Source organism: Citrobacter sp. 506 (assembly GCF_050434985.1).
In the GTDB taxonomy this organism is placed as follows: Bacteria; Pseudomonadota; Gammaproteobacteria; order Enterobacterales; family Enterobacteriaceae; genus Citrobacter; species Citrobacter braakii.
Genome location: NZ_JBNDJN010000002.1, coordinates 519045 through 576715 on the forward strand (window position 1 = coordinate 519045; position 57671 = coordinate 576715).

Genomic DNA, 57671 nt, shown 5'->3' on the forward strand with positions numbered 1-57671 from the left:
GCCCGCGATACCTAACGCCTTCAACTGCGCGGCATTGGTGTATAAGGATGGGAACAACCCGCTCGCCGTTTGCTCGAGGCAACCGTAAGGGTAAGCTTTCAGTTCACGGATATAGCGCGCCAGATTCAGCGGTGGTTTACCGCTGAATAGCAGTTGTCCCTGCATCGTCACAGGAGAGAAATTCGTCAGTTCTTCGCCCGGAAGCTGCCAGGTTGCGCCCGGCTGAAGTGCGACGCCGTAATTAACAGTTTGCGCCGGGAACGCCGGTCGCACGCCAATTTTCCACTGTTTATGCTGAACAGGCAGCGTTTCACCCGGTAGATTCAGACCGCTAATTTGCGCCTGAATTTCGCCATCGCCAAAGCCCTCCCGCGCACGCACCGGAATAAACAGCGTAGTCCGTACGCCTGGCGCCAGATTCACCGGGGCGGGATCTTGCCCCATCAGCTCCAGTAAACCGCTGGCCGCGAGATTAATAATCAGCGTTTGCGGTTTGTCAGTCAGGTTGGTCACGTCCAGCGTCAGGCGCGAGGTATCGCCCCCCGCCAGAAAGCGCGGCATGTTCAGTTCAGTAATTACCGGCGCGGCGACAATCACTTTGCTTTCGCTACTGCCAAAGTCATCCGCCGTCCAGGCTTGCGCCATTACCCGCAGCTCGCCGTTGAAATCACCAATTGGTAACGTCACCGTACCTTCGCCCTGCTCGTTAAGCGTCACCGGCAGCGCCTGTTGCGCCACGATATTGACGTGATTAACCGGTGGCTTGCCGCCGCGTTTTAACTCATCGCCATCACCACCAAAGCGCAGCGCCGCCAGACGTCCTTGCCCTTCGATCACCTGGCCGTAAATATCATAAATATCCGCGCCATAGCGTTTTTGCCCGAAAAACGCCTGCCAGGGATCCGGCGTGGCGTAATCGGTAATGTTCAACACCCCGCTGTCAACGGCTGAGACCAGCACGTTAACCTGTTTTGGCACATCGCCATTTTTAACACTGGCTTTAATCTTGACGGTCAACGGCTGATTTGGACGCATTTTCGCCGGACTTTCCAGCGCCAGCGCCAGACGACGGTTTTCATCGCCTAACGGCAAATGCAGTAAGCCGACTGCCCGCTTTGGCGTTGCCGAACGAGACTTGTCGCCAGGACGAACCACCAGCGCGCTGAGATACAAGTCATGGCGATTCCAGGTTTTATCGACCGGGATGGAGATATCAAGACCATCCGTCGGTACGTCTATCTCTTGCCACCACAGCGGGCCTTCGCTGGACTCCACCATCGCGTAACCTTTGCCAGCAGCGGGGGCGGCAATGTGTAGCTTTATGGTATCGCCGGGACGATAGCCGGGTTTATCCAGTTTCAGGGTCACGCGATCGGGACGTACTGTCCCGCTGCCGTCGCTGTTATCCTGCCAGCTATAACCAGCCCAGAAGCGCACGCTGCTCACCGCATCATTCGGAGCTTTCACTTCCAGGCGATAGGCACCCCACTCGACAGGGAAGCTGACTTTACCGGTCTCATCGGCCTTAAGATCCAGGGTCTGCTCACCCTCAACCAGATCTTTTTGATCGAACTGCGATTGCCAGCCCTCGCCTTCAGACCAGTTCCAGTAATAATCACGGCGTTCACGAATCAAACGCACCTGTAAACCGGACACCGCTTTTTTCTCACCTTGCGCATCGGCATACACAATATCAAAAGCGGCATTGCTGTTTTCATCAACGCCAGGCTGATTGACGGTAGTATCGGTGCGGTAGTCATAAACGGCTCTCGCCGCAAACTGCGGACGAATACCTGGCAGCGTATCCGCAGGCCAGATGGCTTGTTCAACACGACGCGTCACCGGACGGCCACCCGACTCCAGCAGGCTGGCTTGCAGAATCACCTGTAACGGAGAATGCGTCTCCTGCCATTGGCTGTTGGTAGTCACTTCGCCGCGACCGTGGTCATCCAGCGTCAACTGAACCTCATCGAGGCTGCGAGAAAGATTTTCTTCGGCAATATTACCAAACTGGAACCCCGGTAATGCCTGCACCGCTTCCCGCAGCGGGCGCAGGAAAAGCTGCCCTTGCAGAGCATTGCCGTTGGCGGGCGCGCCGTACAGGTAGTAGCCCACCACCGAGAACTTCACTTCATCAGTTGGAGCCACCGGCATTTTATTGGCGGTGAGATTGAGCGCCATCCGCTCAGGCATAAAATCTTCGACGTGGAAATCCCACATCCGCGACTGGTTGTCGCCAGTATTGGCACGAATATGCCACATGCCGGTTGGCGCGCTGCTGTCCAGCGGCCAGCTAAAGCGATACAGACCGTTTTCCGGCTGGCTCACTACCGAGCGTAACACCTGTCCGTCGGGCTTAACGACCTCCAGCTTCACCGGCTGGTCAGGCAGCGTTTTGCCGTCGCTATCTCGCAGTAATCCGTTGAGGATCACCGTTTCGCCAGGGCGATAGAGGTCACGGGGGCCAAACATAAAGAACTGCTTGCTGTATCCCGGCGCGCCGGCAATATCAAATTCAGCCAGATCCAACGCCGGGAGCTTCAGGTCCAGCAGCGTGGTTTGCCCGTCTTTGCGGGCCAGCAATAAGGCCGCGTCTTTATCGGTTTCCAGCTTGACGTGACCCTGCGCGTCGCTGGTAGCCTGCGCCAGCGTCTGCCCTTTTTCGTTGAGTAACGTGACCTCAATACCCTGCTGCGCAGCGCCGTTTTCCAGACTCTGCGTAAAGACATCCAGTTGATTGTGGTAACGGTGCGCAGAGACACCAATGTCACTGAGCGTAAACAGCGTAGCAGCATTGCTGTAGTTATAGTGTCCGGCCTGATTCATCACCGCAATGTAAACGCCTGCTTGCTGCAACGGCTTGATATCGCTCAGTGGCAGTAGCAGCTTCTCTCGGGTGTTACGCTCAGGATTGAGGTCAAAGCGTCCGGTATAAACCAGCTCCGCCATTTTCAGCAGATTGTCTGACTCCCAGTTTGACAACGAATTACGGTATTCCCACTGGCTGACAAACGCACCGAGCGATTCAGGCTTCACGCGAAAGAAGTTCACATCCACGCTATTAACGTTAAGGGCCATCACCGGTAACCCTTCAATCACTTTTCCCGGCAGCAGCGAGCCGCGACTAGCGAACCCTACGCTTGGCTGGACGTCGCGGGTGGTAATGTTTTTTTCATAATCGATAGCGAACGTCGCTTTATTCAGCGCCAGCAAATCACGCTCAATGGTAACCACCAGTTCCCGGTTAGGTTCGAGATGGCGTAAGCGTAGCTCTTTTAGATTTGGCGCCAGCTCCCAGGCACCATCCACTTTGCCGCTTTTTTTATCAACAACGTGCACTACGCGAGAAAAATCTTGTTCCGGATCGAGGGGAATGGAAAAGGTCAAAACAAGCGTTGCCGCGCCGTCGAGTTGGACCTCGGAGGCATCAAGCAGCGTCAGCGACTTACCCTGGCTTTGCTGAATCAGCTTTTGTAATTGGGCCTTATCTTTTGCTGGCGCAGTCTGCGGTGCAGGCGCATCAGGCTTCGCAGCCGTCGGTGATTTTTCGTTATTATTATCGCACCCAACCAGTGCCAGCATCAGCATACAGGCCGCTACGCGTAAATGTTTCATTTTTCATCCCTGGCCGTAGTGGCCCGTTAGCTACGTAGAACAACTATTATGCGTCAGATTTTCGGCTGTGGAAGCCAGTAACTGTTCTACGTTGTCCTATTTTTCGTGATTAATGTGGATTCGCCTGACAAATCAGCCTCTTTTACTTGTCGCATTGCACTAAACATCCGACAATTTGCCAAAACCTGGTAAAAATGGAGATGCCTATGACCACCGCCTTTTTTGTCGCTGCCGACTGGCTTGCCGAACACATTGACGACCCGGAAATACAAATTCTTGATGCCCGGATGGCACCTCCAGGACAGGAAGATCGCGATGTTGGCGAGGAGTATCGCGCGGGCCATATTCCTGGCGCAGTCTTTTTTGATATTGAAGCGCTTTCCGACCATACGTCACCGCTACCGCATATGATGCCGCGACCGGAAGCCTTTGCCGTAGCGATGCGCGAATTGGGCGTTCATCAGGATAAACACCTGGTTGTCTACGATGATGGCAACCTGTTTTCCGCGCCGCGCGCATGGTGGATGCTGCGGACATTTGGTGTCGAGAATGTCTCCATTCTGGCGGGCGGTCTGGCTGGCTGGCAGCGCGATGAGCTAATGCTCAAAGAAGGAAATGAGGATTTACCGGAAGGTGAATTTAACGTGGCATTTACGCCTGAAGCGGTTGTGCGCGTTACCGACGTACTGCTGGCCAGTCATGAAAAAACGGCGCAGATCGTCGATGCCCGACCGGCTGCACGTTTTAATGCCGAAGTTGACGAGCCGCGTCCGGGCCTCAAGCGTGGCCATGTGCCTGGTGCGCTTAACGTACCGTGGACAGAACTGGTTCGTGACGGTGAACTGAAAACTACCGACGAACTGGATGCTATTTTCTTCAGCCATGGCGTAAGCTTTGACCGTCCCATTATCGCTAGCTGCGGCTCAGGCGTCACGGCGGCGGTGGTTGTGCTGGCGCTTGCCACGCTGGGCGTTTCTAACGTCGCATTGTATGACGGTGCATGGAGCGAATGGGGCGCGCGTAACGATTTACCGGTAGAACCGGCCGTCCATAATCCCTCTGCTTAACCCTCCCCCTGCTGTTACCCCGCTCACAACGCATAACGTTACATGTAACGTTATGCGTCATTTGTTTTTAAAACAAACAGATAGCTAGAATCCTCCCCTTTGACGCTGCTAACTTTGTCCTGTTTTCGCACTCTGATGTGCGGTTCATATAAGAGAGAACATGATGAAAAGAGCTGTCAATGCCCTACAAAATTTTGGCAAATCGCTCTATGGTCCGGTGCTCATTCTCCCGATCGTGGGCTTATTCATTGCCTTCGGTAACGTCCTTAGCAATGGCAATCTTGCGCAATATTTGCCTTTTCTCGCTCATCCCATTTTACAAAACAGTGGTCAGTTAATTGCGAAATCCGCCGTATCTGTACTGGCAAACCTGGCGCTGGTTTTCGCCGTCGGTATTCCCATTGGCCTTGCCACCCGTGATAAAGGTTATGCGGCCTTGACAGGTCTTGTCGCTTTTATTGTTTTTATCAACGCGATGAACGTCGCGCTTCAGCTACGCGGCGATCTGGTTGCGACGGATCAGATGCGCGGTGCGGGTCAGAGTATGGTGCTTGGCGTGCAGGTGCTGGAGATGGGCGTTTTTGCCGGGATTTTGCTGGGCGTCGTGGCAGGTTATCTCTATAACCGCTATTCCGGCGTGCAGTTCAGCGGCGCGATGGCGATTTACTCAGGCCACTGTTTCGTCGCCATCATTATTCTGCCCACCTCAATGCTTCTCGGCGTAGCGATGAGCGAACTGTGGCCTTTCGCTCAGCATGGCATCAGTACCATGGCGTTGACCATTAAAGACGCTGGACCTTACGGCGTCGCTATTTACGGTTTTCTTGAACGCATTCTGGTGCCGACCGGACTACACCACCTGGTTTACACGCCGTTTCTGTATACCGAACTGGGCGGCACTGCCGAGGTTTGCGGTAATGTGTATCAGGGGGCGCGCAACATCTATTTCGCCGAGATGGCCTGTCCGACAGTGGCACAGCTCAGCAATACGGTGGTGTGGGACGCTCGCGGCATCAGTAAAATGTTTGGCTTGCCTGCCGCCGCGCTGGCTATGTATATGACGGCCACGCCACAACGCAGGGCTGCCGCGAAGGCCATTCTGCTCCCCGCCGCGCTGACCTCATTACTGGTCGGCGTCACCGAGCCCATTGAGTTTTCCTTCCTGTTTGTCGCTCCGCTGCTGTTTGTGGTACACGCGGTGCTGACCGGCATCGGCATGATGCTGTTTTCTCTGCTGGATGTTCACGCCATCGGCGCCAACGGCGTCATTGACTTCATTCTCTACAACCTGCCGCTGGGCGTCGAAAAGGCTAACTGGCCGATGTACATCGCGGTCGGGATGATGATGTTCGTTCTCTACTTCGTCATCTTTCGCTTTCTTATCCGCTATTTCGATATGAAAACGCCAGGTCGTGAGGAGGACGCGCGGGAGACACGTTTGTACAGCAAAAAAGATTATCAGGCAAAAGGCCGCGATGATTCTGGCGAAGCCATTATTGCCGGGCTGGGAGGTCGCGCCAATATTGAAGTGGTTGATAACTGTTACACCCGTCTGCGCGTCACCGTGAAAGATATCGCCATCATCAACGAGCCGCAGCTCAAAGCGACCGGCGCGAAAGGCGTCATTAAACAAGGTAATAACGTTCAGGTGGTCTACGGACTGCACGTTAAGAAAATGCGAGAAGCCGTAGAGGCGTTTCTCTGAAGGAGCCAATCATGTTTACCCCCCCTTTTATTTTATCCATTGCTGGCGGTGGAAGCACTTATACGCCCGGGATTGTCAAAAGTCTGATGGTGCGTCTTGCCGATTTTCCGCTGGCTGAAATTCGTCTGTATGACATTGACGAAGCACGTCAAAGCACCATTGCACCGGTGGTTGAAAAAGTGATCCGCGATCACAGCCAGTCAATTAAATTTACCGTAACCCGCGATGCGCAAACGGCCTTTCGCGGGGCGCATTTTATTTTCTCGCAGATGCGCGTAGGCCAGTACAAAATGCGCGAGCTGGACGAAAAAATCCCGTTAAAACACGGCGTCGTCGGCCAGGAGACCTGCGGCCCCGGTGGTTTAGCCTACGGGCTACGCACCATTCTGCCGATGGTGGAACTAATCGATCTGGTCGAACGTTTTGCCGATAAAGCGGCGTGGATTGTCAATTACGCCAATCCGGCGGCGATTGTGGCAGAGGGGGTACGTCGCTTACGCCCGAACGCGCGGGTTCTCAATATTTGTGATATGCCGGTCGCTGCAATGCGTAACATGGGTGCGATTCTGGGCGTTGACCGTCATAAGCTGGAGGTGGACTACTTCGGCCTTAACCACTTTGGCTGGTTTACCCGCGTGCGGGTTGATGGCGAAGACCAGCTCCCGGCGTTACGGCGGCATATCGCTAAATTCGGCCTGCTGACAGAAGATGCCGCACAAACGGATCCGCAGCATGCCGATCCTTCATGGGTCAAAACATGGCGTAACATCAAGCCGATCATGGACAACTTCCCGGAATATCTGCCGAATCCGTATTTACAGTATTACCTGATGTCGGAACAGATCGTGGCCCATCAGGATCCAGATCACACCCGGGCCAACGAAGTGATGGAGGGGCGTGAGAAGAAATTATTCGCCGCGGCTCAGGAATACCAGAGCACGGGGATTTTGCCCGATGCGTTTCACGTCGGAGTTCACGGCGCGTTTATCGTTGATGTCGCCTGTAGCCTGGCTTTTGATTTACGCCAGCGTCACCTGGTGATTGTTGAAAACAGAGGCGCGATTGCCAATCTGCCCTATGACGCGATGGTCGAAGTACCTGCGTACATCACTTCACAGGGAGCTGAACCGGTTCGCATGGGGGCAGTACCGTTGTTTCACCAGACGCTGCTGATGCAACAGCTGGCCTCAGAGCAACTGCTGGTTGAGGCCGCCATTGAAGGCAGCTACGAGAAGGCACTACAGGCTTTCACGCTGAACCGGACGGTGCCAACCATGGTACATGCCAAAACCCTCCTTGATGAGATGATCGAGGCTAACCGGGACTACTGGCCAGCGCTGAAAAAAGCCTGGCAGGAGGGGGAATTGCGCTAAAGTCTGGTGCGGAAGACTTGTCGGTGTGGATGAAAACACCGACAATTCCGCGAATTGATGAAAACGGAGGCCCAATGACTATCCCATATTTCTCCCTTCCTGCCCGGCAAGTGAAACCGGCCTGATCATGGACAACCGGCTTGCCTCTCTACTGACGCGCGGAGAACCGCTTACCCGCGCAGAGTACCGTGTGCTGGCGCACCTGACACAGCATCCGCTGCTGGTAGGTAACATCACGGTACGTGAGCTGGCCCAGGCGACTTTTGTTTCCACGGCCACCATTATGCGGTTGTGTCAGAAACTGGGCTTCAGCGGTTTCAGCGAGTTTATATGGCACTGCAAACAGCTGCTCTCCGATACGCCGCACATCGCAGCGCAGGCCGCGGAGAGCGGCGAGTTACCGGCGATGCTTAGCCGTTTCATCGCCAACTATCAGCTTACTTTTCAATGGAATACCCAGGAAAAACGTCGCCATTTTGTTGATTTATTACGGCAAAAGGAGAGTTTCTTTCTGTATGGCGCCGGATTTTCCTATCTGTTTGCGGAGTATCTGACCAAAAAATTGCAGGTTCTCGGTAAGACCGCTTTTATTTCCGGGCCAGGCGACAGCCGGAACATCTTTCTCAGTAATGCCGCCCGCTATCAGGTATTCGTCGCGGTGTCACGCAGCGGCGAAACGGAACAGGTTATTGATAAAGTCAGGATTGCGCAAAACGTTGGCATGACGATTGTGGCCTTTACACGTGCGTCGGCCAATTCGCTGGCGGGCATGGCGGATTTGCACTTTGCGCTATATGACGAAGCGGTACACTTTGCCGCTGAGGCCGCCGGAGTGACCTCTTTTGAATCGAATCTGGTGCTACTCATGGATTTGTTGCTGCTGGAAGCAACGGGGTGAGCGCTCACCCCGAATGCCTCAGATAATCCGGTTCTGTTTGAAGTCGCGCAGGAAACCGCCCCAGCGGCGTTCGTAGAACGGTGCGATGTGCTCAGTGATAAAGTGACTCACGCCCTTCTCACCTTTCTTCACCTGGCAGATATCAATGGGTTCATCACCCGGCAACGTATCGGTCGCGACGCTACCCGCAGCATGGATGATCTCTTCAATATCACCTTCAGCTTCAATACCAATCAGCAGATTCGGCTGGGCTTCCGCACTTTCTTTGATTGAGCAGAGAAATGCGCGTTTTACCGGCTTAATGGTTTTAAACAGCGTGGTCAGTGAGTCAATCATCTGCGCCGGAGGTTCAGCGACTTCAGAAAGGATCAGCGATTCACCACCTTCCAGTACTTCCTGGGTGCTTAGCGGATTACCCTCTTCCCCCATCAGCAGGCTGATTTCACGCGGCATAAACTCTTTGCCGGTCGGCAGTTTAGCGTTGAGAAAGAGCGTTTCGCCAAGCGTCATTTCAAATAGCGTACGCACCGGCATAACGACAAATGCTTGCTCATCTTCAACCGCCTGTTGCAGGGCTTCCAGGGAGGTGAAGAACGGGATCACGGTCGTGCCGTCTTCTTTTTCCCAGTGTTGAAGGTCGAGGGCGCTGTCTTCAACTACCGCCTCGCCTTCTGCGGCAGTACCCGGCACCCAGACGGTGGATTCCAGTAAAGTACGGAAAAATGCCGGACGATGCGCAGGCTCTGTCGCTGCTTGCTCCAGCAACGTTTCTAATTCATTTTTTGTTTCGGACATAAGTATCACAAATTGGATGAATACATGTATGCCGGATAAGCGTAGCGCCATCCGGCAATACAGTCATGAATTATGCGGTCAGCAGATTCGCGATGGTGCGCACACCCAGACCGGTTGCGCCCGCAGACCACTGCTCAACCGGCGCTTTGCGATAGGTTGCAGAGCAATCGATGTGCAGCCAGCCTTGCTGGTAATTTTCCACGAAATGGGACAGGAAGCCCGCCGCGGTGCTTGCACCCGCTGGGTAGGCCGCACTGCCGGTATTATTCAGCTCAGCAAAATTTGACGGCAGTTGACTACGGTGGAACTCTGCCAACGGCAAACGCCAGAACGGCTCGTTTTCTTGCGCCGCACTTGCCAACAAACGCGCGGCCAGTTGGTCATCAAAGCTAAACAGCGCGTGGTAATCGTTGCCCAGTGCGGTTTTCGCCGCGCCGGTCAGCGTGGCGGCATCAATGATCAGTTCCGGTTTTTGCGCGCTGGCGTCGATTAAGCCATCGGCCAACACCAGACGCCCTTCAGCATCGGTATTCATCACTTCAACTTTTTTACCGTTGCGATAGTGAATGATATCGCCAAGCTTAAAGGCGTTGCCGCTGATCAGGTTATCCGCGCAGCACAGATACAGCTTCACACGCTTGTTCAGGCCACGGGTGATGGCAAACGCCAGCGCGCCGGTGACCGTTGCCGCACCGCCCATATCGGACTTCATTGAGTCCATAAATGCGCTTTGCTTGATGCTGTATCCGCCGGAGTCAAAGGTAATTCCCTTGCCAACCAGGCAGGCATAAACTGGAGCTTCTTTGTCGCCAGTCGGGTTGTAATCGAGCGCCAGCAACACCGGCGGACGTTCAGAGCCTCGACCTACGGTATGCAGCCCCATGTAGTTCTGCTCGCGCAGATCTTCACCTTTGGTGATACGGTACGAGACGTTGTCGCAGGCCACGCCACACAGCAGATCTACCGCGCGTTGCGCCAGCTGTTCCGGGCCCAGCTCTTCTGCAGGTGCGTTAATGGTATCGCGCACCCAGTCAATAATCTTCAGACGGTTATCCAGCTCTTTGCGCTGCGCCTCGTCCAGAGCGGCCCACTCAACTTTGCGGGTGCCTTTTGGTCCTTTGTAACCCTGCCAGAACGCCCAGCTACGTTCGGTATCCCAGCCTTCACCATCCAGTTGGACATGTTTAATACCCAGGCCGTCAATTTTACGCGCGGCGCGCTGGATAAGGCTGAGATCATCTTTTCCGTTCAGGTGCAGGGTAATACCGTCATTATTAATGCTGTATGTCGCCTTTTCACCCCAGCGAGCGTCAGCGGGTTGCGTGGAAAGCGTAATTTTCATGGCTTCTGTCATTTTATTTATCCTTATTTCGCGCATACAGGAAAACGGGCCACCCGTGGGCAGCCCGTTGACTTATTCGGCTTCGTCCAGCCAGACCAGTAAAATGGCCTCAAGGATTTTTTCGTTCGATGCCTGTGGATCATCATCGAACTCTTCCAGGTCACAGATCCATTGGTGCAGATCGGTGAAACGAACGGTCTTGGGATCGAGATCGGGGAACGCGTCGTACAGCGCCTCGCCGATTTCGCGGCTATCGGTCCACTTCAGTCCCATACTACCCTCTGTTAATGCTCACGTGCATGATTGATTGTGTAACGTGGGATTTCGACCACTAAATCGTCCTCGGTTACCCGTGCCTGACAGCTTAAACGGCTCTCCGGCTCCAGTCCCCAGGCTTTATCCAGCATGTCGTCTTCTTCTTCTGTGCTTTCCGGCAAAGAATCAAAACCTTCACGTACGATGCAGTGGCAGGTCGTGCAGGCACAGGATTTTTCACAGGCGTGTTCAATCTCGATACCGTTACGCAGGGCAACGTCGAGAATGGTTTCGCCGGTCTCAGCTTCCAGAACTGCGCCATCGGGACAGAGATCCTGATGAGGCAAAATAACAATCTTTGGCATATTAAACCTCGTCCACGGAATGGCCTTTCAGCGCGCTACGGACGGATTTGTCCATACGGCGAGCGGCGAATTCCTGGGTTTGTTTGTCTACGTTTTTAATGGCTTGTTCTATCGCGTCAACATCGTCACCCTGTGCTACCTCGCTCAAGTGCGCGGCGGCGGTGTCGATAGCCTGACGTTCTGCGGCGCTTAACAGCGCGGCATCAGCGTTCAGCGCACCGGATAAACTCTCCAGTACGCGTGCCGCTTCGACTTTCTGTTCTGCCAGCATACGAGCTTTAACGTCCTGCTCGGCAAAACTCATCGAATCCTGAATCATGGAGGCGATTTCACTGTCGGTCAGACCGTAGGACGGTTTGACCTGAATCGAGGACTCAACGCCGGTGGATTTCTCCATAGCGGTGACGCTCAGTAGCCCATCAGCATCGACCTGGAAGGTCACGCGGATATGCGCGCCGCCTGCCGGCAACGCCGGGATACCGCGCAGCGCAAAACGCGCCAGTGAACGACAGTCCTGCACCAGCTCACGCTCGCCTTGCATCACGTGAATGGACATCGCGGTTTGGCCATCTTTAAACGTGGTGAAGTCCTGCGCGCGCGCCACCGGGATAGTAGTGTTACGCGGGATCACTTTCTCCACCAGACCGCCCATGGTTTCCAGTCCCAGAGACAGCGGGATAACGTCCAGCAGCAGCATTTCGCTGTCCGGTTTATTCCCGACCAGAATATCCGCCTGGATTGCCGCACCGATAGCGACCACTTTGTCCGGGTCGATAGAGGTCAGCGGCGTACGGCCAAAGAATTCACCGACGCGTTCACGTACCAGCGGCACGCGCGTTGAACCACCGACCATTACCACTTCCAGCACATCCTGCGGCTCAACGCCCGCATCTTTCAGCGCACGGCGGCAGGCCAGCAGCGTACGTTTAACCAGTGCGGAAATGAGTTCATTAAAGGTTTCACGGGTGATTTCACCCTGCCATCCCGCCACGTTAACCGTCACAGAATCGGCGTCGCTGAGTGCGATTTTCGCTGCAATCGCGGCATCCAGCAGTTCGCGCTGTACGCGGTTATCGCTGCGATCGGCAACGCCCGCCTGCTCGCGAATATAGTCGGCCAGCAGATGGTCAAAATCGTCGCCGCCGAGCGCGGAATCACCGCCGGTCGCCAGCACTTCAAACACGCCGCGACTCAGGCGCAGAATAGAAATATCAAAAGTACCGCCGCCAAGGTCATAGACCGCGATCACGCCTTCCTGACCGGAATCCAGGCCATAAGCGATCGCCGCAGCGGTCGGTTCGTTCAGCAGACGCAATACGTGCAGGCCCGCCAGACGCGCGGCGTCTTTCGTCCCCTGACGCTGTGCATCGTCAAAGTAAGCCGGAACGGTGATCACTACGCCATCCAGTTCGCCGGACAACGATTCGGCTGCCCGCGCGGCCAGCGCTTTCAGAATGTCAGCGGATACGCGCACCGGATTAAGCAAACCGGCAGCGGTTTCAATCATCGGCAGGCCGTTTTCGCTCGCCTGGAATGAATAAGGCAGATGCGGGTAACGCGCCTGGATATCCGCCAGGGAGCGGCCCATCATGCGTTTTACCGAGCTGACGGTGTTTGCCGTATCCAGCGCAGCATTGGCGCGGGCATCGTAACCGACCGAGTAGCCCTGCTGCTGATAGTGAACCACTGACGGCAACAGGTGGCGACCTTCATGATCTGCCAGCGTTTCGGCCTGGCCGCTGCGTACGGTCGCAACCAGGGAGTTGGTGGTGCCTAAATCGATACCGACCGCCAGACGACGCTGGTGCGGCGCGGCGCTCAGACCAGGCTCACTAATTTGTAATAAGGCCATTTTCGCTTCCGGAAATTAAAAATCGAGCAGTTTTTCTTCGAGTTGTTCTGCACTGCTTCGCAGTTTATCGAGAAAACGCAGCTTACGCACGGTATCTGCCGCTGCGTCCCACGTCTCGCTATCCAGCTGTTCCACCATCAGTTGATGGCGAACGTTGTACATTTCGCTGACGCGTTGCATAAACGCATCCAGCCGTTGATTGTCTTTTGCCTGTTCAATCTCGTCCAGCTCTTCGCGCAGCTCAAGTTGCTCCATCAGGAACGCGGTATCGCGCACCGTGTGCTGCTCGCTGCGGATATCAAAGCCGTGTAAAGACAACAAGTATTCGGCGCGCATCAAAGGATGACGCAGCGTTTGCCAGGCCTGGTTGATAGTGGCGGACTGCGAAACCGCAGCAAGTTGTTCCGCCTGAGAGCCGCTGGCGAATTTATCAGGATGATACTGACGTTGCAGATCCTGAAAACGTAGGCTCAGCGCCTGAGTATCGAGCTGATAACGGGCCGGTAAGCCAAAGAGGGTGAAGTAGTCCATAACATTCTCAGGGCATCGATTCTCTGTTGTTCGATGAGGCAAAACCAGAGAGTCAGGTAAAACAAACCCCACGCGCAGGCGACCACGGTGGGGTTATCAGTAAGCGCGTTACACGTGGAAGCTTTCGCCGCATCCACATTCGTCTTTCACGTTCGGGTTAGTGAACTTAAACCCTTCGTTCAGACCTTCTTTGACGAAGTCTAACTGCGTACCGTCGAGGAATTGCAGGCTCTTACCGTCGATCACGACTTTTACGCCTTTGTCTTCAAACACGGTATCTTCAGCCGCCGGCTCGTCAACAAATTCCAGTACATAAGCCATACCTGAGCAGCCGGAGGTTCTCACGCCCAGACGCAGACCAAACCCTTTACCGCGGTTTGCCAGGAAGGTATTTACACGCGCTGCTGCACTGTCGCTTAAGGTAATCGACATAATAAAACCTCAACTCTTAATTATTTTGCTTCACGTTTGCTTTTGTAATCCGCAATCGCGGCTTTAATCGCGTCTTCAGCCAGAATAGAGCAGTGAATTTTCACCGGTGGCAGTTCAAGCTCGTCGGCGATATCGGTATTTTTGATCGCCTGTGCTTCGTCCAGAGATTTCCCTTTTACCCATTCGGTAACCAGAGAGCTGGAGGCAATAGCGGAACCGCAGCCGTAAGTCTTGAAACGTGCGTCTTCAATGATACCCTCATTGTTGACTTTGATCTGCAACTTCATCACGTCGCCACAGGCCGGTGCACCCACCATGCCGCTGCCCACGTTCTCGTCGCTGTTGTCAAAAGAGCCCACGTTACGTGGATTCTCGTAATGATCGATTACTTTTTCGCTATAAGCCATGATGAATTCTCCTTATCGGTACCGATTAGTGATGTGACCATTCAATACTGTTCAAATCCACGCCCTGTTTGAACATTTCCCACAGCGGAGAAAGGTCGCGCAGGCGGCCGATGGAGTTGCGAACCAGATTGATGGCGTAGTCAATCTCTTCTTCGGTAGTGAAACGACCTAAAGAGAAACGAATTGAGCTATGTGCCAGCTCGTCGGTCATCCCCAGCGCGCGCAGCACGTAGGATGGCTCCAGGCTTGCAGAGGTACATGCAGAACCGGAGGACACAGCCAGGTCTTTCAGCGCCATAATCAGCGACTCGCCTTCAACAAAGTTGAAGCTAACGTTGAGAATGTTCGGTGCGCCCTGCTCGAGGTCACCATTGAGGTACACCTCTTCCATATCTTTCACGCCGTTCCACAGACGGTTACGCAGAGTGCGCAGGCGCGCCATCTCGGTTTCCATCTCTTCTTTGGCGATACGGTAAGCTTCACCCATCCCGACTATCTGGTGCACAGGCAGCGTACCGGAACGCATACCGCGCTCGTGACCGCCGCCGTGCATCTGCGCTTCAATACGAATACGCGGTTTACGACGAACGTACAGCGCGCCGATACCTTTCGGACCATAGATTTTGTGGCCGGAGAAGGACATCAGGTCAACTTTCAGTTGGCTCAGATCGATAGGCAGTTTGCCCACGCTCTGAGTCGCATCAACGTGATAGATGATACCGCGGGCACGGCACATTTCGCCGATGGTTGCGATATCCTGTACCACGCCGATTTCGTTGTTAACGTGCATGATGGAGACCAGAATGGTGTCGTCACGCATTGCCGCTTCAAGTTCTTTCAGGTCGATAATGCCATTACGCTGCGGGGCGAGGTAGGTCACTTCAAACCCTTCGCGCTCCAGCTGACGGCAGGTGTCCAGCACGGCTTTGTGTTCGGTTTTGCTGGTGATGATGTGCTTGCCTTTTTTCTGATAAAAGTTGGCTGCACCTTTAATCGCCAGGTTATCGGATTCCGTCGCACCGGAAGTAAAGACGATTTCACGCGGGTCAGCGCCCACGAGGTCGGCAATCTGGTTACGGGCGATATCTACCGCCTCTTCAGCCTGCCAGCCGAAACGGTGTGAACGAGACGCTGGGTTACCAAAGTTTCCGTCCAGGGTCAGACACTGCATCATTTTCTCGGCAACACGCGGGTCCACCGGCGTGGTTGCGGAGTAGTCGAGATAGATCGGTAATTTCATTGCTCTATAAACTCCGTACATCGCTTCAATGCAAGGAACCAGGCAACCGGCTGGATGTACGACCGAGTTAACGGGGCGTCTGGCACCCCGGCCTGATTCTGAAATACTTTTTACGCTTCATCTTTCTGGCTGCCTTGATGCAACCAGAAGATATTGCGTAATTTTTATTAGGCACGCAGTTTGACGTCGATAGCGTCTTGCGTACGGGTGCTGCGTGGAGCGTCATGTGTGTGCTGGCGACCAGACACATCCAGGACTTCCTGATTATTCACCAGTTCGCCCAACGTAATGTTGTTGAGGAAACCGGTCAGACGATCGCTCAGATCGCGCCACAGCGCGTGGGTCAGGCATTTATCGCCGCCCTGACAACCGCCTTTGCCCTGGCAACGGGTCGCGTCTACAGACTCGTCAACAGCGCTAATCACTTCACCTACTGCGATGCTGCCGGCATCTTTACCCAGCAGATACCCGCCGCCTGGTCCACGTACGCTGGAAACCAGACCGTTTTTACGCAAACGGGAAAACAGCTGCTCCAGATATGACAGGGAAATTCCCTGACGTTCAGAAATATCAGCCAACGGTACCGGGCCCGTTTCGGAGTTGAGCGCAACGTCCAACATTGCGGTCACGGCATAACGCCCTTTTGATGTCAGTCTCATGTCTTACTTAGCCTCAAACTCGCCCCTGCCCGGGGTTTTTTATTGTAAAATGGGGGTATTGCATAGCAGGGGCAAGTCTGACATTCCCGACTAAATCAGTCAACTATTTACTTGACTAATTTAGTCAGGTATTTAACCTTCAGTGCCATTTTCATTTACCGGATGGCGCTTCGCTAATCCGGCCTGGAAATCGTGCAGCCATCCGACACCAAGACGCTTACTTGCCTTTATTCTGCTGCTCTATAGAAGCTAAAATTCCGCGCAAAATGTTCAGCTCCTGGCTCTCAGGACGCGCACGAGTGAACAGACGGCGCAGCTTGTTCATCACCTGCCCCGGATGTCCTTCGCGGATAAACCCGGTCGACAGCAGCGTTTGTTCCAGATGACCGTAAAAACGCTCTAAATCATCGACCAGCGGATACTCAGCTTCTTCGTATTCTGCAGTCTTGTCGCTTTCCTGCGTTGCCAGCCAGGCCATGCGAACTTCATAAGAGATGACCTGCACCGCCATCGCCAGGTTGAGCGAGCTGTATTCCGGGTTTGCGGCAATGGCGACGTGATAATGGCACTTCTGCAGCTCTTCGTTGGTCAGGCCAACGCGTTCACGTCCAAACACCAGCGCCACCGGCGAGTTCGTTGCTTCAGAGACGCTTTTTAAACCGCATTCACGCGGATCCAGCATCGGCCACGGCAGCGTACGGGAGCGCGCGCTGGTACCCACCACCAGGCTGCAACCCGCCAGCGCTTCATCGAGAGTATCGACGATCTGTGCGCTGCCGATCACATCGCTGGCACCTGCCGCCAGGGCGATGGCCTGGGAGTCCGGTTTAACCAGTGGATTTACCAGCCACAGATTAGTTAAACCCATGGTTTTCATTGCGCGGGCCACAGAGCCCATGTTGCCAGTGTGAGAGGTTTCCACCAGCACAATTCGAATATTTTGCAGCATTGTATTTCTTCGGCTAAAGATTATTCGGGCATATTATCATAAAACGAAGACATATTCCGAACTCGCTGCTATACTCTGCGCCGTTTTCCCGTTCTTTAACATCCAGTGAGAGAGACCGATGCATCCGATGCTGACCATCGCCGTGCGCGCAGCGCGCAAGGCGGGTAATGTAATTGCCAAACACTACGAAACGCCAGACTCTGTAGAAACCAGCCAGAAAGGCAGCAATGATTTCGTGACTAACGTCGATAAAGCCGCCGAAGCGATTATTATCGAAACAATTCGCAAATCTTACCCACAGCACACCATCATCACCGAAGAAAGCGGTGAGCATGTTGGTGAAGATCAGGATGTTCAATGGGTTATCGATCCACTGGATGGCACCACCAACTTCGTAAAACGTCTGCCGCACTTCGCGGTTTCCATCGCAGTACGCATTAAAGGCCGTACTGAAGTCGCCGTTGTTTACGATCCAATGCGTAACGAACTGTTTACCGCAACCCGCGGCCAGGGCGCACAGCTGAACGGCTACCGTCTGCGTGGCAGCACTGCACGCGATCTGGACGGCACAATCATCGCCACCGGTTTCCCGTTCAAAGCGAAACAGCACGCCGCGTCTTACATGAAAATTCTTGGCAAGATGTTTACCGAGTGCGCTGACTTCCGCCGCACAGGTTCTGCTGCGCTGGATCTGGCTTACGTTGCCGCTGCACGTGTTGACGGTTACTTCGAAATCGGTCTGAAACCATGGGATTTCGCCGCAGGTGAGCTGATTGCTCGTGAAGCAGGCGCACTGGTTTGCGACTTCACCGGCGGTCATAACTACATGGCGACTGGCAACATCGTTGCAGGTAATCCGCGCGTAGTGAAAGCCATGCTGGCTAACATGCGTGACGAACTGAGCGACGCGCTGAAGCGTTAATTCAGTACAGCCCGGTGGTGTCATGCTTACCGGGCTTACGTGTTGATACAGGCCGGATAAGGCGAAGCCGCCATCCGGCTTTGATTAAAACGGTCTAATCCCTCGCCCCACCGGCACCGCGCTCACCCACATCACTACCGCAGCAGCAATCAGCACCGCACCACCGGCTAATGCCAGCGTCGTCCAGCCAATCTGTCGCCACAGCACCGGCGCTTTATGTCCGCTAAGTCTCACCGCCAGCGAGCGGAAACTGTGTACCAGCAAAGCCAGTGACGTAATGGTCAAAGAGGTTCCTGCCGCCATCGCCAGCGCCGACGCCATGCCCCAGCTAAAAACGCCAACCACTTTGCTAAACAGTAAAACCATAATTGCCCCGGAGCATGGCCGCATTCCCATAGACAAAACGATCATCAGCCGGGCGCGCCAGTCATCACCGCTTTGCAGCTGTTCAGGATCAGGCAAATGCTGATGCCCACAGCCACATCCCTCGTGATGCACATGGTGCGGCGTGAAGGCGATAAATTTCGGGCGACGCAGCAACTGGCGCAATTTCTTCAGCGCACGGACGCACAATAAAACGCCCAACACGCCAACCAGCGCATAACTCCCTTTCTCCAGCCAGAAACTACTCATATGTAGCTGTCGTGCAGGCAACTGCAAAATGGTGAGCACCACAACCACCAGCCCGATGGCGACCAGTCCCTGTAATAAAGATGAGGCCAGCGTCAGGCCAATACTCGACCTCAGCTTCGAGGGATGCGTTGCCAGCCAGGTGGTAATGACGACTTTTCCATGTCCTGGTCCCAACGCATGCAGCACACCATAGAGAAAACTAAACAGCAGCAGCGATCCCCCGGCCTGGGCCGGATTGGCGGCAACGGCTTTCAGCAAACCGCTCATCTGCTGGTTAACGTCGCGCTGCCAGACGACACTCTTCATCATCACCTGCGGCCAGGCCTGCCATAGCCACAGTATGCCGACTGCAGCCAACAGTAAAAACACCGCCAGCGGCCATAGCGTGAGCCAGCGGCGTCTGGCGGCGCGTTGTTGATAAACTACGGACATTGCAGCGTCACCGTCTGTGCAAACTGTTTACCCAATTCCATATCCTCCGGCGGTGCGTCTTCTTTATCCAGCGACTGCGCAAAGCTCAGCATTTGTTCATTCGGCGTCGGCGTATGTACTGAAATACGGCATTGCTGACTTTTGGCCTGCGCCAGCCAGGCATCGCTGTCTTTGTCATAGCTCATATCAACGTAGTAGGTGGGGTCGAAGGTTGAAATGGTATATTTTTGACCGCTCAGCGGCTGAGCTTCTGCCAGCGGCAACACGAACGTCAGCACTGCCTGATGTTCTTCACGCTCCATGCCATATTCCGTCGGCCTGTTTTTGAACTTTACCTTTTTCCCGTCGTGCCACACTTCAGTGAAATAGTGCTGCCCGAGGACGTTGGCCATCACTTCTGCCGCCAGTTTTTTCCAGATCTCATCACCAGGCTTGGCATTTCCCGCATCGTAAAGCAGATCTGCCGAGGTGATTTCATCCATCGTCCAGCGCATTTTTAGCGCGACGAACTGCTCATTCTCGCTCACTATCTCGGTTTTCAAATGGATAAAGCTGTGGGGATGCGCACCTGCGCCTAAGGACAGGATCGAGAGAAACAACGTCATAATGATACATTTAACGCCTTGCATGAGTTCTCCACGAGAAAAATCTACACCGCCACAAATAATGATGCCGTGTTTGGCGAAAGTGTGCTGAGGATACCATTGAACGAAAAAATGTTGAGCCTCCTTTTCCGGTATCGATTCAGTTCTCAATTTCAACAATTTCTTCTTCAGCAACACCCTCCCAAATACCTTTTCGTCACCACAACTTAAGTAAAATGATAACAATTTGTTAATTTATAGTTTCATTTTAATGTTTTGTTAACACTTAATTTAAATCCCTGAGTGTATTTCCGTGCAAATTTAACCAATATTTAACCATTTATTTTCCATAAAATTACAATAATGGGCATAGATCACATTCACCAAACTTGTGATTCATTCCCTCTTCCATTCGTTGTTAACTTCACGCCGTGACATGTCCTGCCCCCTACGAAAGGTACAACTATGAAATTCAAACTCGCATTACTCAGTGCAACCCTGGTTTCTGCATGCATGTTGTCCGGCACGTCCTTTGCGGCGGAAAAATATGAAATTGCTGTGGTTGCCAAAGTCACCGGGATTCCGTGGTTCAACCGGATGGAAACCGGTGTTAATGAAGCAGCAAAAAAACTGGATGTGAATGCTTACCAGACCGGGCCTTCCACGCCGGATCCGGCACAGCAGGTCAAAGTGATTGAGGATCTGATCGCCAAAAACGTCAACGCCATCATCGTGGTACCGAATGACGCCAAGGTCCTTGAGCCAGTACTGAAAAAAGCGCGCGATAAAGGCATTGTCGTTCTGACGCACGAATCCCCGGATGAGCAAATTGGCCAATGGGATATCGAAACCATCGATAGTGAAAAATACGCACAGGCCAACGTCGATGAGTTAGCAAAAAACATGGGCGGCAAAGGGGGTTACGCCATCTATGTCGGTTCACTAACTGTGCCGCTGCATAACGCGTGGGCGGATTATGCAATTAAGTACCAGAAAGAAAAATATCCGGAAATGTTTGAGGTCACTTCACGTCTGCCGGTCGCGGAAAGCATCGATAAATCCTACGCCACGACGCTGGACCTGATGAAAACCTATCCACAGATGAAGGGCATTATCGGTTTCGGCTCGCTGGGTCCAATCGGGGCGGGTCAGGCTGTGCAGAAAAAACGCGCCAAAGATAAAATCGCCGTTGTCGGGATTGCAATGCCAGCACAGGCTGCACCTTACCTGATGCGCGGTGATATCAAAAAAGCGCTGTTGTGGGATCCAAAAGACGCGGGCTACGCGCTGGTAACGGTTGCCGATCAGCTGTTGCAGGGCAAAGAAGTTAACGCCGACCTGAGTATCGATGGTTTAGGGAAAGCCGATATCGACACGGAGAAGAAAGTGATCCGCTTTAACAAGATCCTCGAAGTCACCAAAGACAACGCACAATCACTTGGTTTCTAAGGCTTTAGCCAACACCAGGGAACCTTAACGCCGGCCGTCTGGCCGGCGCTATCAACCAAACTAACACTCAGCGTCCATCCGGGCGCTCGCAGGGGTATTGTCCATGGCAGACACCACCGCATTTATCACTCTTGAGAATATCAGCAAACAATTCCCGGGCGTGCTGGCGCTGGATAACGTGAATCTGACGCTGAGAAAAGGCGAAGTTCACTGTCTGGCGGGTCAAAACGGCTGTGGTAAAAGTACCATTATTAAAGTGATCTCCGGAGTTTATCATCCGGAAAAAGGCGCGCAGATTTTACTCGATGGCAAATTGTTCCATCACCTGACGCCGCAGCTCTCTTCCCATTATGGCATTCAGGTTATTTATCAGGACCTGTCGTTGTTCCCTAACTTTAGCGTCGCGGAGAATATCGCGGTCAACCGCTATCTGCCCGGTGGCGATATCTGGGTACGTCGTGGCGCCATGAAGCAGCAGGCGCTGGCAGCCATGAAGCGCATCGGTGTGAACATCGATCCCGATAAAAAGGTTGAAAAACTCTCGATTGCCGACCGACAACTGGTCGCCATTTGCCGGGCGATTGCCGCCGACGCGCGTCTGGTGATTATGGACGAGCCCACCGCCTCACTAACCCGTCAGGAGGTTAATGGCCTGCTACGGGTCGTTAACGAACTAAAAGCTGCCGGAATTTGTGTAGTGTTTGTTAGCCACCGTCTGGATGAAGTGATGGAAGTGGCTGACCGCATCAGCGTGATGCGCGACGGCAAACTGGTGGGCACTTATCCTGCCAGCGAACTCGACAGCCACGAGCTGGCTTTCCTGATGACCGGACAACGCTTCCACTATAGCCCGCTGCCGGAAAGACCCGCTATTGAGCAAGAGCCCCTGCTGGAGCTGCGCAACCTCAGCCGCAGAGGCAAATACCAAAACATTAATCTGTCGCTGCACGGCGGCGAGATTGTCTCCATTGTGGGCCTGCTGGGCGCCGGACGCACCGAACTTTGTCTGAGCCTGTTTGGCATGACGCACCCAGAAAGCGGTGAGATTCGCATTAACGGCCAGCCGGTCACTCTTCGCAATAACCATGATGCCATCAAACATGGGATCGGCTACGTCTCAGAAGATCGCCTAACGCAGGGGCTGATCATGGAGCAGTCGATCTACGACAACACCATCGTCACGGTGTTTGATCAACTGCATACTGGCAGCGGCCTGCTCGATCACCGTAAAGCGCAAAAGCTGGTCGCCGATTTGATCCGCGAGCTGAATATCAAAGTGTCCGATCCACACCTGCCGGTTAAAACCCTTTCCGGCGGTAATGCCCAGCGTATCGCCATTGCCAAATGGGTGGCGACTAATCCCCGCATCCTGATCCTCGACTCCCCTACCGTAGGCGTAGATATCGCCAACAAAGAGGGTATTTACCAGATAGCCCGCGATCTGGCGGAACAGGGTATGGCGGTGCTGATGATTTGCGATGAAATCCCGGAAGCGTATTACAACAGCCACCGCGTGCTGGTGATGCGTCGCGGCAGGCTGGTGGCGGAATTTAATCCTCATCAGTGCCGTGAAGAGGAGATTGCTGAAGTGGTCGAGGTAATCAATGAATAAGATGCATCTCTCCCGTTTAATCGGGCAACATGAGTTTTGGCTGGGCCTGCTGGTTGTGGCCCTTGCCGTTGGGCTGAGCATCAGCACCGATGAGTTCTTGTCTTTGGGGAACCTGACGGATGTGGCTACCAGCTATGCGATTCTCGGCATCCTTGCCTGCGGGCTGTTTGTGGTACTGATTTCCGGCGGGATCGACATCTCATTTCCGGCGATGACCGCGATAGCCCAGTATGCGATGGCCAGTTGGGTTATCGGCCACGGCGGCAACTTCGCGCTGGCGTTAATCATCGCGATTGCGGTGGGTCTGCTGCTGGGACTTATTAATGGCTTCCTGGTCTACTGGCTGCGCGTTCCGGCCATCATCATTACCATCGCCACGTTGAACGTTTACTACGGTCTGCTGGTGTACGCCACCAAAGGCACCTGGCTGTACGGCTTTCCGGACTGGTTTATGAACGGCATCAATTGGTTCTCGTTCACCGCGGCGGATGGCTACGACTACGGCTTGACACTGCCTCTGCTGTGCCTGGCGGCTGTGATCATCTTTACCGCCGTGCTGATGAACTATACCCGTCTTGGCCGTCAGGTTTACGCCATGGGCGGTAATCGTGATGCGGCCTCGCGTCTGGGACTGAATCTGCTGAAGCTGCATTTCTACGTGTATGGCTACATGGGTATTCTGGCAGGCGTTGCCGCCGTGGTTCAGGCGCAAATCACCCAGTCAGTTGCGCCCAATTCGCTGCTCGGCTTTGAGTTGACGGTACTGGCGGCGGTCGTGCTCGGCGGAACCAGCATGAGCGGCGGACGCGGCACATTAACCGGAACCCTGCTCGGCGTGGTCCTGCTGGCCTTCTTACAAAATGGCCTGACGCTGCTCAGCGTCTCCTCTTACTGGCACACCGTGTTCAGCGGCGCCATTATCCTGGTCAGCATTAGCGCCACGGCCTGGAACGAAAAACGCAAACTGGCAAGGGAGCTTTGAGATGAAAACAATCGCCAGATTTTTACCCGGTGATGCCATCATTCGTCTGCAATGCGTCATTATTGTGGTCGTCGCCCTGGTCTTCTCGGCCCTGCTCGGCAGCCGTTTTTTCAGCGTCGCTAACTTCCAGTCGATTGGCTCGCAACTGCCGATCCTTGGCATGCTGGCCCTCGGGATGGGCATGACCATGCTGACCGGCGGCATAAACCTGTCGATAATTGCAGGAGCGAATGCCTGCTCGCTGGTAATGGCGGCGATTATCGTCACCCATCCGGATAACCCGCTGTTTCTGGTGCTGGCGCTGCTGGCAGGCGCTGCCGTGGCGGTCGCGATCGGTACGCTCAACGGCGCGCTGATTGCCTGGGTCGGGGTTTCGCCGATTCTCGCCACGCTCGGCACGATGACGCTTATCTCCGGGCTGAATATTCTGCTTTCCAATGGGACAGTGATTTCCGGTTTCCCGACCGCCATTCAATATCTTGGTAACGCCACGATTGCCGGTATTCCGGTAGCGCTGCTGCTCTTTTTCCTGGTGGCAATCCTGCTGTGGGTACTGCTGGAGCACACCACGCTTGGGCGCAGTCTGTATCTCGTGGGTTCCAATGAACAGGCTACCCGCTACAGCGGCGTAAATACCGTCCGGGTACAAATTTCCGTGTACGTGATTTCTGCCCTGCTCGGCTGGGTCGCCGCCATTCTGATGATGGCGAAATTCAACTCGGCAAAAGCCGGATACGGTGAGTCCTACCTGCTGGTCACCATCCTTGCCTCCGTCCTCGGCGGCATCAACCCGGATGGCGGTTTCGGGCGCATTATCGGCCTGGTACTGGCGCTGATTGTGCTGCAAATGCTGGAAAGCGGCCTTAACTTGCTGGGGGTGAGCAGCTATCTGACGATGGCGCTGTGGGGCGCGGTGCTGATCCTCTTTATCGCATTACAGAATCGTAAAGCCTGATTTCAGGAGAAAAAATTATGGCAAGTTACTTTATTGGTGTGGATGTCGGAACCGGAAGCGCCCGTGCCGGCGTGTTTGATCTCAACGGCAGAATGGTCGGCCAGGCCAGTCGGGCTATCGAGATTTACCGCCCGCAGGCCGATTTTGTTGAGCAGTCTTCCGATAACATCTGGCAGGCGGTGTGTAACGCGGTTCGCGATGCGATTAACCAGTCAGATATCAACCCAATCCAGGTGAAAGGTCTGGGCTTTGACGCTACCTGCTCACTGGTGGTGCTGGATAAAGAAGGTAAACCGCTGACCATCAGCCCGTCCGGGCGCAGCGAACAGAACATCATTGTGTGGATGGATCACCGCGCCATTACCCAGGCTGAACGCATTAACGCCCTGCATCATCGGGTGCTGGACTACGTTGGCGGCATTATCTCCCCGGAAATGCAAACGCCCAAGCTGCTGTGGCTGAAGCAGCATATGCCCAATACCTGGGCCAATGCGGGTTACTACTTTGATCTGCCCGATTTTCTGACCTGGCGCGCAACAGGCGATGACACACGCTCATTGTGTTCGACAGTGTGTAAATGGACCTATATGGGCCATGAAGACAAATGGGATGCCAGCTATTTCCGCCAGATTGGGCTGGAAGACCTGCTGGAACATGATGCTGCCAAAATTGGTCGCTACGTGAAAACCATGGGCGAACCGCTCGGTCACGGGCTGTCCGCGCGCGCCGCCAGCGAAATGGGACTGATTCCGGGGACCGCGGTCAGCGTCTCGATAATCGATGCCCACGCCGGCACACTCGGTACGCTCGGCGCAAGCGGTGTTTCCGGCGAGGTGGCGGATTTTGACCGTCGTGTCGCGTTAATTGGTGGCACCTCCACCGGACACATGGCGATTTCCAAAGAGCCGCGTTTTATCGGCGGCGTCTGGGGCCCTTACTACTCAGCCGTACTGCCGGAATACTGGCTCAATGAAGGCGGGCAGTCAGCAACCGGGGCGTTAATCGACCACGTTATTCAGTCGCACCCGTGTTACGAAACCCTGCTAACGCAGGCTAAGTCTCAGGGGCAAACCATTTATGAAGTGCTGAATGCGCTGCTGCGCAAAATGGCTGGTGAGCCGGAAGATATCGCCTTTTTGACCCGTGACATGCACATCCTGCCCTATTTCCACGGCAACCGCTCGCCGCGTGCTAACCCCACGCTCACGGGAGCAATCACCGGACTGAAGCTGTCCCGCACGCCGGAAGATATGGCGCTCCAGTACCTCGCAACCATCCAGGCCATTGCGCTGGGAACGCGCCATATCATTGAAACGATGAACCAAAGCGGCTACACCATCGATACGATTATGGCCAGCGGCGGCGGGACGAAAAACCCGATCTTCGTTCAGGAGCATGCCAACGCCACCGGTTGCGCCATGCTGCTGCCTGAAGAGAGCGAAGCCATGCTGCTGGGCGGCGCCATGATGGGGACTATCGCCGCAGGCGTGTTTGACACGTTCCCGGAAGCGATGTCGGCGATGAGCCGGATTGGTAAAACGGTGACCCCGCAGACCAATCGCATTAAGCAGTACTACGATCGCAAATATCGGGTATTCCATGAGATGTATCAGGATCATATGAAATACCGCCAACTGATGCAGGAGGACGCATGAGTGACTCCTGGTCTCAGGCCACCGGCGTATTTCAGCTCTATAGCGATGCCCTCGCAGGTCTGGGACAGCATCTGACTGAACCGGTCTGGCAGTCGCTAATGGCGGAGCTGCGCGGTTGCCAGGGGAAAATCGTCGTCACTGGCGTCGGTACATCCGGTATTGCGGCGCGTAAAGTTGCGCACATGCTCGCCTGCGTGGAACGTCCGGCGATTTACCTCAACGCGACGGATGCGGCGCATGGCGATCTCGGTTTTTTACGCGCCGACGACCTGGTCATTATGCTATCACGCGGGGGAAATTCGGATGAACTCACTCGGCTGCTGCCCGGACTAGCTGCGAGAAATGTGCCCATCCTGAGCGTGACTGAAAACGCCGACTCAGCCATTGCTAAAGCGTCAAGGCTGGTGATTTCCACCGGCGTCCAGCGTGAGGCCGACCCGCTGAACATGTTGGCCACCACCTCAATTTTACTGGTCCTGGCTATCTTTGACGCCGCCTGCGCCTGTCTGATGAGCGAAAGCGGTTACTCAAAAGAGACGCTATTGTCTGTACATCCTGGCGGTGATGTGGGATTAACGCTGAGCCGCGAGCAGTAACACCAGACCGCGCATTTCCACTCGTCTTCTCAACCCGTCACCCTCAGGCGGGTTTTTTTATGTCTCAATAGAAGATAAAACAGTGAAAAAGCCAGTTAACGCGCTGCGTTCCACTCCCGCTATCTGTTCCGCACGTTAAAAATTCTGTGACGCTCTCCAGCATTCCTGGTGGAAAGCATTCCATTCTCCAAATCTATGAGCAAACTTTAGCTATTCTTATCAAACATACTTACGGGAGATCCTACAGATGATGTCAACGCTTGCTCCACCATCTGTACTTTCCGCTCCCCAGCGCCGTTGCCAGGTGCTGCTGACGCTTTTCCTGCCAGGGCAAATCGCTACAGCTCAAACCTTCAGTAGCCTCAATGGCGTTGATGATGCCACTGTTGAGGAAGATATTATTGGCGCAGGACTCGAAATCCAGCGCTATCACCGGCTCGCGATTACCACCGCGCTGAATGGCGGCTATACGATCGAAGGGACCCCGCTAAATCAGCGCCTGTGTCTGTTGCAGTGGCTGCGCCGCGGTCTGCGGATCTGCCCGACTTTTATCGCCCAGCATTTCACACCCGCATTAAAAATGGCGCTGAAACAACAAGGTATCGCGCGTACGCTGTATGACGACACCAATCTGCATGCGCTCATTAATCTGTGCTCCCGGCGCTTGCAGAAGCCGTTTGAGTACCGTGACATCCAGTTCCTGCGCCTGTATTTACAGTATTGTCTGCTACAGCATCACGCGGGAGTCACCCCGGAATTTAATCCGCTCCAGCAACGCTGGGCGCAATCCTGCGCAGAGTATCCGCTCGCTGAGGAAATTGGCCGCCACTGGCAGCGCCACGTCATGCAGAGTGCGCCGCCGGGCGAATCGCTGTTTATGGCGTTGCTGTTCTCAATGCTCCGTATCCCCGACCCAGTGCGCGATAACCACCAGCAGGATCGTCGCCTGCGCCTTGCTATTGCACGGCTGGTGCTGCGTTTTCGCGAGTATGGCAATGTGCGCTTCAGCGATGAGCAAGGACTGAACGATCAGCTGTATATTCACCTTGCCCAGGCGCTTAACCGCAGCGTGTTTGCCATTGGCATAGATAACACGCTGCCGGAGGAGTTCAGCCGACTTTATCCCCGTCTGGTTCGTACTACCCGCGAGGCGATACATGGCTTCGAAGCGGAGTACGATGTGCAGTTTTCAGAAGAAGAGATCGGGCTGGTCGCCGTTATTTTCGGTGCCTGGCTGATGCAGGAGAAGGATTTGCACGAGAAGCAGATTATCCTGCTGACCGGCAACAATGAACAACTTGAAGCGCATATTGAGCAACAGCTGCGCGAACTGACGCTGCTGCCGCTCAACGTAAAACATATGCCGATGCAGGACTTTCAAAAACAGGGTACACCGCGCGGAGTCACGCTGATTATTACGCCGTATACCACGCCGCTGCCGCTGTTTTCTCCGCCGTTGATTCATGCGGATCTGGCACTTACGCCGCATCAGCAGCAGCAGATCCGCAAAATCCTCGAATCATAACGTTGCAGGCTGCGCCACCACCTTCGGGCGCAGAAAGATTGCCGGTAGCGCCACCAGCGCCATCACCCAGAATACGCCGTTGCCCAGATTCTGGTACAGGTAGCCTGCGAATACGGTCATGATGGCGATGCTGCCGCCCATCGCCACCGCAGAATACACCGCCTGCAAACGTATCACTTCGCTGCCCTGGCGCGTCGCGATATAGCGCATTGCCGCCAGGTGGCAGACGGTAAAGGTTCCGCAATGGAGGATTTGCACCACAATCAGCCACGGTAGCTCAGTGCTCCAGCCCATCAACCCCCAACGTGCCACGCCGCAAACGGCGGAAAGCAGCAGCAAATCGCGCGCGCTAAAGCGGCGGAATAGCTTGTGACTGAGCGCAAAAATAATCACTTCCGCCACCACGCCTAATGACCATAAATAGCCCACCGCCGAAGCGGAATAGCCGGCAGACTGCCAGTAGATGGCGCTGAACCCGTAATAAGCGGCATGCGCACCTTGCAACAGACTCACGCAGGCCAAAAAACGCCAGCTTTGGGTTATCAACACGCGCCAGGCGGGCCATCCCGCGCTCTCCTGTTGACGGTTTTCCCCTGCTGGCTGCACGCTCGGGCGGATCATCATCCCCAATAGCATCGACGCGACGCCAAGCGACAGCAGGACCAGGATCACCCGATAGTCAAACAGGCTGACCAGCTTGCCGGTCAGCGCGGAGCCAATCACAAAGGCAACGGATCCCCACAGTCTTACCCGACCGTAGTCCATGGTTATCTGTTTTTGCCAGGTGTTGGCCAGCGCGTCGGTTAACGGCACCAGCGGCGAGAAAAACAGGTTAAAGCCGACCATCACCACCATCAGCCACGCCACGTTGGTGCCCGCCCAGAAGGCCAGCGCAAACACCAGCGTCAACAGGGCCAGAATACGTAAAGCGGAGATCAGACGAGAGGGATCGCTTACGCGCGGCGCAATCAGCAAACTGCCGAGAAAACGGGCAATCAGCCCCGCGCCCAGCAGTAAACCGATGGTTTCCGGCGTCAGCCCCAGCCCTTCGAGCCAGACGCTCCAGAAAGGCAGAAAAATACCGTAGCTAAAGAAGTAGGTGAAATAACCGAGCGCCAGCCAGCGCGTGGAATGCAAAGCCATGAATCCCTCCCGTTTGGAGGCGATAGTCTGGCGACAAACGCAGGCTGGCGCAAGAGAGCATTAACAGGCAGATAACATGATTTTTGCCCTATTCGACGCAAATCTGCATCGCAAAATGGCAGCGTTCTCCCTGCGCTAAAACCTGCAATCCCGGCTGCCCCTGCATGTGGTGGGCATTCACCGGATGCGTTTGCGGCTCCAGGCACAAGAACTCCTCACCCGACATTCTGAACAGCATCAACCATGGAGTTTGCGCTAAAATCGTGACTTTCATCACATCTCGCTGAATAACGGCCCGCCCGCTCCAGCCAGAATATCCAACGTTCAGCCAGCTATCCTCGCCGTATTGCGCGTACATGAAATCCGCCGCTGGAGGGATTTCACGTTGCCATTCCAGCGGCAGATGCTGTTCCCCCTCCGGCCAGTAGCCGCCGGTGGTGAATTGCGCCGTGCTGTGCTTATCAAAAGCGAAAAACGGATGGAACCCACAGCCATAAATCATCGGCTGTTCACCGCAATGGGTGAGCGTCAACGAGACGTGCAGGCTTGAGGTTTCCAGTTGATAGCAAAGTTGCGCCGTATAGTCATAGCCACAGGGATGCCAACTGCGCAACTGCAGCAAACAACCGCTTTGGGTCACGGTGATAACCTGCCAGCGTTGCAGCCAGCCGTCACCGTGCAGGAAAAAGGTGTCATCTGCGCCATGTTGAGGTAACACCACCTCTTCACCGCGCAGCATAAAACGATTTCCCGCCACCCGATTCGCGACCGGCAGCATCGGGAACAGGCCGCAATCACCGGGCTGCTGACCATGACCTTCGCGTAAAATTGCCTGTTGATGTTGTAACGAAACCAGACTTAATAGCGAACCGCCCTGCGGATCTACGCACATCCGCAGATGTGCGTTTTGTAGCATCAGCAGACCATCCATTAGCGAGCGCTTCGTTGTTGGGCTGATGCGCCAACTTTCGTATGCTGCGCCGCCAGCTGCTCTTCCAGCGCTTCCAGCGTCACGCCTTTGGTTTCCGGAACATTACGCAGAACATACATGAATCCCATCGCGCAAATCACACCGTACAACAGGAAGCTTCCCGACGCGCCCAGACTCGCATTGAGCAGCGGGAAAGTATAGGTCAGCAGGAAGCAGGCAATCCACAGCGCTAGCGTACCGAGCGACATCGCCAGCCCGCGGACGCGGTTAGGGAAAATTTCAGACAGCAGCACCCAGGTCACCGGGGCCAGCGTCAGGGCATAAATAGCGATCGCCGCCAGCACCAGAACCAGAACCGGCCAACCCATAATGCCCAACCCGTACGCCCCGGCAATCAGCATATAGATAACCGTTAATCCTGACGCCCCGAACAACATCAGTTTACGGCGACCAATTTTGTCTACTAACGGCAGAGCGGCAAGGGTAAAGACCAGATTGATGATCCCTGTCGCCACGATCGATTTTAACGTACCGTTGATGTCGAATCCGGCAGAGGCGAAGATCTCCTGCGCATAGTTGAAAATAACGTTGATCCCACACCACTGCTGGAACACTGCCAGCACCATTCCAATAATCACGATCGGTTTGATCTGCGGTTGTAACAGCGTTGACCACGCGACCTTGTGATTATCTTTTTGCAACGTATGTTCAATCTCTTTCAGCGTTTGACCAGCATATTCCGCCGAACCAATGCGCTGCAGCATGGTACGCGCACGATCGGCTTTGCCTGCTTTCACCAGCCAGCGCGGCGATTCAGGTACAAAGAACATCAGTACCAGGAAAATTATCGCGGGCACTAATTCAGCGCCAAACATCCAACGCCAGCCCGTCTGACCGTTCCAGCTTTCCACAATCGCCTGCTGCGTAGCGCCTGAGGCTACTGGTTCGGCAATCATCAGGTTGATAAGCTGCGCCGCCAGTACGCCAATCACGATAGTGAGCTGGTTAACGGCAACAAAGCGCCCACGCTTTTCAGCCGGGCTAACCTCGGCGATATACAACGGGCTTAGCGCAGACGCCAGACCAATCCCCACGCCTCCAACGATGCGATAAACAATAAACATGTCGAAATTACTGGCGACGGCAGTTCCCCAGGCGGAAGCGCTAAAGAGGATCGCCGAGAGAATCAGCGGCATCTTTCGGCCAAACTTATCGGCGCACCATCCGGAAATCAGCGCGCCAAAGATACAACCGACCAAAGCCGAACTCATCGCCCAGCCGGATTGCGCCGGATCGGTAATCGAGAAATAGGCTTCATAGAAGGGTTTTGCCCCACCGATCACCACCCAGTCATAGCCAAACAGTAAACCACCGCAGGCCGCAACCAGGCAGATAGTCCAGACGTAACCAATCTTTAAATGTGTCTGCGCGTTATTCATTATGATTCCTCTTTCAGGGAAACGCAGGGGACAGTAGGTTTCGGGTGAGGTTGCCCCCACCCATTTCGGGTGTTACTGGAAAAGCCTTACGTTAATGGCGTGACGTAGCAGTAATGCCTTGTCATGCGCCGGATTGAGTTGCAGGAGTGCGTCAAGATCGCGCTGGCAAGCAGCACTATTTCCCAACCCCAGATGCCCGAGCACACTGATAAACAGGCAGTGTTGCTGGTGTTTTGCTTGTGCTGAGGTATCCAGCACCACCAGATCGGGTAGCGATACGGCAAAGAAATCGACATCCGGGACATTGTCGCGATGCGATTCAACCCATTGCAGGAAGCTATTAAACAGAGCGTTCGCCTGAGCATCATCGCCAAGTTTTCTCTGCGCCATACCCTGCCAGAAGAGATAATCCACAGGCTGGTCGTTGTAGTAACGGCCAGCATCCAGTGTGCTACCGCCGCGTGTCGCACGGGAGAAGTAACGCTGGGATTCATCAAAACACCCCTGCTGCTGCGCGCAATGTCCCAGTAAATACCAGATATCGTTATCCGTTTGTCCGGGTAAACGCCCCTCCCCGAGGTTTTGCGGGTAGTGCAACGCCTGTTGCAACTGCGCGATGGCGGTTTGCGGGTCGCCGGACTGAATGGCAGCCAGCGCACGATGCATCTGATTCAGCAGATATTGCCCTGTGGCTTTGCCTTCACCACCTTCCCACGGATGGAACACGCGCTCACGTAATACTGCTGCGGCATCGTCGTAACGCCCTAATCCATTCCACAGACTGAGCAGTTCCACCGTCAGATCATCACGATGGAAGACAATCTCTTTGCTGGCTTCCAGTCGCTGCAGGCGCAGCTCAGCCGGTTGCGCCATCAGCTTCTTGAGATAGTCGAGTTCAAACAGGAAACGGGCATTTTGCGGCTCCAGTGCCACGGCCTGCGACAGATACTGCATCGCCTGCTGCGCATCATGCAGTTTGTTCCAGGCATAGATCCCCAGTAAGCGGTGTACAGGAGCGAAATCCGCTTCCTGCGCAAGGGTAAACTGCCAGCAGGATACCGCTTCGGCATAACGCCGTTTGCTGTACCAGAAACAGCCAAGTAAATAGCGGGCAAAAGCGCTCTGTTCGAGGGTTTGCAGCATCTGCACTTCATCCAGCGTATTGGGGAAACGAACGCGGTTTTGCAGGCATTCGCGGGCACGTTCGATGAAGGGTTGTGGGTTGTCACTTAGCGAGGCGCGCCACAGCATAGGCAGCGTTTCCTGGCTGTCGAGCAGTTCCAGCACGCCACGGGCAGCATCCTTTTGCCCCAATGAGATCAGCCAGCCTGCCAGTTCACACGCGTTGGTACCGCGCCGCCCGGTAATCGAGATCAGCGCTTGTGCCGTCGCCTCGTCCTGACAGATGGCCCAACGCGCATAGTGCAGGGTGTAGCTCAGAGGATAATCAACCAGCTGTTGGCGAATGTAGTCCAGGGCTTGCGGAATGCGATCAAGTTTTGCCAGCGCCAGCGCTTTCAGTCCCATCGCCAGGTTATTACTGCCGTTAAAGCGCAGGCTCTGCTCGACCTTTTCCAACGCGCCAACGTAGTCCTGACGCTTCATCGCCAGACGCGCTAACGACCAGAAAGCCGCATCCCGACAGTTGCCGCTCCAACTGGCCTTATAATAATTATCCCAAGCACTGTCATCGTCGCCCTGACGTTCCTGTGCGGCAGCCAGCAGCATGCTCGCCTCGCCATCACGCGGATTTTTATTGAGCTTATGCGCCCGTTCCAGCGCCTTACTCGCACAATACGCCGCCAGCGCCCAGTCCGCGCGGTTTAGCGCCAGCGTCCCCAGGGCCACATTATTGCGGTAATCCAGCGGATCAACATCCAGCGCGCGGCGATAATAATCTTCAGCATAGCGGCTGGCATGGTTGTACTGCTCCAGATGCTGACCAATAAAATAGAGTTCATCGGTATTAGAGAGTGCTTCTGGCTGTGCTGGCGCGACGGCCGCCGAAGGCAGCGGTAACTCTTGCGCAATGTGCTCTTCGTACTGCAAAAGCGTAGTGCCATCGGCGTTAGTGACGGTCATTGTCACCCGGGTATGGCCATTGTCTGACACATCAGCCAGCCAGCTCTGTCCCGGCTCCAGAGTGAGTGTATTTTCATAGAATGGCTGCCCGTGTGCGGCAAGCGTAACCTGAACATCGCGTAACGGCGCAATCGCATAAATGCCCACAGAAAGCTGGCGACTCTCACGCACCAGACGAAGCGCCAACTGCGTGCTGGCGTTTTGCACCATACCCAGTTCGCTGTAAGGCAGGAAGTTTTGCACGAAGACTTTCTCTTCGTACGGCGCAAGCCAGGTGAAATCCGGCTGGTTATCGGTAAAGACCCCGGTCATAAGTTCGATATACGGACCGTTGTCATCAGTGAGATTACGATCCCAGGCAACGCCAAAGTCGCCATAACCCCAAGTCCACTGTTTTTTCCCTGGCGAAACGTGGTGATCGGCCACATGCAGCAACCCACCGCGCTCGCCGTGATGCCAGGCACCAACAAAATCATAATCAGATTTTTCAGCCATATAGGAGGTCGGCACTGGTACGTTTTTGTAGCGCGAGATATCCACGCCAGCCGAATAGTCCACTTTGTAGTATGTGCCGGTGGCGATGGGAAACGCAGAAACATCGCGCTTACCGTGGTCGAATACCGCCGTCACATCCGGTGGAAACACGCTTTGGTGATCGTCGCCGCCCTTCACCGCCGGATTCGCCCACCATAAGAAGTGGCGCGGGGTAGCGTTACCGTTAAAAACCTTCCCGGTTATCTCGATCAACGCGCGATCCGGATACAGCGTGAATCCGGTCATGACCTGTAAACCACGCATGGGCTCTACCTCGCCCATCCAGACGGTGTATTCGCCCTGCTCACCCTGCTGTTGCGTAAAATCCACCGGCATAAAGGTGGTCGGGCGATGATGTTGCGGCCAGTTAAACTCAATGCCGCCAGAGATCCACGGCCCAAGCAGACCGACCAGCGCAGGTTTTACCACTTCGTTGTAGTAGACGAAGTCGCGCTGCTGCACTTTGTCATACGCTCGATGAATGCGTCCGCCTAACTCCGGCAGCAGCATGATGCGAATGAAGTCATTCTCCATCCATACCGCCTGATAGTCGCGCATTTCACGTTTGCCGGTCAGCGTATCAATCACGCCATAGGGATAAACCGCTCCTGAAGACCCCTGATAAACTCGCTTTTCCAGAAACATTGGGTTGGCGTCTTCTTCACCCGCTGTCCACGTGGGGAGGGTGATCGTTTCCTGCCAAACTTTTACTGAACCGTACATGCCGCGCTCCACTTAATAAACAAAAGTAAAAATTCAACTTGATGCTATTCTGCGGCAGTTAAGTGGCGTTAAAATGCGCAATGCTCACGCAATATAGTTAAGGGAGTTAAGTGAATGCAGCGTTCGGGGTTCAACAACGCCAGGGTACGTCAGGCGAATAAACAGATTTTTTTGTCACATCTGTGGCGAGAAAAGCAGCTCAGCAAGTCACAGCTGGCGCAGCTCACCAGCCTGTCGATCCCGGCGGTTAGCAATATCCTCGAAGAACTGATGGATGAAGGAAGAATCAGCCATTCGCGAGAAACTTTAAGCCAGCGCGGTTTGAGCAGTGGCAGTTATCATTTGCCAGAAAAAGGTGCCTGGACGCTGTGTATCAACGTCACCCCCACCAGCATCACCAGTCAACTGGCGGATGCTCGGCTGGTTGCCGTCGGCGACTGGCAGCATGAAGTCATCAACCCCGAATCGCCAAAAGCGCTGCTGACAGCATTGGCGGCGCACTGGCGGGAATACCGTCGACAATTTCCCGAGGTCACAATTAATCTGGCGCTTGGCGTTCACGGTCAGGTTGATCCGATAACCGGCGCATCAAAAACCATGCCTCAGGCACCGTGGAAAACACCGGTGGAAATAAAATATCTGCTGGAGGAGATGCTCGGCGTACAGGTCCGGCTGGATAATGACTGCGTGATGCTGGCGCTGGCGGAAAAATGGCAAAACCCGGCGGCTAACGGTGATTTTTGCGTGATTAACGTTGATTACGGTATTGGCTCATCGTTTGTGATTAACGATAACATCTGGCGCGGGAGTCTGTATGGCAGCGGTCAGATTGGACATACCATCATTCATCCCGATGGGATCGCCTGTGACTGTGGCCGTTATGGCTGTCTGGAAACAGTGGCGTCATTGAGCGCGTTGAAAAAGCAGGCCCGCGTGTGGATGAAATCGCAGCCGACATCCCTTTACGACCCGGAAACGCTCACCACCGACCAGCTTATTACTGCCTGGCAACACGGAGATGTTCGCATTCAGGCCTGGGCCGAACATGCCGCCAGCGCCATCGGCCTGAGTCTTTATAATTTTTTGAATATACTGAACATTAATCAAATATGGTTGTATGGTCGTAGCTGTGCATTTGGCGATAGCTGGCTCAATACGCTGGTACAGCAAACCGGGTTTAATCCGTTCGATCACGGCGATAACCCGCGTGCCAGAGCAACTCAGATAAGCTTCGGTCAGCTTAATCGCCCTCAGCAACTCATGGGAATTGGCTATCTTTATGTCGAATCACAGCTTAGCGAGCTGTAGTCATTACTCCGCCAGGCTCACGGCTAAACGTTCATGCACAGTGGCGATAAAATCGGTCAATGCCGGTTTGATTGGCCCTTTTTTCCACGCCATCAGCAGGGCAATGGTCGGAACATCGCCAACAATAGGCCGAAAAACCACCTGCCCGGTATTAAAATTATTCATATAACCGGGTATCAAAGTCACCCCCAGCCCCATGCCGACCAGATTCATGGTCACCAGAATATTGGTCGCTACCTGCACAATATTGGGCTGGCTTTCCTGCTGCTGAAACCAGTTTTTGACAATCATCGCTAGCGCCCCGGAATAAGCGGGATCGGTACTGACAAAATTTACGCCATGTAACTGTTCTGCGGAGATCGCTTGCTCATTGGCTAACGGATGATTCACCGGTAACACCACGACCAGCGGCTCATGAATCAGCTCCAGATAATCCAGCTCCGGGCTGTACACCGGGTGACGCATTAAGCCCACGTCCAGTTCTCCGTTGAGGATCCTTTCTTCCTGTTCGGTGGTTATCAGACTTACCAGCTCAATGTGTGTATCCGGTTGTTTTAAACGAAATAAGGGCAGCACTTTCGGGAGCAAATTCACCTCAGCGGAAGGGACAAAACCAATAGCGAAATGATTATCTTCCTGCCCCGTTTTACGGGCACGAACTTTGGCATTTTCCGCCTGCTCAAGGATCGACAGCGCATCCTGTAAAAAGCACTCCCCGGCCGCCGTCAGCGCAACTTTTCGCTTATCCCGCACCAGTAACGGAACGCCCACGCAGGTTTCCAGATCGCGGATCTGGCTGCTTAACGACGGCTGAGAGGTATGCAGCTTTTCTGCCGCCCGGGTGAAATTCAGCGCCTGCGCCACCGCCACAAAATAGCGTAAGTGCCTCAGTTCCATGCCCTTCTCCTTGTTATCGAAAAAATGTCTCAACTGGTAGAAATTTACTATTTCACAGATTGATAACTAACCAGCAACATCCTTATGGCACAAAAATAGAAGGTCAATACATCTTACCTTTCAGGATTAAAAAATATGACCACACCCTCAAATTTAGACATCTACCAACTGATCGACACGCAAAACGGTCGTGTAACCCCACGGATTTATACTGACCCAGAAATTTACCAACTGGAGCTGGAGCGCATCTTCGGGCGCTGCTGGCTATTTCTCGCCCACGAAAGCCAAATCCCCAAAGCCGGTGATTTTTTTAACACCTACATGGGCGAGGATGCGGTCGTGGTGGTTCGCCAGAAAGACGGCAGCATCAAAGCGTTTCTCAACCAGTGCCGCCACCGGGCGATGCGCGTCAGCTACGCCGACTGCGGGAACACTCGCGCCTTTACCTGCCCGTATCACGGCTGGTCGTACGGTATCAATGGCGAGCTGATCGATGTCCCGCTGGAGCCTCGCGCTTACCCGCAAGGGCTATGCAAATCGCACTGGGGACTGAACGAAGTTCCTGGCGTAGAGAGCTATAAAGGGCTGATTTTCGGCAACTGGGACACCACCGCGCCCACGCTACGCGATTATCTCGGCGACATTGCGTGGTATCTCGACGGCGTGCTTGACCGCCGCGAAGGCGGCACAGAAATCGTCGGCGGCGTACAGAAGTGGACCATCGACTGTAACTGGAAATTCCCCGCCGAACAGTTTGCCAGCGATCAGTATCACGCATTGTTCAGTCATGCCTCCGCTGTGCAGGTGTTGGGGGCAAAAGACGACGGTAGCGATAAACGCCTCGGTGACGGACAAACCGCTCGCCCGGTGTGGGAAACCGCCAAAGATGCACTACAGTTCGGCCAGGACGGGCACGGCAGCGGCTTCTTCTTTACCGAAAAGCCGGATGCCAACGTGTGGGTCGACGGCGAAGTCTCCAGCTACTACCGCGACACCTACGCGGAAGCTGAACAGCGTCTGGGTAAGGTTCGTGCCCTGCGTCTGGCCGGTCACAACAACATTTTTCCAACGCTTTCCTGGCTCAATGGTACCGCTACGTTGCGCGTCTGGCATCCGCGCGGTCCTGATCAGGTTGAAGTGTGGGCGTTCTGTATTACCGATAAAGCCGCCTCTGATGAAGTGAAATCCGCATTTGAAAACAGCGCTACGCGCGCTTTTGGCCCCGCCGGATTCCTTGAACAGGACGACTCGGAAAACTGGTGTGAAATTCAAAAACTGCTGAAGGGCCATCGGGCGCGTAATAGCAAACTGTGCCTGGAAATGGGGTTAGGTCAGGAGAGACGTCGTGAAGACGGCATTCCGGGGATCACCAACTACATCTTCTCAGAAACTGCCGCCCGCGGCATGTATCAGCGCTGGGCTGATTTACTCAGCAGCGAAAGCTGGCAGGAAGTGCAGGAAAAAACCGCCGCTTACCAGCAGGAGGTGATGAAATGAGTGCTTTAGTTTCCCTGGAACTGCATCACCGCATTACGCAGTTTCTCTACCATGAAGCCAGCCTGCTGGATGACTGGCAGTTTCGCGACTGGCTGGCGCAGCTGGATGACGACATTCGCTATACCATGCGCACAACGGTCAATGCCCAGACGCGCGATCGTCGCAAAGGCGTGCAGCCGCCAACCACCTGGATTTTTAACGACAACAAAGATCAGCTTGAACGCCGTATTGCGCGACTGGAAACCGGAATGGCCTGGGCAGAGGAGCCGCCGTCGCGTACCCGACACCTGATCAGCAACTGCCAGGTCAGTGAAACCGAAGTGCCGGATGTGTTCGCCGTGCGCCTTAACTATCTGCTGTATCGCGCGCAAAAAGAGCGCGATGAAACCTTTTACGTCGGCATGCGCATGGACAAAGTGCGCCGTTTACCGGGCGATGAGTGGCGCTTACTGGAGCGTGAGATCGTGCTGGATCAAGCGGTGATCACCTCCCATAACCTGAGTGTATTGTTCTGATGAGTCGTATTTATGCCTGCCCCGTAGGGGATTTGCCGGAGGGTGAAGCGCTCCGGCTCGACACCTCGCCCGTCATCGCGCTGTTCAACGTTGGCGGCGAGTTTTATGCCATTAACGATCGCTGTAGCCACGGTAATGCCTCGATGTCGGAAGGTTATCTGGAAGACGACGCGACGGTGGAATGCCCGCTGCATGCCGCCAGTTTCTGCCTGAAAACCGGTAAGGCGTTGTGTTTACCTGCCACCGATCCGCTGACCACCTACGCGGTGTACGTGGAAGGTAGCGATGTGTTCGTTGATATTCCAGAGGACGCGAGATGAGCGATTTACGCGATAACGTGGTCTTTATCACCGGCGGCGGCTCCGGTCTTGGCCTGGCGCTGGTCGAGCGTTTCATTGAGGAAGGCGCGCGGGTCGCCACGCTGGAACTTTCGCCAGCCAAAGTCGCCAGCCTGCGCCAACGTTTTGGCGAACATGTGCTGGCAGTAGAAGGCAACGTCACCTGCTACGCCGACTATCAGCGCGCGGTGGATCAAATTCTGGCGCGCTACGGCACGCTGGACTGTTTGATCGGCAACGCCGGGATATGGGATCACAACGCCTCGCTGGTCAATACGCCAGCAGACGCGCTGGAGAGCGGCTTTCATGAGCTGTTTAACGTCAACGTGCTGGGCTATCTGCTGGGCGCAAAAGCCTGCGCCCCTGCGCTTATCGCCAGCGAAGGCAACATCATCTTTACCCTTTCCAACGCGGCGTGGTATCCCGGCGGCGGCGGTCCGTTGTATACCGCCTCTAAACATGCCGCCACCGGGTTGATTCGCCAGTTAGCCTACGAGCTGGCGCCAAAGGTGCGCGTCAACGGCGTCGGTCCGTGCGGTATGGCGACCGATCTGCGCGGCCCACAGGCACTGGGCCAGGGCGATACGTCGATTATGCAGTCGCTGACGCCGGAAAAAATCGCCGCCATTTTGCCGTTGCAGTTTTTTCCTGAGCCAGCGGATTTTACCGGCCCGTATGTGATGCTGGCGTCAAAGCGCAACAATCGCACATTGAGTGGCGTGATGATCAATGCCGATGCCGGTTTGGGCATTCGCGGTATTCGTCACGTTGCCGCCGGACTGGATCTCTGAGGAGGCGTTATGAGCCATAAAATTATCGCTATCGTCGGCGGTGGTCAGGCTGCGGCAATGGCCGCCGTCGCACTGCGTCAGCAAGGATTTAACGGCGAATTGCATCTGTTTTCCGATGAGCCGTATCTGCCCTATGAACGCCCTCCGCTCTCCAAAGCGATGCTGCTGGACGAAAATCCACAGCGACAGCCGATCCTGAATGCTGACTGGTGGCTGGAGAACAACGTACAGCTGCATCTTGGCGTCACGCTGCGTCAGATTGACCGCACCTCGCGCACGCTGATGCTCGCCGATGGTCAGTCCTACCGCTGGTCGCAGTTGCTGTTGGCGACCGGGGCCGCCGCCAGACCGCTGCCGCTACTGGATAAACTGGGCGAACGTTGCTTTACCCTGCGTCACGCCACAGATGTCGAGCGTCTGCGCGGTGCCTTGCTGCCGGGCAAGGCGATTGTGATTGTCGGTGCGGGCACCATTGGCCTGGAATTAGCGGCCAGCGCGATCCAACGCGGCTGTCGGGTGACGTTAGTGGAGCTGGCCTCAACGGTAATGGGTCGCAACGCCCCAGCTCCGGTGCGCGACTATCTGCTAAACCGCCACCGACAGGCAGGGGTGCGGGTGCTGCTCAACAGCGCCATTGAGCACGCTGAAGCGGGAGAGTTTCTCTCGCTTACCCTGCAAAACGGCGAGATGCTACAGGCCGATGCGCTGGTTTATGGCATCGGTATCGTGGCGAATGATGCGCTGGCTCGCGAAGCGGGGCTGGAGACGGCTAACGGTATTATCGTTGACTCCGCCTGCATCACCTCCGATCCCGCGATTTTTGCCGCCGGTGATGTGGCGATAACGCGCCAGCCCGACGGTTCGTTAGAACGGGTAGAAAGCTGGGAAAATGCCAATAACCAGGCACAGATTGCCGCTGCCGCAATGCTTAATCTGCCGTTGCCGGAGAAGACGCCAGGCTGGTTCTGGACCGACCAATTTAATGACAATCTGCAATTTGTTGGCGGTATGCAAGGGCAAACATGGTTATGTCGTGGCAATCCAGATGACGGCAAGGCTATCTGGTTCCACCTGCGTGATGGGAAGCTAATTGGCGCAGTAGCGCTCAACAATGGACGCGAAGTGCGCGCACTGCGTAAGTTAATTCATTCAGGACGAGTGGTAAGCGAGGAAGCGTTGTGCGATGAAGGCGTAGCGCTGAAGTCGTTGTGATAGCAGCCTGAAAAGCGCAGCGCTATCAGGCATTAAAAAAGGCCGCATCAGCGGCCTTTTGTTTTGCGTTAAGCAGAATTACGCGTAAACCGGGAAGCGTGCGCAGATATCCAGAACTTTACCTTTGACGCGCTCGATAACGGCTTCGTCATTGATGTTGTCCAGAACGTCACACATCCAGCCAGCCAGCTCTTTCACTTCCGCTTCTTTAAAGCCACGGCGAGTTACAGCCGGAGAACCGATACGGATACCGGAAGTCACAAACGGGCTCTTCGGATCGTTCGGCACGCTGTTTTTGTTAACAGTGATGTTAGCGCGGCCCAGTGCGGCGTCAGCTTCTTTACCGGTCAGGTTTTTATCAACCAGATCCAGCAGGAACAGGTGGTTTTCAGTACCGCCAGAAACCACTTTGTAGCCACGGTTCAGGAACACTTCCACCATCGCTTTGGCGTTTTTGGCAACCTGCTGCTGGTAAACCTTAAACTCAGGTTCCATCGCTTCTTTCAGCGCCACGGCTTTCGCTGCGATCACGTGCATCAGCGGGCCGCCCTGCGCGCTTGGGAACACCGCGGAGTTCAGCTTTTTGTACAGCTCTTCGTCACCGCCTTTCGCCAGGATCAGGCCGCCGCGCGGACCCGCCAGGGTTTTGTGGGTGGTGGTGGTCACTACGTGCGCGTGTGGAACCGGGTTCGGGTAAACGCCTGCGGCGATCAGGCCCGCAACGTGCGCCATGTCAACGAACAGGTATGCGCCAATGCTGTCGGCGATTTCACGCATTTTTGCCCAGTCAACAACGCCGGAGTAAGCAGAGAAGCCGCCGATGATCATCTTCGGCTTGTGCTCTTTGGCCTGCTTAGCCATATCTTCGTAGTCAATTTTACCGGACTCATCAATACCGTAAGGAATGATGTTGTACAGCTTGCCAGAGAAGTTAACCGGGGAACCGTGAGTCAGGTGGCCGCCTTGCGCCAGGTTCATGCCCAGAACGGTATCACCCGGTTGCAGCAGAGCGGTGTAAACAGCGAAGTTAGCCTGAGAGCCGGAGTGCGGCTGTACGTTAGCGTAGTCAGCGCCAAACAGCTCTTTTGCACGATCGATAGCCAATTGCTCAACGATATCAACGTACTCACAACCGCCGTAGTAGCGCTTGCCCGGATAACCTTCAGCGTATTTGTTGGTCAGCTGAGAACCCTGCGCCTGCATAACACGCGGGCTGGTGTAGTTTTCGGAGGCGATCAGTTCGATGTGCTCTTCCTGACGTACTTTTTCCTGCTCCATAGCCTGCCACAGTTCGGCATCATAATCGGCAATGTTCATTTCACGCTTTAACATCCGCATCTCCTGACTCAGCTAACAATAGAATTTCGGCCTAAAAAGGCAGTCCCGTTGGACGACGGCGAACAGTATAACCGAATCATTCTTCGATAACAGGTCTTGACAAAGGATTTTACGCAAACGATTACCTTCACGGCACGCAAGGCTTTGGAGAACAAAGGTCTGCTGAATTTCAACGGATTTCTTTTCAGGTTTGTGATGCAGATTTTTCACGATGTAACCTTTACAACGCAAAGTGACAAAGAACCATTTACAATGCAGGGGTATTTTTTATAAGATGCATTTGACATACATCATTAAAATTTCAGATAAAGGAAGACCGTATGCTTGACGCACAAACCATCGCTACAGTGAAAGCCACCATTCCCCTGCTGGTTGAAACAGGCCCGAAGCTGACCGCACATTTCTACGATCGCATGTTTACGCATAACCCAGAGCTGAAAGAAATCTTCAACATGAGTAACCAGCGTAATGGCGATCAGCGAGAAGCGCTGTTTAACGCTATTGCCGCGTATGCCAGCAATATCGAGAACCTGGCGGCGCTGTTGCCTGCCGTTGAGAAAATCGCGCAGAAGCATACCAGCTTCCAGATTAAACCGGAGCAGTACAACATCGTAGGTGGCCATTTGCTGGCAACGCTGGACGAAATGTTCAGCCCAGGCCAGGAAGTTCTGGATGCATGGGGCAAAGCATACGGCGTGCTGGCGAACGTTTTCATCAACCGTGAAGCGCAGATCTACAGTGAAAATGCCAATAAAAATGGCGGCTGGGAAGGTACCCGTCCTTTCCACATCGTGGCAAAAACCCCACGCAGTGCGCTTATCACCAGCTTTGAATTTGAACCTGTCGACGGTGGCGCAGTGGCTGAATATCATCCGGGGCAATACCTGGGCGTCTGGCTGAAGCCGGAAGGTTTCCCGCATCAGGAAATTCGTCAGTACTCACTGACCCGTAAACCCGATGGCAAAGGCTACCGTATTGCTGTGAAGCGTGAAGACGGTGGTCAGGTTTCCACCTGGCTGCACAACCATGCGAATGTGGGCGACGTCGTTCACTTAGCTGCACCTGCGGGCGATTTCTTTATGGACGTTGCGACCGATACCCCAGTGTCTCTGATTTCAGCAGGCGTGGGTCAAACCCCGATGCTGGCGATGCTGGATACGCTGGCAAAAGCGAATCATACGGCGCAGGTTAACTGGTTCCACGCGGCAGAAAATGGCGATGTACATGCCTTTGCCGATGAAGTGAATGAACTGGGCAAAACGCTGCCACGCTTTAGCGCACACACCTGGTATCGTGAGCCAACCGAAGCCGATCGCGCGAAAGGTGCGTTTGATAGCGTTGGTCTGATGGATTTGAACAGACTGGAAGGCGCAATCAGCGATCCGGCGATGCAGTTTTATCTGTGCGGTCCGGTTGGCTTTATGCAGTTTGCCGCGAAGCAGCTGATCGGTCTGGGCGTGAAAAACGAGAACATTCATTACGAATGCTTCGGCCCGCATAAAGTCTTGTAATTACTCATGCCTGATGGCGCTGCGCCATCAGGCAAGCACGGCGCGGCTTAGATTGCCGCGTCGTCTTCTTCACCGGTGCGAATACGAATCACGCGTGCCACGTCGAAGACAAAAATCTTACCGTCACCGATTTTACCGGTCTGGGCAGTACGAATAATGGTGTCGACGCAGGTATCGACGATGTCGTCGGTGACCACAATTTCAATTTTTACCTTCGGCAGAAAATCCACCATATATTCCGCACCACGGTACAGCTCAGTATGGCCTTTCTGACGGCCAAACCCTTTCACTTCTGTTACAGTCATACCGGTAATGCCGACTTCAGCCAGCGCTTCGCGGACGTCGTCCAGCTTGAAGGGTTTAATAATCGCATCAATCTTTTTCATGCTATTCCTTGAAAAGGTCGCCTGTCTTTTGATCGAATAAAACTAACATAATCCGCAGATTTATTCTTTGAAATCGTTTGCATCCAGCTCATGGCGAGAGAGCAACTTGTAGAATTCGGTGCGGTTGCGCCCCGCCATTCGCGCCGCATGGGTCACATTGCCCTTGGTAATTTGCAACAGCTTACGCAGGTAGTTGAGTTCAAACTGGTTACGCGCTTCAACAAAGGTCGGCAGCGCGGTGTTCTCCCCTTCCAGCGCCTGCTCCACCAGCGCGTCGCTGATCACCGGCGAAGAGGTCAACGCCACGCACTGCTCAATCACGTTAACCAACTGACGCACGTTACCAGGCCAACTGGCGGTCATTAACCGTTTCATGGCATCGGTCGAAAAGGCGCGCACGAACGGTTTGTGTCGTTCAGCAGACTGGCGCAGCAGATGGTTTGCCAGTAGCGGAATATCTTCCGTACGCTCGGCCAGCGCCGGGATCTTCAGGCTCACCACGTTGAGGCGATAGTACAAATCTTCGCGAAATTCCCCCCGAGCCATCGCTTTGGGTAAATCACGGTGGGTCGCGGAAACGATCCGCACATCAATATCGATATCGCGGTTACTGCCCAGCGGCCTGACTTTTCGCTCCTGCAATACACGTAGCAATTTAACCTGCAACGGCGCGGGCATATCGCCAATCTCATCGAGAAACAGCGTCCCGCCTTCCGCGGCCTGAAACAGCCCTTCACGATTGCTCACCGCACCGGTAAAAGCGCCGCGCGCATGACCAAACAGCTCAGACTCCAGCAGTTGTTCCGGCAATGCGCCACAGTTAATGGCAATAAAAGGCTTGTGGCTGCGCGGGCTGGCGTTGTGAATGGCCTGGGCAAAAACTTCTTTCCCGGTTCCGCTTTGGCCGTTGATCAATACGCTTACGTCCGATTGCGCCACCATGCGCGCCTGTTCCAGCAGGCGCAGCATCAGTGGGCTGCGGGTGACGATGGACTCACGCCAGCTGTCATCAGCGGCAGGCGCAGACTGTTCCAACGCCCCGTCGATCGCATGGTATAACGCGTCTTTATCGACCGGCTTAGTGAGAAAGCTGAACACCCCTTGCTGAGTCGCCGCAACGGCGTCGGGGATGGAACCGTGAGCGGTGAGGATAATAACCGGCATTCCCGGCTGCACTTTCTGGATTTCAGTAAACAGCTGCATGCCGTCCATTTCATCCATGCGCAGATCGCTAATAACCAGATCCACTTTTTCACGGTTAAGCACCCGTAGCCCTTCCTGCCCGCTTTCTGCGGTTACGACGCTGTAGCCTTCGCTGGTCAGGCGCATTCCAAGTAATTTCAACAGGCCGGGATCGTCATCCACCAGCAGCAGATGCGCGGGCTTACGGCTTATCATGGCGTGACCTCATCGGCAGACGACGCTGCGCCTTCCTCGTTATCAGGTGGGGTGAGTTTATCGTTCCCGTGCGGCGCATCAGGGTTGTAACTACCGGCAGGTTTGCGCGTGGAAAGCTGGCGTTCGATATCGGTCAGATTCTCCAGCTTGCGGGTCGTGAGATCGAGCTGAGACTGCAAGTGTTGTTGCTGCTGACGTAACGTATCAAGATCGCTGTCTGATGCCTGCTGAAGCTTGCTGTAGCGCATACGCTCTTCGGCCAGTTGCAACTGCAACGTCTGACTGCTGCGCCAGACCTGATACAGCGGGCGTACCTGTGGCGGAATTTGCGGGCTTAATGCGTCGAGGCGCGTAACCGTCTCCCGCCTTTCAGGCGGCGTAATGTTGGCGTTATCAAGCAGGATCCCGCGCCTGAAAGCCCCCTGCCAGGTATCAGGCATCATCGTGCTGGCTTCACTACGCGCCTGTACCGGCATCAGGCGATTGGCGCAATCCATCGCCCGCAGCCAGTACAGCGGATTGGTCTCTGTGGGCTGACCAGACAGCGACCAGATATCGCTACAGTCGGTTGCAAGGTAGTCCGCCAGTTGATGAGGCGGAATTTTCTCCTGCGAGGGGTCGCCGATAATATGATTCACCGCGTTCGGGACGCAGCCTACCAGCGCCAGACACGGCAGGCTTGCGAGGATGACGCGACGGAAAAAATGTCGTTTAAGCATTCGGACAACAACGTATGGCATACTCACCAGACTTAGGTTTATTTTAGTGATTTTTCGCTGCAGATAGCGGCAGTTCTATGCGAAAACAAACGTTTTGCGCATGCTCATCAACCAGATACAGTTTGCCCCGCATACGGCGGATGCAATCTCTGGCAATGCTCAGCCCCAACCCGCTTCCTTTTACCGCCCCTTTTCGCTGATGGCTACCCTGGAAAAAAGGCTCGAAGATCATGGTCTGTTCTGCTTCTGGAATCGGTGTGCCGGTATTCATTACATCAATGTATACCATTGAGCCATGCAAACTGCTGCGGATCCAAATGTTACCGGATTCAGCGCCATAGTGCACCGCATTGGAATAAAGATTGTCCAGCACGCTCATCAATAGCATCGGTTCTGCCAGGCAGGCGTTCACCGCAAGCGCAACATCAGTATGTATCATTTTGGCGCGAGCGGGCAGGCTATGTGCAGAAACAACGCTTTCCACCAGCGGCGCGATTTCCACACGTTCAAGCTCAACCTCGTCATCCGCCAGCTTGCGGTTGTAATCGAGCAGTTGCTCAATCAGTTTTTGCAGGTTGCGGCTACTGTCATCGAGAATACCGACAACCTCTTTTTGCTCTGGCGTTAACGGCCCAACGACCTGATCGGCTAACAGCTCGGTACCTTCGCGCATGCTCGCCAGAGGCGTTTTCAGCTCATGAGACAGGTGGCGTAAAAACTGATGTCGTTGTGACTCCAGCCAGGAGAGACGTTCGCTCAGCCAGATAATGCGCTGCCCCACGGAGCGCAGCTCCCGGGGTCCCGTAAATAATACGCTATCGCCCAGCGAGCGCCCTTCCCCCAGACGATTGATCATTTTTTCTATGCCCTTCACCGGACCGATTATCATGCGGGTAAACAGCAACACCATCGCCAGGCTGACAAGAAACAGCACCAGCGCCTGCCAGCCAAAGAACTGCCCACGTTCGGCTATTTCCTGCTGTAGCTGCTGCCCACGAGAAAAGACGACCGTGCGCGTCGCTTGTACCATTTCAGTATTGGCACTGGCGAAAGCGTCCAGCCGCGCCGCCGCCACGCTATCAGGACCACTGTTGGTGCACTGTAACTGCGCGAGATCGTTGAGGTCCTGACGCAGTGCCTGATAAAGCTTGGTATCCGGCAACACGCCCGCATGCGCATCCAGCATGTCGCTGTAGCGTTTACGTTGGCTCTGGTAAACCTTAGCCAGCGTCGGGTCATCAAGCACACAGTATTGCCGGTAGCTACGCTCCATCTCCAGCGCGGCATTGGTCATCGCTTCGCTGCGTCTGGCGTCAATCAGCGTGGTTTGGTTCGTCAGCGCCGCCTGCGCGCTCAGGGCATTCAGACTTTGCCACGCCTGCCAGGCCAAAACTAACAACGGCAGCAGGATAAGCAAAAATGCCAACGTAACCAATTGACGTAAAGATCGGGGGAAAACAGACCAGCGCTTCAAGGCGTTACTCTCAATGGACAGGAATAGGTTGATGCTAACTGAGGGGAACGTCAGATACAACAAAGCCGGGATTAACCCGGCTTTGTTGTGGAATAAGGCGGTGCCTAACTCGACGTTTCGCCCGAAGGTTGATATGAGCGATGCTAATATCAGATGTTGGACGGCAGGCACCTTGTTGTGCGTCATTCGAAGTTTATGTAGCACGTCCCGAAGGGGCTGACATAAGAAGGTGAATGAGCCACTGGGCAATATTATGCAGCATCTGTGCCAATATTCAAAACACTTTATTAACACAATGATAAATATGGAAAATGTTCTTATTCATATGAAAAATGATTTTGGCTATTTTTCACCCTTACTGTCGCCAATCAGCAACACCCACAGCACTTAAAAAACAAATTCATTGTAAATCATATAATTAAATGTCTCTTTTTAGCGACAGCGTAACCCCGCCTATGTCGGGATTTCCCGACACTTAAACGCATTGTCGGATAGCGGCATACAAAATGACTGACAAAAAAAAGCCCCTCACGCAGAGGGGCTTAAAGGTTATCGAGCTGATTACCCGAGCTGTTTACGCGCGTTGCGGAAGATACGCATCCACGGGCTGTCCTCGCCCCAGTTTTCCGGGTGCCAGGAGTTGCTCACGGTACGGAATACGCGTTCCGGGTGCGGCATCATAATGGTGACGCGACCATTTTCAGTAGTAACGGCAGTAATTCCGTTCGGCGAACCATTCGGGTTAGCCGGGTAGGTCTCGGTCACCTTACCGAAGTTATCAACGTAGCGCAGCGCCACCAGTCCCTTACTCTCCAGCGCGGCCAGATGCGCGCCGTCACGCACTTCCACACGGCCTTCACCGTGAGAAACGGCAATCGGCATCATCGAACCAACCATATCGGCAAGCAGTAAAGACGGGCTTTGCGTCACTTCGACCAGGCTGAAGCGGGCTTCAAAACGATCGGAGTGGTTACGCACAAAGCGCGGCCACAGCTCGCTTCCCGGGATCAGTTCACGCAGGTTAGACATCATCTGGCAACCGTTACACACCCCGAGCGCCAGCGTTTGCGGGCGATGGAAGAAGGTTTCGAACTCATCACGGACGCGGTTGTTGAACAGAATCGACTTCGCCCAGCCTTCCCCTGCGCCGAGCACATCGCCATAAGAGAACCCGCCACAAGCGACCAGCGCCTGGAAGTTACCCAGACCGATGCGTCCGCCCAGCAGGTCGCTCATATGCACATCGATGGCGTCAAAGCCCGCACGGTGGAAGGCAGCCGCCATTTCGACGTGGGAGTTCACGCCCTGCTCGCGCAGCACGGCCACTTTTGGACGCGCGCCGGTAGCGATGTACGGGGCGGCAACATCTTCGTTGATATCAAACGACAGTTTAACGTTGAGGCCAGGATCGGCATCGTTGGTTTTAGCGTCGTGTTCCTGATCGGCACACTCCGGGTTGTCGCGCAGACGCTGCATCTGCCAGGTGGTTTCCGCCCACCACATGCGCAGCGTGGTGCGGCTTTCGCTGAACACCGGCTGACCGTTGGCGCTCAGGGTGAAACGGTCACCCGTTACCGCCTGGCCGAGATAGTGCACGCAATCTGCCAGGCCATGTTGTGCCAGCAACACCTCAACCGCTTCACGGTCAGCAGCGCGAACCTGGATCACTGCGCCCAGCTCTTCATTAAACAGCGCCGCCAGACGATCGTCACCCAGCGAGTGGATATCAGCGTCAATACCGCAGTGACCGGTGAAGGCCATTTCCGCCAGCGTAACCAGCAGTCCGCCGTCGGAACGGTCATGGTAGGCCAGCAGCTTACGCTGCGCGACCAGCGCCTGAATGGCGTCGTAGAAGCCTTTCAGTTGCTCAACGTTACGCACGTCGGCAGGCTTGTCGCCCAGTTGACGATAAACCTGTGCCAGCGCCGTCGCGCCCAGCGCGTTGTGACCCAGACCGAGATCAATCAGCAGCAGGGCGTTGTCTTCAGTAGAGAGCTGCGGGGTTATCGTGTGGCGCACGTCTTCCACGCGGGCAAAGGCGGTGATCACCAGCGACAGCGGCGAAGTCATTTCACGCTGCTCATTACCTTCCTGCCAGCGGGTTTTCATCGACATAGAGTCTTTGCCCACCGGAATAGTCAGGCCAAGCGCCGGACATAATTCTTCCCCAACGGCTTTTACCGCTTCGTACAGCCCGGCATCTTCACCGGGGTGACCCGCAGCCGCCATCCAGTTAGCCGACAGTTTAATGCGTTTGATATCGCCAATCTGCGTTGCCGCAATGTTAGTCAGCGCTTCACCTACCGCCAGACGCGCAGAGGCCGAGAAATCCAGTAGCGCAACTGGCGCACGCTCACCGATAGACATCGCTTCACCGTAGTAGCTATCCAGGCTTGCGGTGGTGACCGCGCAGTTGGCTACCGGGATCTGCCACGGACCAACCATCTGGTCACGCGCCACCATGCCGGTAACGGTACGGTCGCCGATCGTCACGAGGAACGTTTTCTCAGCGACAGTCGGCAGATGCAGCACGCGGTTAACCGCATCTGCAATCGAGATTTCGCCACGATTCAGGGCGTCGCCTTTGGCTTTCAGCGTCTGCACATCGCGGGTCATTTTCGGGGTTTTACCCAGCAGCACATCCAGCGGCATGTCGATCGGCTGGTTATCGAAGTGGCTGTCGCTCAGTGTGAGATGCTGTTCTTCGGTGGCCTCACCGATCACCGCATACGGCGCGCGCTCGCGCTTACACAGTTCGTCAAACAGCGGTAGCTGGTCAGCGGCAACCGCCAGCACATAGCGCTCCTGGGATTCGTTACACCAGATTTCCAGCGGGCTCATACCCGGCTCGTCGCTAAGGATATCGCGCAGTTGGAACTTACCGCCGCGACCGCCATCGCTTACCAACTCCGGCATGGCGTTAGACAGACCGCCTGCGCCAACGTCATGGATAAACAGGATCGGGTTCGCATCGCCCATCTGCCAGCAGCGGTCGATAACTTCCTGGCAACGACGTTCCATTTCCGGGTTGTCGCGCTGTACCGAAGCGAAATCAAGATCGGCATCAGACTGGCCGGAAGCCATAGAGGAGGCCGCCCCGCCGCCAAGCCCGATGTTCATCGCCGGGCCGCCGAGGACGATCAGCTTGGCGCCAACGACGATCTCACCTTTTTGCACGTGATCGGCACGGATGTTACCGATCCCGCCCGCCAGCATGATCGGTTTATGGTAACCGCGTAGCTCTTCGCCGTTGTGGCTGTTGACCTTTTCTTCGTAGGTTCGGAAGTAGCCGGTCAGCGCCGGACGACCGAATTCGTTGTTAAACGCCGCGCCGCCCAACGGACCTTCGGTCATGATATCGAGCGCGGTAACAATACGGTCCGGCTTACCAAAGTCTTCTTCCCACGGCTGTTCAAAGCCAGGAATACGCAGGTTGGAAACGGAGAAGCCCACCAGCCCGGCTTTCGGTTTTGCACCGCGACCGGTTGCACCCTCGTCGCGGATTTCGCCGCCGGAGCCGGTAGCCGCGCCCGGCCACGGAGAGATAGCCGTCGGGTGGTTGTGGGTTTCAACCTTCATCAGGATGTGGGCTGGCTCCTGATGGAAATCGTAGCGGCCGGTTTTGTGGTCGGCAAAGTAGCGGCCCACTTCAGAACCTTCCATGACCGCGGCGTTGTCTTTATAGGCAGACAGCACGTGGTCCGGCGTGGTTTCGAAAGTGTTTTTAATCATCTTGAACAGCGACTTGGGCTGCTGTTTACCGTCGATAACCCAGTCGGCGTTAAAAATTTTGTGGCGGCAGTGCTCGGAGTTAGCCTGCGCAAACATGTACAGTTCAATGTCGTTCGGGTTGCGTCCCAGTTTGGTAAACGCATCCTGCAGATAGTCGATTTCGTCTTCCGCCAGTGCCAGACCGAGACGCAGGTTAGCGTCGATCAGCGCCTGGCGTCCCTCACCCAGCAGATCAACACTGGAGACCGGCGCAGGCTGGTGATGGACAAACAGTTTTTCGGCATCGTTCAGCGCAGAGAAAACCGTTTCCATCATGCGGTCGTGCAGTTCGTCGGCAACCATCTGCCACTGCTCAGCGGTCAGCGTAGAGGCTTCTACATACCAGGCAATGCCACGTTCCAGACGGCTAATCTGTTGCAGGCCGCAGTTGTGGGCAATATCAGTCGCTTTAGAAGACCACGGGGAGATGGTGCCAGGGCGAGGCGTAACCAGCAGCAGTTTGCCTTCAGGGGCATGGCTGTGAAGAGCAGGACCATATTTCAGCAGGCGTACAAGCTGGGCGTGCTCATCCTCATTCAACGGTGCATTCAGATCGGCAAAATGGACGTACTCGGCGTAAATATTGTGGACCTGGAGGTTGGCAGCCTGAAAACGTGCCAGCAGTTTGTTAATACGGAATGCAGACAGTGCAGGTGAACCACGCAGAATTTCCATCATAAGTCTCTCGTCTTCTAAGCTTTCGGTGTGCCCAAGTGGGGGAAACGGGCGTCATTATAAAGAATCTACCGCGCCGACGAAACCGTTTGCGTCGAAATAAAATCACGACCGTCTCTTATCATCAAATGCGGTCTGGTTTCTGAATAAGTTGCCAACTGACGCAAGTTTAAGCAAAATGCCGCTCATTAATGACGACTTCACTTCTTAATCATCACCACAGCAGGCAGAGACAACGTACGGTTCAGAGAATTAACTAATTGAAAAAATTAAAGATTAATTATCTGTTCATCGGCATATTAACGCTGTTGTTGGCAGCGGCCCTCTGGCCATCTATTCCCTGGTTCGGTAAAACCGAAAATCGTATCGCCGCCATTCAGTCGCGGGGAGAACTGCGCGTCAGTACCCTCGACTCGCCGTTAACTTACGCGACCCTCAACGGTAAGAAATTCGGCCTGGATTATGAACTGACTCAGGCATTCGCCAACTACCTGGGCGTGAAGTTAAAAGTCACCGTGCGCCAGAACATCAGCCAGCTTTTTGACGACCTGGATAACGGCCATGCCGATCTGTTAGCCGCAGGCCTGGTATATAACAGCGAGCGGGTGAAAAATTACCAGCCAGGTCCGACCTACTATTCGGTTTCACAACAGTTGGTGTATCGGGTTGGGCAATACCGCCCGCGCACTCTTGCCACCGTGAACGAAAATCAGCTGACCATCGCCCCGGGGCACGTGGTGGTTAACGATCTCCAGTTGCTTAAAGAGAATAAATTTCCCGATCTGAGCTGGAAGGTGGATGACAAAAAAGGCACCACTGAACTGCTTGATGATGTTATCGCCGGGAAGCTGGATTACACCATTGCCGATTCCGTCGCCATCAGCTTATACCAGCGCGTACATCCTGAACTGGCCGTAGCGCTGGACGTATCTGACGAACAGCCGGTGACCTGGTTTAGTCGCCTGGACGATGACAACACGCTGTCTGCCGCCCTGTTGGATTTTTTTAACACCATGAATGAAGACGGCTCTCTGGCGCGGCTGGAAGAAAAGTATCTCGGACATGGCGATGATTTTGACTATGTTGATACCCGCACCTTTTTACGCGCCGTAGACAGCGTATTGCCGGACCTTAAGCCGCTGTTTGAGAAATATGCGCAGGAGATAGACTGGCGACTGCTCGCCGCAATCTCTTATCAAGAGTCACACTGGGACGCGCAGGCCACTTCCCCGACCGGCGTACGCGGGTTGATGATGCTGACCAAAAATACCGCTCAAAGTCTCGGACTTACCGACCGTACCGATGCCGAACAAAGCATCAGCGGCGGCGCGCGGTATTTGCAGGATATGATGAGTAAAGTGCCCGATACCGTCCCCGAAGGGGAACGCATCTGGTTTGCGCTCGCAGCCTACAACATGGGTTATGCGCACATGCTGGATGCACGGGCGCTGACCGTGAAAACCAAAGGCAATCCGAACAGTTGGTCCGACGTAAAACAGCGTCTGCCGCTGCTCAGCCAAAAGCCGTATTACAACAAGCTGACCTATGGTTATGCACGTGGCCACGAAGCCTACGCCTATGTGGAAAATATCCGTAAGTACCAGATTAGCCTGGTGGGGTATCTGCAGGAGAAAGAAAAACGGGCGCTTGAAACGCAGCAACTGGCGCAGGATTACCCGGCGGTGACGCCGGCAGAGCTAATAGGTAAAGATGAATTGCCGCTTTCGTCGTTTTTGTCTCAGACGTCGTCAAATTACCTGTCGCACTCCCCTTCCCTGCTGTTTTCACCGCAGAAAAAAGAGGGCAAGTAGCCCCGTAGGCCTGATAAGCGCAGCGTCATCAGGCAATCAGACCGGCATTTACAAATTGGCGTTTTTTTTCAGCGCTTTGATTTCCTGACGACGCATGCGGAAGAAATCACTGAGCAACGTGGCGCATTCATCCCGTAGCACCCCTTCGGTCACCTCCACCCGATGATTCATTCCAGGGTGATGCAATACATCCATTAATGACCCGGCTGCCCCCGTTTTCGCATCGCGCGCGCCAAAAACGACCTGACCGATACGGCTGTGCACCATCGCGCCTGCGCACATCACACACGGCTCCAGAGTGACATACAGCGTGGTATCCAACAGACGGTAGTTTTGCAGCACCAGGCCGCCCTGACGCAGCGCCATAATTTCAGCGTGGGCAGTCGGATCATGGTGACCAATCGGACGGTTCCAGCCTTCGCCAATCACGCGGTTGTTATGTACTAATACCGCGCCCACCGGGACTTCACGCTCATCCCAGGCGCGCTTAGCCAGCGTTAAAGCATGACGCATCCAGTATTCGTGGCTAAATTCAACTTCAGACAAAGGGGGTAACTCCAGTAATCAAAGCGGGCGCATTATACACAGACGCTATCGTTTACTCTATTCGAGTTGTTGCAGCTCTCCGCGCGGCGTGACGCGCCAGCGATGCTGGCAAAAAGAGAGCAGAGGATTGTCCTGATTACTGTCGCTGTAGCCACTGTAAAGCTGAAGCGGCGCACCAATGTGGCGTTCCAGTTGCGTCACTTTCTCATGGCCCAGACAGCGCAGAGGCAGCACCCACCCGCCGAATCCCCGCGCCATTTTACTGGCGATCAGATTGACTCGCGGTAGCCACGGCGTGTCGAAGTACACCTGCTCGACCAGCGACTGCGGGGAGCCAGTGATAAGCCAGATTTCGGCGTCAGAGCTTAACAGGTAGGTTGTCAGCCGCTGTTGCACGAGCGGAAAGGCCGTCACGTTACTGCGAAACCAGCGCACAAAGTCAGCCTGATGCCCTTTCAGACGCGCCTCGCTACGACCAAAAGTGCATCCCCACAACAGCAGGCTCATTGGCCAGCGGGCGGCGCGCCCTTGTATCAGCAGCGCCAGCGCAATCACCGGTAGCAGAGGCAGCACAAGCAACGCGTTCAGCGGCTGGCGACGCAGCAGATAACGTATAAAGCTACCGAACATATCCTGCTGGTGTAACGTGCCATCCAAATCAAAAAAAACAACGCGGCGCTGGTGATTGGTCAAACCTTATTCCTCTGGATCGTTGAACCCCAATAGCCAGGTAAACAGGAACCCGGCGATAACTGCTACCAGATAGCCTAACAGATAGAACATCACTTTTCCGGCAACAATCGTCAGTGCCAGCGGCAAACCGGAGATGCCAAAGGTGATAACCGTCGCCACCTTCCAGTAGCTAATCAGCGCCCCGCCTACCGCTCCGCCAAGGCAGGCACCGATAAACGGTTTACCCAACGGCAGCGTGACGCCAAAAATAAGCGGCTCGCCAATACCCAGCAGCCCGACCGGCAGCGCTCCTTTGATCACTTTCTTTAGCCGCGCATTGCGGGTTTTCATCAACACCGCTATCGCAGCCCCTACTTGTCCAACGCCTGCCATCGCCAGGATAGGAAAGAGCGCGTTATAACCGTGCGCCTGTACCAGCTCAACGTGGATGGGCACCAACCCTTGATGAAGTCCGGTGAGCACCAATGGCAGGAAAGTTCCCGCCAGTATGGCACCAACCAGGAAACCGCCGCGGTCGATAGCCCAGGATGCGCCGTGAGCGATAGATTCAGAAATCCAGCCTCCAAGCGGTTGTAGCGCCACAATCGCGATGGCCCCGGTAATGATGGTGGTCAGCAGCGGGTTAAGGATAAGCTCCAGCGATTCCGGCAACAGCTCGCGGAATTTGCGCTCGATCCAACACATCAGCGCAACCACCAGCAGCACTGCGATCACCCCGCCGCGCCCCGGCTGCAACGCTTCGCCAAACAGGGTAATCTGCGCCAGCTGCGGACTGGAGAGGATCCCCGCCATCACCCCGCCCATCGCCAGAGAGCCGCCGAAGACTTTGGCGGTATTCACCCCAACCAGAATATTCATGATGGCAAACACGGCGCTGCCAAATATGCCCATCAGCCCCAGCATATTCGGATAATGGGTCGCAAAATCCCCCACGATATCCGGTCGCTTAAGGATGTTAATAATGCCGGTAATCAAACCGGAGGCGATAAACGCCGGAATAAGAGGGATAAAGACGTTCGCCAGCTTGCGCAGCGCATCGCTCATTGGCGCTTTGTACTTCGCTTTGGCCTCTGATTTGGTGCGCTCGATATTATTCACATCTGCACGCT

General features: G+C 54.8%; 48 protein-coding genes (2 of these 48 cut by a window edge). 20 read left to right on the forward strand and 28 right to left on the reverse strand.

Translation table 11 applies throughout. The features are described from left to right. Nucleotides 1-3615, reverse strand: the 5' portion of a protein-coding gene (locus tag ABIE10_RS12550; RefSeq protein WP_429155896.1) for an alpha-2-macroglobulin family protein. The gene continues 1320 nt to the left of window position 1, outside the view; only the first 3615 of its 4935 coding nucleotides appear in the window; it begins with the start codon at nucleotides 3613-3615; its stop codon lies off the left edge, out of view. A gap of 206 nt (nucleotides 3616-3821) precedes the next feature. Between ABIE10_RS12550 and sseA the strand changes: the two genes are divergently transcribed. From sseA to ABIE10_RS12570, 4 genes are all read left to right on the forward strand, one after another. Continuing rightward, nucleotides 3822-4682, forward strand: coding sequence for a 3-mercaptopyruvate sulfurtransferase (gene sseA / locus ABIE10_RS12555; protein ID WP_429155897.1), 861 nt, complete (start codon nucleotides 3822-3824; stop codon nucleotides 4680-4682). A gap of 163 nt (nucleotides 4683-4845) precedes the next feature. Continuing rightward, nucleotides 4846-6387, forward strand: a complete 1542-nt coding sequence (locus ABIE10_RS12560) for a PTS transporter subunit EIIC (RefSeq protein WP_279264174.1) — start codon at nucleotides 4846-4848, stop codon at nucleotides 6385-6387. A gap of 11 nt (nucleotides 6388-6398) precedes the next feature. After that, a complete protein-coding gene (locus tag ABIE10_RS12565; RefSeq protein ID WP_016157134.1) occupies nucleotides 6399-7760 on the forward strand; it encodes a 6-phospho-alpha-glucosidase in 1362 nt (453 codons plus the stop codon). 127 nt (nucleotides 7761-7887) lie between these two features. Beyond that, nucleotides 7888-8658: a MurR/RpiR family transcriptional regulator gene (locus ABIE10_RS12570; protein ID WP_016157135.1), complete on the forward strand. Its 771-nt coding sequence runs from the start codon at nucleotides 7888-7890 to the stop codon at nucleotides 8656-8658. Between the two features lie 18 nt (nucleotides 8659-8676). On the opposite strand, the gene sseB is transcribed toward ABIE10_RS12570, so the two are convergent. The 11 genes from sseB to trmJ all read right to left on the reverse strand — a co-directional run bounded on the left by sseB (nucleotide 8677) and on the right by trmJ (nucleotide 17485). After that, nucleotides 8677-9453 carry an enhanced serine sensitivity protein SseB gene (sseB, locus tag ABIE10_RS12575; protein WP_016157136.1) on the reverse strand — a complete coding sequence of 259 codons (777 nt, stop codon included), beginning with the start codon at nucleotides 9451-9453 and terminating at the stop codon, nucleotides 8677-8679. A gap of 70 nt (nucleotides 9454-9523) precedes the next feature. Continuing rightward, nucleotides 9524-10807 (reverse strand): aminopeptidase PepB, encoded by a 1284-nt coding sequence (gene pepB, locus ABIE10_RS12580; protein WP_016157137.1) that lies wholly within the window; start codon nucleotides 10805-10807, stop codon nucleotides 9524-9526. Nucleotides 10808-10867: 60 nt separating this feature from the next. Further along, a complete protein-coding gene (gene iscX, locus ABIE10_RS12585; RefSeq protein ID WP_003037694.1) occupies nucleotides 10868-11068 on the reverse strand; it encodes a Fe-S cluster assembly protein IscX in 201 nt (66 codons plus the stop codon). 11 nt (nucleotides 11069-11079) lie between these two features. Continuing rightward, on the reverse strand, nucleotides 11080-11415 hold the full coding sequence (gene fdx / locus ABIE10_RS12590) for an ISC system 2Fe-2S type ferredoxin (protein WP_003037690.1): 336 nt from the start codon (nucleotides 11413-11415) through the stop codon (nucleotides 11080-11082). A 1-nt stretch (nucleotide 11416) separates the two neighbouring features. Then, entirely contained in the window at nucleotides 11417-13267 is a 1851-nt protein-coding gene (gene hscA / locus ABIE10_RS12595; protein WP_279263855.1) for a Fe-S protein assembly chaperone HscA, read from the reverse strand. 15 nt (nucleotides 13268-13282) lie between these two features. Further along, a complete protein-coding gene (hscB, locus tag ABIE10_RS12600) occupies nucleotides 13283-13798 on the reverse strand; it encodes a co-chaperone HscB (protein ID WP_016154008.1) in 516 nt (171 codons plus the stop codon). Between the two features lie 108 nt (nucleotides 13799-13906). After that, entirely contained in the window at nucleotides 13907-14230 is a 324-nt protein-coding gene (iscA, locus tag ABIE10_RS12605) for an iron-sulfur cluster assembly protein IscA (protein WP_003835203.1), read from the reverse strand. Nucleotides 14231-14250: 20 nt separating this feature from the next. Continuing rightward, on the reverse strand, nucleotides 14251-14637 hold the full coding sequence (gene iscU / locus ABIE10_RS12610; protein ID WP_002913991.1) for a Fe-S cluster assembly scaffold IscU: 387 nt from the start codon (nucleotides 14635-14637) through the stop codon (nucleotides 14251-14253). Nucleotides 14638-14662: 25 nt separating this feature from the next. Beyond that, nucleotides 14663-15877 carry a cysteine desulfurase gene (iscS, locus tag ABIE10_RS12615; protein WP_016154009.1) on the reverse strand — a complete coding sequence of 405 codons (1215 nt, stop codon included), beginning with the start codon at nucleotides 15875-15877 and terminating at the stop codon, nucleotides 14663-14665. Between the two features lie 167 nt (nucleotides 15878-16044). Then, nucleotides 16045-16536: a Fe-S cluster assembly transcriptional regulator IscR gene (gene iscR, locus ABIE10_RS12620; protein ID WP_005120405.1), complete on the reverse strand. Its 492-nt coding sequence runs from the start codon at nucleotides 16534-16536 to the stop codon at nucleotides 16045-16047. Between the two features lie 217 nt (nucleotides 16537-16753). Continuing rightward, the gene (gene trmJ, locus ABIE10_RS12625; protein ID WP_016157139.1) at nucleotides 16754-17485 is read right to left on the reverse strand and encodes a tRNA (cytosine(32)/uridine(32)-2'-O)-methyltransferase TrmJ; all 732 of its coding nucleotides are present in this window, start codon (nucleotides 17483-17485) and stop codon (nucleotides 16754-16756) included. Nucleotides 17486-17603: 118 nt separating this feature from the next. Here trmJ and suhB point away from each other — a divergent pair, with 118 nt between their 5' ends. Continuing rightward, entirely contained in the window at nucleotides 17604-18407 is an 804-nt protein-coding gene (gene suhB / locus ABIE10_RS12630; protein ID WP_046275219.1) for an inositol-1-monophosphatase, read from the forward strand. Between the two features lie 84 nt (nucleotides 18408-18491). Here the strand turns inward: suhB and ABIE10_RS12635 are convergent, their stop codons facing one another. Both ABIE10_RS12635 and ABIE10_RS12640 read right to left on the reverse strand, forming a co-directional pair. Beyond that, entirely contained in the window at nucleotides 18492-19472 is a 981-nt protein-coding gene (locus ABIE10_RS12635) for a nickel/cobalt transporter (protein WP_049041547.1), read from the reverse strand. Beyond that, complete coding sequence (locus ABIE10_RS12640; RefSeq protein ID WP_429155908.1) at nucleotides 19463-20101, reverse strand: DUF1007 family protein; 639 nt, start codon at nucleotides 20099-20101, stop codon at nucleotides 19463-19465. The genes ABIE10_RS12635 and ABIE10_RS12640 overlap by 10 nt, the downstream gene beginning before the upstream one ends. Nucleotides 20102-20521: 420 nt before the next feature. On the opposite strand from ABIE10_RS12640, the gene ABIE10_RS12645 reads away from it, so the two are divergent. From ABIE10_RS12645 to csiE, 7 genes are all read left to right on the forward strand, one after another. Next, complete coding sequence (locus ABIE10_RS12645; RefSeq protein WP_003037665.1) at nucleotides 20522-21505, forward strand: autoinducer 2 ABC transporter substrate-binding protein; 984 nt, start codon at nucleotides 20522-20524, stop codon at nucleotides 21503-21505. 103 nt (nucleotides 21506-21608) lie between these two features. Next, entirely contained in the window at nucleotides 21609-23117 is a 1509-nt protein-coding gene (locus ABIE10_RS12650) for a sugar ABC transporter ATP-binding protein (RefSeq protein WP_016154014.1), read from the forward strand. Then, nucleotides 23110-24099: an ABC transporter permease gene (locus tag ABIE10_RS12655; RefSeq protein ID WP_008785467.1), complete on the forward strand. Its 990-nt coding sequence runs from the start codon at nucleotides 23110-23112 to the stop codon at nucleotides 24097-24099. The genes ABIE10_RS12650 and ABIE10_RS12655 overlap by 8 nt, the downstream gene beginning before the upstream one ends. Nucleotide 24100: 1 nt before the next feature. Then, on the forward strand, nucleotides 24101-25054 hold the full coding sequence (locus ABIE10_RS12660) for an ABC transporter permease (RefSeq protein WP_003037658.1): 954 nt from the start codon (nucleotides 24101-24103) through the stop codon (nucleotides 25052-25054). Nucleotides 25055-25071: 17 nt separating this feature from the next. Beyond that, nucleotides 25072-26709 (forward strand): FGGY-family carbohydrate kinase, encoded by a 1638-nt coding sequence (locus ABIE10_RS12665; RefSeq protein WP_003847100.1) that lies wholly within the window; start codon nucleotides 25072-25074, stop codon nucleotides 26707-26709. Further along, the gene (locus ABIE10_RS12670; protein WP_047358248.1) at nucleotides 26706-27305 is read left to right on the forward strand and encodes a KpsF/GutQ family sugar-phosphate isomerase; all 600 of its coding nucleotides are present in this window, start codon (nucleotides 26706-26708) and stop codon (nucleotides 27303-27305) included. The genes ABIE10_RS12665 and ABIE10_RS12670 overlap by 4 nt, the downstream gene beginning before the upstream one ends. A gap of 247 nt (nucleotides 27306-27552) precedes the next feature. Then, the gene (gene csiE / locus ABIE10_RS12675) at nucleotides 27553-28830 is read left to right on the forward strand and encodes a stationary phase inducible protein CsiE (protein ID WP_047416449.1); all 1278 of its coding nucleotides are present in this window, start codon (nucleotides 27553-27555) and stop codon (nucleotides 28828-28830) included. Here csiE and ABIE10_RS12680 read toward each other — a convergent pair. The 4 genes from ABIE10_RS12680 to ABIE10_RS12695 all read right to left on the reverse strand — a co-directional run bounded on the left by ABIE10_RS12680 (nucleotide 28825) and on the right by ABIE10_RS12695 (nucleotide 35682). Continuing rightward, on the reverse strand, nucleotides 28825-29973 hold the full coding sequence (locus ABIE10_RS12680; protein ID WP_016154017.1) for a 3-phenylpropionate MFS transporter: 1149 nt from the start codon (nucleotides 29971-29973) through the stop codon (nucleotides 28825-28827). The genes csiE and ABIE10_RS12680 overlap by 6 nt on opposite strands. Before the next feature lie 88 nt (nucleotides 29974-30061). After that, nucleotides 30062-30904, reverse strand: coding sequence for an aldose 1-epimerase (locus tag ABIE10_RS12685; protein WP_046275224.1), 843 nt, complete (start codon nucleotides 30902-30904; stop codon nucleotides 30062-30064). After that, nucleotides 30904-32343 carry a sugar porter family MFS transporter gene (locus ABIE10_RS12690; protein ID WP_046275225.1) on the reverse strand — a complete coding sequence of 480 codons (1440 nt, stop codon included), beginning with the start codon at nucleotides 32341-32343 and terminating at the stop codon, nucleotides 30904-30906. The genes ABIE10_RS12685 and ABIE10_RS12690 overlap by 1 nt, the downstream gene beginning before the upstream one ends. 72 nt (nucleotides 32344-32415) lie before the next feature. Further along, nucleotides 32416-35682 carry a DUF5107 domain-containing protein gene (locus ABIE10_RS12695; protein ID WP_429155913.1) on the reverse strand — a complete coding sequence of 1089 codons (3267 nt, stop codon included), beginning with the start codon at nucleotides 35680-35682 and terminating at the stop codon, nucleotides 32416-32418. Between the two features lie 114 nt (nucleotides 35683-35796). Between ABIE10_RS12695 and ABIE10_RS12700 the strand changes: the two genes are divergently transcribed. Continuing rightward, nucleotides 35797-36990, forward strand: a complete 1194-nt coding sequence (locus ABIE10_RS12700; RefSeq protein ID WP_046275227.1) for an ROK family transcriptional regulator — start codon at nucleotides 35797-35799, stop codon at nucleotides 36988-36990. Nucleotides 36991-36993: 3 nt separating this feature from the next. Here the strand turns inward: ABIE10_RS12700 and hcaR are convergent, their stop codons facing one another. Further along, the gene (gene hcaR / locus ABIE10_RS12705; protein ID WP_429155916.1) at nucleotides 36994-37887 is read right to left on the reverse strand and encodes a DNA-binding transcriptional regulator HcaR; all 894 of its coding nucleotides are present in this window, start codon (nucleotides 37885-37887) and stop codon (nucleotides 36994-36996) included. A 135-nt stretch (nucleotides 37888-38022) separates the two neighbouring features. Here hcaR and hcaE point away from each other — a divergent pair, with 135 nt between their 5' ends. The 5 genes from hcaE to hcaD are packed head-to-tail and all read left to right on the forward strand — an operon-like array spanning nucleotide 38023 to nucleotide 42240. Next, nucleotides 38023-39384, forward strand: a complete 1362-nt coding sequence (gene hcaE, locus ABIE10_RS12710) for a 3-phenylpropionate/cinnamic acid dioxygenase subunit alpha (RefSeq protein ID WP_429155918.1) — start codon at nucleotides 38023-38025, stop codon at nucleotides 39382-39384. Further along, entirely contained in the window at nucleotides 39381-39899 is a 519-nt protein-coding gene (gene hcaF, locus ABIE10_RS12715) for a 3-phenylpropionate/cinnamic acid dioxygenase subunit beta (protein WP_016154024.1), read from the forward strand. Before hcaE ends, hcaF begins: the two co-directional genes overlap by 4 nt. Next, a complete protein-coding gene (gene hcaC, locus ABIE10_RS12720) occupies nucleotides 39899-40219 on the forward strand; it encodes a 3-phenylpropionate/cinnamic acid dioxygenase ferredoxin subunit (RefSeq protein ID WP_016154025.1) in 321 nt (106 codons plus the stop codon). The genes hcaF and hcaC overlap by 1 nt, the downstream gene beginning before the upstream one ends. Further along, a complete protein-coding gene (gene hcaB / locus ABIE10_RS12725) occupies nucleotides 40216-41028 on the forward strand; it encodes a 3-phenylpropionate-dihydrodiol/cinnamic acid-dihydrodiol dehydrogenase (RefSeq protein WP_019077395.1) in 813 nt (270 codons plus the stop codon). The genes hcaC and hcaB overlap by 4 nt, the downstream gene beginning before the upstream one ends. A 9-nt stretch (nucleotides 41029-41037) precedes the next feature. Then, nucleotides 41038-42240 carry a phenylpropionate dioxygenase ferredoxin reductase subunit gene (gene hcaD, locus ABIE10_RS12730; RefSeq protein WP_429155921.1) on the forward strand — a complete coding sequence of 401 codons (1203 nt, stop codon included), beginning with the start codon at nucleotides 41038-41040 and terminating at the stop codon, nucleotides 42238-42240. A 78-nt stretch (nucleotides 42241-42318) separates the two neighbouring features. Here hcaD and glyA read toward each other — a convergent pair whose 3' ends face one another. Beyond that, a complete protein-coding gene (gene glyA / locus ABIE10_RS12735) occupies nucleotides 42319-43572 on the reverse strand; it encodes a serine hydroxymethyltransferase (RefSeq protein WP_003835277.1) in 1254 nt (417 codons plus the stop codon). Between the two features lie 326 nt (nucleotides 43573-43898). On the opposite strand from glyA, the gene hmpA reads away from it, so the two are divergent. Next, nucleotides 43899-45089: an NO-inducible flavohemoprotein gene (gene hmpA, locus ABIE10_RS12740; protein WP_200080360.1), complete on the forward strand. Its 1191-nt coding sequence runs from the start codon at nucleotides 43899-43901 to the stop codon at nucleotides 45087-45089. Between the two features lie 47 nt (nucleotides 45090-45136). Here the strand turns inward: hmpA and glnB are convergent, their stop codons facing one another. From glnB to purL, 5 genes are all read right to left on the reverse strand, one after another. After that, nucleotides 45137-45475, reverse strand: a complete 339-nt coding sequence (gene glnB, locus ABIE10_RS12745) for a nitrogen regulatory protein P-II (RefSeq protein ID WP_002914032.1) — start codon at nucleotides 45473-45475, stop codon at nucleotides 45137-45139. Nucleotides 45476-45535: 60 nt separating this feature from the next. Beyond that, a complete protein-coding gene (gene glrR, locus ABIE10_RS12750; RefSeq protein ID WP_304412487.1) occupies nucleotides 45536-46870 on the reverse strand; it encodes a two-component system response regulator GlrR in 1335 nt (444 codons plus the stop codon). After that, entirely contained in the window at nucleotides 46870-47613 is a 744-nt protein-coding gene (qseG, locus tag ABIE10_RS12755) for a two-component system QseEF-associated lipoprotein QseG (protein WP_016157162.1), read from the reverse strand. Before qseG ends, glrR begins: the two co-directional genes overlap by 1 nt. A 22-nt stretch (nucleotides 47614-47635) precedes the next feature. Then, nucleotides 47636-49066, reverse strand: coding sequence for a two component system sensor histidine kinase QseE/GlrK (gene qseE / locus ABIE10_RS12760; protein ID WP_049282310.1), 1431 nt, complete (start codon nucleotides 49064-49066; stop codon nucleotides 47636-47638). Nucleotides 49067-49627: 561 nt separating this feature from the next. After that, nucleotides 49628-53515, reverse strand: coding sequence for a phosphoribosylformylglycinamidine synthase (purL, locus tag ABIE10_RS12765; protein ID WP_103766628.1), 3888 nt, complete (start codon nucleotides 53513-53515; stop codon nucleotides 49628-49630). Nucleotides 53516-53772: 257 nt separating this feature from the next. Here purL and mltF point away from each other — a divergent pair, with 257 nt between their 5' ends. Beyond that, the gene (gene mltF, locus ABIE10_RS12770; RefSeq protein ID WP_429155929.1) at nucleotides 53773-55323 is read left to right on the forward strand and encodes a membrane-bound lytic murein transglycosylase MltF; all 1551 of its coding nucleotides are present in this window, start codon (nucleotides 53773-53775) and stop codon (nucleotides 55321-55323) included. A 48-nt stretch (nucleotides 55324-55371) separates the two neighbouring features. Here the strand turns inward: mltF and tadA are convergent, their stop codons facing one another. The 3 genes in view from tadA to ABIE10_RS12785 are tightly spaced (at most 57 nt apart) and all read right to left on the reverse strand, a layout consistent with a single transcriptional unit that may run on beyond the window. After that, nucleotides 55372-55869, reverse strand: a complete 498-nt coding sequence (gene tadA / locus ABIE10_RS12775) for a tRNA adenosine(34) deaminase TadA (RefSeq protein ID WP_019077403.1) — start codon at nucleotides 55867-55869, stop codon at nucleotides 55372-55374. A 57-nt stretch (nucleotides 55870-55926) separates the two neighbouring features. Beyond that, the gene (gene yfhb, locus ABIE10_RS12780) at nucleotides 55927-56562 is read right to left on the reverse strand and encodes a phosphatidylglycerophosphatase C (RefSeq protein ID WP_016157167.1); all 636 of its coding nucleotides are present in this window, start codon (nucleotides 56560-56562) and stop codon (nucleotides 55927-55929) included. A gap of 3 nt (nucleotides 56563-56565) precedes the next feature. After that, nucleotides 56566-57671 carry the 3' portion of a PTS transporter subunit EIIC gene (locus ABIE10_RS12785; protein WP_016157168.1) on the reverse strand. 259 nt of this gene lie beyond the right edge of the window, so only the last 1106 of its 1365 coding nucleotides appear in the window; the start codon falls outside the window, past its right edge — the gene reads right to left on this strand; it ends in the stop codon at nucleotides 56566-56568.

Coding starts and splice junctions, on each gene's coding strand:
- pepB (WP_016157137.1), bottom strand. CDS start 10,807: ATGACAGAAGCCATGAAAATTACGCTTTCCACGCAACCCGCTGACGCT.
- ABIE10_RS12560 (WP_279264174.1), top strand. CDS start 4,846: ATGAAAAGAGCTGTCAATGCCCTACAAAATTTTGGCAAATCGCTCTAT.
- ABIE10_RS12665 (WP_003847100.1), top strand. CDS start 25,072: ATGGCAAGTTACTTTATTGGTGTGGATGTCGGAACCGGAAGCGCCCGT.
- ABIE10_RS12655 (WP_008785467.1), top strand. CDS start 23,110: ATGAATAAGATGCATCTCTCCCGTTTAATCGGGCAACATGAGTTTTGG.
- hcaF (WP_016154024.1), top strand. CDS start 39,381: ATGAGTGCTTTAGTTTCCCTGGAACTGCATCACCGCATTACGCAGTTT.
- iscA (WP_003835203.1), bottom strand. CDS start 14,230: ATGTCGATTACCTTAAGCGACAGTGCAGCAGCGCGTGTAAATACCTTC.
- ABIE10_RS12570 (WP_016157135.1), top strand. CDS start 7,888: ATGGACAACCGGCTTGCCTCTCTACTGACGCGCGGAGAACCGCTTACC.
- fdx (WP_003037690.1), bottom strand. CDS start 11,415: ATGCCAAAGATTGTTATTTTGCCTCATCAGGATCTCTGTCCCGATGGC.
- hcaD (WP_429155921.1), top strand. CDS start 41,038: ATGAGCCATAAAATTATCGCTATCGTCGGCGGTGGTCAGGCTGCGGCA.
- ABIE10_RS12695 (WP_429155913.1), bottom strand. CDS start 35,682: ATGTACGGTTCAGTAAAAGTTTGGCAGGAAACGATCACCCTCCCCACG.
- hcaC (WP_016154025.1), top strand. CDS start 39,899: ATGAGTCGTATTTATGCCTGCCCCGTAGGGGATTTGCCGGAGGGTGAA.
- sseB (WP_016157136.1), bottom strand. CDS start 9,453: ATGTCCGAAACAAAAAATGAATTAGAAACGTTGCTGGAGCAAGCAGCG.
- hcaB (WP_019077395.1), top strand. CDS start 40,216: ATGAGCGATTTACGCGATAACGTGGTCTTTATCACCGGCGGCGGCTCC.
- ABIE10_RS12660 (WP_003037658.1), top strand. CDS start 24,101: ATGAAAACAATCGCCAGATTTTTACCCGGTGATGCCATCATTCGTCTG.
- hmpA (WP_200080360.1), top strand. CDS start 43,899: ATGCTTGACGCACAAACCATCGCTACAGTGAAAGCCACCATTCCCCTG.
- glnB (WP_002914032.1), bottom strand. CDS start 45,475: ATGAAAAAGATTGATGCGATTATTAAACCCTTCAAGCTGGACGACGTC.
- qseG (WP_016157162.1), bottom strand. CDS start 47,613: ATGCCATACGTTGTTGTCCGAATGCTTAAACGACATTTTTTCCGTCGC.
- iscR (WP_005120405.1), bottom strand. CDS start 16,536: ATGAGACTGACATCAAAAGGGCGTTATGCCGTGACCGCAATGTTGGAC.
- ABIE10_RS12685 (WP_046275224.1), bottom strand. CDS start 30,904: ATGGATGGTCTGCTGATGCTACAAAACGCACATCTGCGGATGTGCGTA.
- iscX (WP_003037694.1), bottom strand. CDS start 11,068: ATGGGACTGAAGTGGACCGATAGCCGCGAAATCGGCGAGGCGCTGTAC.
- ABIE10_RS12565 (WP_016157134.1), top strand. CDS start 6,399: ATGTTTACCCCCCCTTTTATTTTATCCATTGCTGGCGGTGGAAGCACT.
- ABIE10_RS12680 (WP_016154017.1), bottom strand. CDS start 29,973: ATGGCTTTGCATTCCACGCGCTGGCTGGCGCTCGGTTATTTCACCTAC.
- purL (WP_103766628.1), bottom strand. CDS start 53,515: ATGATGGAAATTCTGCGTGGTTCACCTGCACTGTCTGCATTCCGTATT.
- ABIE10_RS12650 (WP_016154014.1), top strand. CDS start 21,609: ATGGCAGACACCACCGCATTTATCACTCTTGAGAATATCAGCAAACAA.
- ABIE10_RS12700 (WP_046275227.1), top strand. CDS start 35,797: ATGCAGCGTTCGGGGTTCAACAACGCCAGGGTACGTCAGGCGAATAAA.
- hcaR (WP_429155916.1), bottom strand. CDS start 37,887: ATGGAACTGAGGCACTTACGCTATTTTGTGGCGGTGGCGCAGGCGCTG.
- hscA (WP_279263855.1), bottom strand. CDS start 13,267: ATGGCCTTATTACAAATTAGTGAGCCTGGTCTGAGCGCCGCGCCGCAC.
- trmJ (WP_016157139.1), bottom strand. CDS start 17,485: ATGCTGCAAAATATTCGAATTGTGCTGGTGGAAACCTCTCACACTGGC.
- iscU (WP_002913991.1), bottom strand. CDS start 14,637: ATGGCTTATAGCGAAAAAGTAATCGATCATTACGAGAATCCACGTAAC.
- hscB (WP_016154008.1), bottom strand. CDS start 13,798: ATGGACTACTTCACCCTCTTTGGCTTACCGGCCCGTTATCAGCTCGAT.
- glyA (WP_003835277.1), bottom strand. CDS start 43,572: ATGTTAAAGCGTGAAATGAACATTGCCGATTATGATGCCGAACTGTGG.
- iscS (WP_016154009.1), bottom strand. CDS start 15,877: ATGAAATTACCGATCTATCTCGACTACTCCGCAACCACGCCGGTGGAC.
- suhB (WP_046275219.1), top strand. CDS start 17,604: ATGCATCCGATGCTGACCATCGCCGTGCGCGCAGCGCGCAAGGCGGGT.
- ABIE10_RS12640 (WP_429155908.1), bottom strand. CDS start 20,101: ATGCAAGGCGTTAAATGTATCATTATGACGTTGTTTCTCTCGATCCTG.
- ABIE10_RS12670 (WP_047358248.1), top strand. CDS start 26,706: ATGAGTGACTCCTGGTCTCAGGCCACCGGCGTATTTCAGCTCTATAGC.
- sseA (WP_429155897.1), top strand. CDS start 3,822: ATGACCACCGCCTTTTTTGTCGCTGCCGACTGGCTTGCCGAACACATT.
- ABIE10_RS12690 (WP_046275225.1), bottom strand. CDS start 32,343: ATGAATAACGCGCAGACACATTTAAAGATTGGTTACGTCTGGACTATC.
- ABIE10_RS12645 (WP_003037665.1), top strand. CDS start 20,522: ATGAAATTCAAACTCGCATTACTCAGTGCAACCCTGGTTTCTGCATGC.
- hcaE (WP_429155918.1), top strand. CDS start 38,023: ATGACCACACCCTCAAATTTAGACATCTACCAACTGATCGACACGCAA.
- csiE (WP_047416449.1), top strand. CDS start 27,553: ATGATGTCAACGCTTGCTCCACCATCTGTACTTTCCGCTCCCCAGCGC.
- ABIE10_RS12635 (WP_049041547.1), bottom strand. CDS start 19,472: ATGTCCGTAGTTTATCAACAACGCGCCGCCAGACGCCGCTGGCTCACG.